This window comes from Modestobacter italicus, assembly GCF_019799965.1.
Lineage (GTDB): Bacteria > Actinomycetota > Actinomycetes > Mycobacteriales > Geodermatophilaceae > Modestobacter > Modestobacter italicus_A.
Window position 1 is genome coordinate 1 of the sequence record NZ_JABGCJ010000007.1, and the last position, 56,284, is coordinate 56,284.

General features: G+C 73.7%; 54 protein-coding genes and 1 pseudogene. 19 read left to right on the top strand and 36 right to left on the bottom strand.

Annotated elements, in window-relative coordinates; genetic code table 11:
• Window positions 1-306: 306 nt before the first annotated feature.
• Both HLA93_RS16505 and HLA93_RS16510 read right to left on the bottom strand, forming a co-directional pair.
• A complete protein-coding gene (locus HLA93_RS16505) occupies window positions 307-936 on the bottom strand; it encodes an alpha-ketoglutarate-dependent dioxygenase AlkB (protein ID WP_222195527.1) in 630 nt (209 codons plus the stop codon).
• A 125-nt stretch (window positions 937-1,061) separates the two neighbouring features.
• Entirely contained in the window at window positions 1,062-3,302 is a 2,241-nt protein-coding gene (locus HLA93_RS16510) for a RecQ family ATP-dependent DNA helicase (protein WP_222195528.1), read from the bottom strand.
• 80 nt (window positions 3,303-3,382) lie between these two features.
• Here HLA93_RS16510 and HLA93_RS16515 point away from each other — a divergent pair, with 80 nt between their 5' ends.
• From HLA93_RS16515 to HLA93_RS16530, 4 genes are all read left to right on the top strand, one after another.
• A complete protein-coding gene (locus HLA93_RS16515; protein WP_222195529.1) occupies window positions 3,383-4,210 on the top strand; it encodes a PHP domain-containing protein in 828 nt (275 codons plus the stop codon).
• A 66-nt stretch (window positions 4,211-4,276) separates the two neighbouring features.
• On the top strand, window positions 4,277-4,519 hold the full coding sequence (locus HLA93_RS16520) for a hypothetical protein (protein WP_222195530.1): 243 nt from the start codon (window positions 4,277-4,279) through the stop codon (window positions 4,517-4,519).
• Window positions 4,520-4,596: 77 nt separating this feature from the next.
• The gene (locus tag HLA93_RS16525; protein WP_222195531.1) at window positions 4,597-5,550 is read left to right on the top strand and encodes a carbamate kinase; all 954 of its coding nucleotides are present in this window, start codon (window positions 4,597-4,599) and stop codon (window positions 5,548-5,550) included.
• A gap of 8 nt (window positions 5,551-5,558) precedes the next feature.
• A complete protein-coding gene (locus HLA93_RS16530; protein WP_222195532.1) occupies window positions 5,559-6,662 on the top strand; it encodes a ring-opening amidohydrolase in 1,104 nt (367 codons plus the stop codon).
• Window positions 6,663-6,727: 65 nt separating this feature from the next.
• Here HLA93_RS16530 and HLA93_RS16535 read toward each other — a convergent pair whose 3' ends face one another.
• From HLA93_RS16535 to HLA93_RS16575, 9 genes are all read right to left on the bottom strand, one after another.
• Window positions 6,728-8,107, bottom strand: coding sequence for an LCP family protein (locus tag HLA93_RS16535; RefSeq protein ID WP_308128187.1), 1,380 nt, complete (start codon window positions 8,105-8,107; stop codon window positions 6,728-6,730).
• A 207-nt stretch (window positions 8,108-8,314) separates the two neighbouring features.
• Entirely contained in the window at window positions 8,315-9,100 is a 786-nt protein-coding gene (locus HLA93_RS16540) for an SDR family NAD(P)-dependent oxidoreductase (RefSeq protein ID WP_308128188.1), read from the bottom strand.
• A gap of 43 nt (window positions 9,101-9,143) precedes the next feature.
• Window positions 9,144-9,566, bottom strand: coding sequence for an organic hydroperoxide resistance protein (locus tag HLA93_RS16545; protein ID WP_222195534.1), 423 nt, complete (start codon window positions 9,564-9,566; stop codon window positions 9,144-9,146).
• Between the two features lie 96 nt (window positions 9,567-9,662).
• Window positions 9,663-10,211 carry an RNA 2'-phosphotransferase gene (locus HLA93_RS16550; protein ID WP_222195535.1) on the bottom strand — a complete coding sequence of 183 codons (549 nt, stop codon included), beginning with the start codon at window positions 10,209-10,211 and terminating at the stop codon, window positions 9,663-9,665.
• On the bottom strand, window positions 10,195-10,884 hold the full coding sequence (locus HLA93_RS16555) for a lysophospholipid acyltransferase family protein (RefSeq protein WP_308128189.1): 690 nt from the start codon (window positions 10,882-10,884) through the stop codon (window positions 10,195-10,197). Before HLA93_RS16555 ends, HLA93_RS16550 begins: the two co-directional genes overlap by 17 nt.
• Before the next feature lie 2 nt (window positions 10,885-10,886).
• Window positions 10,887-11,153 (bottom strand): hypothetical protein, encoded by a 267-nt coding sequence (locus tag HLA93_RS16560; RefSeq protein ID WP_222195536.1) that lies wholly within the window; start codon window positions 11,151-11,153, stop codon window positions 10,887-10,889.
• A gap of 106 nt (window positions 11,154-11,259) precedes the next feature.
• On the bottom strand, window positions 11,260-12,018 hold the full coding sequence (locus HLA93_RS16565) for a hypothetical protein (protein ID WP_222195537.1): 759 nt from the start codon (window positions 12,016-12,018) through the stop codon (window positions 11,260-11,262).
• A gap of 37 nt (window positions 12,019-12,055) precedes the next feature.
• Window positions 12,056-13,468 (bottom strand): DUF1116 domain-containing protein, encoded by a 1,413-nt coding sequence (locus HLA93_RS16570; protein ID WP_222195538.1) that lies wholly within the window; start codon window positions 13,466-13,468, stop codon window positions 12,056-12,058.
• Window positions 13,465-14,934 carry an FdrA family protein gene (locus HLA93_RS16575; protein WP_222195539.1) on the bottom strand — a complete coding sequence of 490 codons (1,470 nt, stop codon included), beginning with the start codon at window positions 14,932-14,934 and terminating at the stop codon, window positions 13,465-13,467. Before HLA93_RS16575 ends, HLA93_RS16570 begins: the two co-directional genes overlap by 4 nt.
• A 165-nt stretch (window positions 14,935-15,099) precedes the next feature.
• Between HLA93_RS16575 and HLA93_RS16580 the strand changes: the two genes are divergently transcribed.
• Genes HLA93_RS16580 through HLA93_RS22110 form a run of 4 tightly spaced genes read left to right on the top strand, consistent with a single transcriptional unit; the run spans window position 15,100 to window position 19,596 of the window.
• Window positions 15,100-15,981 (top strand): FAD binding domain-containing protein, encoded by an 882-nt coding sequence (locus tag HLA93_RS16580; RefSeq protein ID WP_222195540.1) that lies wholly within the window; start codon window positions 15,100-15,102, stop codon window positions 15,979-15,981.
• Window positions 15,978-16,529, top strand: coding sequence for a (2Fe-2S)-binding protein (locus HLA93_RS16585; RefSeq protein WP_222195541.1), 552 nt, complete (start codon window positions 15,978-15,980; stop codon window positions 16,527-16,529). The genes HLA93_RS16580 and HLA93_RS16585 overlap by 4 nt, the downstream gene beginning before the upstream one ends.
• Entirely contained in the window at window positions 16,526-18,943 is a 2,418-nt protein-coding gene (cutA, locus tag HLA93_RS16590) for an aerobic carbon-monoxide dehydrogenase large subunit (protein WP_222195542.1), read from the top strand. The genes HLA93_RS16585 and cutA overlap by 4 nt, the downstream gene beginning before the upstream one ends.
• Window positions 18,940-19,596 (top strand): SRPBCC family protein, encoded by a 657-nt coding sequence (locus tag HLA93_RS22110; protein ID WP_222195543.1) that lies wholly within the window; start codon window positions 18,940-18,942, stop codon window positions 19,594-19,596. Before cutA ends, HLA93_RS22110 begins: the two co-directional genes overlap by 4 nt.
• Window positions 19,597-19,616: 20 nt before the next feature.
• On the opposite strand, the pseudogene pdxR reads toward HLA93_RS22110, so the two are convergent.
• A pseudogene (gene pdxR / locus HLA93_RS16600) lies at window positions 19,617-20,999 on the bottom strand (MocR-like pyridoxine biosynthesis transcription factor PdxR); the annotation flags it as partial.
• A 66-nt stretch (window positions 21,000-21,065) separates the two neighbouring features.
• Here pdxR and HLA93_RS16605 point away from each other — a divergent pair.
• Window positions 21,066-21,965 (top strand): DMT family transporter, encoded by a 900-nt coding sequence (locus HLA93_RS16605; RefSeq protein ID WP_222195544.1) that lies wholly within the window; start codon window positions 21,066-21,068, stop codon window positions 21,963-21,965.
• A 253-nt stretch (window positions 21,966-22,218) separates the two neighbouring features.
• Here HLA93_RS16605 and HLA93_RS16610 read toward each other — a convergent pair whose 3' ends face one another.
• Window positions 22,219-22,782: a TetR/AcrR family transcriptional regulator gene (locus HLA93_RS16610; RefSeq protein ID WP_222195545.1), complete on the bottom strand. Its 564-nt coding sequence runs from the start codon at window positions 22,780-22,782 to the stop codon at window positions 22,219-22,221.
• 87 nt (window positions 22,783-22,869) lie between these two features.
• Between HLA93_RS16610 and HLA93_RS16615 the strand changes: the two genes are divergently transcribed.
• Window positions 22,870-23,901, top strand: coding sequence for an aldo/keto reductase (locus HLA93_RS16615; RefSeq protein WP_222195546.1), 1,032 nt, complete (start codon window positions 22,870-22,872; stop codon window positions 23,899-23,901).
• Window positions 23,902-23,944: 43 nt separating this feature from the next.
• Here HLA93_RS16615 and HLA93_RS16620 read toward each other — a convergent pair whose 3' ends face one another.
• Entirely contained in the window at window positions 23,945-24,352 is a 408-nt protein-coding gene (locus tag HLA93_RS16620) for a RidA family protein (RefSeq protein WP_222195547.1), read from the bottom strand.
• An 80-nt stretch (window positions 24,353-24,432) separates the two neighbouring features.
• On the opposite strand from HLA93_RS16620, the gene HLA93_RS16625 reads away from it, so the two are divergent.
• The gene (locus HLA93_RS16625; protein ID WP_246626907.1) at window positions 24,433-25,071 is read left to right on the top strand and encodes a TetR/AcrR family transcriptional regulator; all 639 of its coding nucleotides are present in this window, start codon (window positions 24,433-24,435) and stop codon (window positions 25,069-25,071) included.
• Here the strand turns inward: HLA93_RS16625 and HLA93_RS16630 are convergent.
• Complete coding sequence (locus HLA93_RS16630) at window positions 25,057-25,755, bottom strand: TetR/AcrR family transcriptional regulator (RefSeq protein WP_222195549.1); 699 nt, start codon at window positions 25,753-25,755, stop codon at window positions 25,057-25,059. The genes HLA93_RS16625 and HLA93_RS16630 overlap by 15 nt on opposite strands.
• Window positions 25,756-25,851: 96 nt before the next feature.
• Between HLA93_RS16630 and HLA93_RS16635 the strand changes: the two genes are divergently transcribed.
• On the top strand, window positions 25,852-26,526 hold the full coding sequence (locus HLA93_RS16635; protein ID WP_222195550.1) for a DUF2306 domain-containing protein: 675 nt from the start codon (window positions 25,852-25,854) through the stop codon (window positions 26,524-26,526).
• Between the two features lie 81 nt (window positions 26,527-26,607).
• On the opposite strand, the gene HLA93_RS16640 is transcribed toward HLA93_RS16635, so the two are convergent.
• Both HLA93_RS16640 and HLA93_RS16645 read right to left on the bottom strand, forming a co-directional pair.
• Window positions 26,608-26,964: a hypothetical protein gene (locus HLA93_RS16640; protein WP_222195551.1), complete on the bottom strand. Its 357-nt coding sequence runs from the start codon at window positions 26,962-26,964 to the stop codon at window positions 26,608-26,610.
• A 35-nt stretch (window positions 26,965-26,999) separates the two neighbouring features.
• Window positions 27,000-27,467, bottom strand: coding sequence for a GNAT family N-acetyltransferase (locus HLA93_RS16645; protein WP_222195552.1), 468 nt, complete (start codon window positions 27,465-27,467; stop codon window positions 27,000-27,002).
• Window positions 27,468-27,574: 107 nt separating this feature from the next.
• Between HLA93_RS16645 and HLA93_RS16650 the strand changes: the two genes are divergently transcribed.
• Window positions 27,575-28,006 (top strand): hypothetical protein, encoded by a 432-nt coding sequence (locus HLA93_RS16650; protein ID WP_222195553.1) that lies wholly within the window; start codon window positions 27,575-27,577, stop codon window positions 28,004-28,006.
• Between the two features lie 70 nt (window positions 28,007-28,076).
• Here the strand turns inward: HLA93_RS16650 and HLA93_RS16655 are convergent, their stop codons facing one another.
• The 6 genes from HLA93_RS16655 to HLA93_RS16680 all read right to left on the bottom strand — a co-directional run bounded on the left by HLA93_RS16655 (window position 28,077) and on the right by HLA93_RS16680 (window position 34,217).
• The gene (locus tag HLA93_RS16655; protein ID WP_222195554.1) at window positions 28,077-29,192 is read right to left on the bottom strand and encodes an aminotransferase class V-fold PLP-dependent enzyme; all 1,116 of its coding nucleotides are present in this window, start codon (window positions 29,190-29,192) and stop codon (window positions 28,077-28,079) included.
• Entirely contained in the window at window positions 29,189-29,968 is a 780-nt protein-coding gene (locus HLA93_RS16660; RefSeq protein ID WP_439957985.1) for an amino acid ABC transporter ATP-binding protein, read from the bottom strand. Before HLA93_RS16660 ends, HLA93_RS16655 begins: the two co-directional genes overlap by 4 nt.
• Window positions 29,965-30,921, bottom strand: coding sequence for an amino acid ABC transporter permease (locus tag HLA93_RS16665; RefSeq protein ID WP_222195555.1), 957 nt, complete (start codon window positions 30,919-30,921; stop codon window positions 29,965-29,967). Before HLA93_RS16665 ends, HLA93_RS16660 begins: the two co-directional genes overlap by 4 nt.
• A complete protein-coding gene (locus tag HLA93_RS16670; RefSeq protein WP_222195556.1) occupies window positions 30,914-31,870 on the bottom strand; it encodes an ABC transporter substrate-binding protein in 957 nt (318 codons plus the stop codon). The genes HLA93_RS16665 and HLA93_RS16670 overlap by 8 nt, the downstream gene beginning before the upstream one ends.
• A 29-nt stretch (window positions 31,871-31,899) precedes the next feature.
• The gene (locus HLA93_RS16675; protein ID WP_222195557.1) at window positions 31,900-32,901 is read right to left on the bottom strand and encodes a LacI family DNA-binding transcriptional regulator; all 1,002 of its coding nucleotides are present in this window, start codon (window positions 32,899-32,901) and stop codon (window positions 31,900-31,902) included.
• Between the two features lie 233 nt (window positions 32,902-33,134).
• Complete coding sequence (locus HLA93_RS16680) at window positions 33,135-34,217, bottom strand: alkene reductase (protein ID WP_222195558.1); 1,083 nt, start codon at window positions 34,215-34,217, stop codon at window positions 33,135-33,137.
• A 146-nt stretch (window positions 34,218-34,363) separates the two neighbouring features.
• On the opposite strand from HLA93_RS16680, the gene HLA93_RS16685 reads away from it, so the two are divergent.
• The gene (locus tag HLA93_RS16685) at window positions 34,364-35,188 is read left to right on the top strand and encodes an SDR family oxidoreductase (protein ID WP_222195559.1); all 825 of its coding nucleotides are present in this window, start codon (window positions 34,364-34,366) and stop codon (window positions 35,186-35,188) included.
• Window positions 35,189-35,257: 69 nt separating this feature from the next.
• Here HLA93_RS16685 and HLA93_RS16690 read toward each other — a convergent pair whose 3' ends face one another.
• The 11 genes from HLA93_RS16690 to HLA93_RS16740 form a co-directional block, all read right to left on the bottom strand.
• Window positions 35,258-36,448, bottom strand: a complete 1,191-nt coding sequence (locus HLA93_RS16690) for an MFS transporter (protein WP_222195560.1) — start codon at window positions 36,446-36,448, stop codon at window positions 35,258-35,260.
• A gap of 118 nt (window positions 36,449-36,566) precedes the next feature.
• A complete protein-coding gene (locus HLA93_RS16695; protein ID WP_222195561.1) occupies window positions 36,567-37,676 on the bottom strand; it encodes an ABC transporter ATP-binding protein in 1,110 nt (369 codons plus the stop codon).
• A 107-nt stretch (window positions 37,677-37,783) separates the two neighbouring features.
• On the bottom strand, window positions 37,784-38,875 hold the full coding sequence (locus HLA93_RS16700; protein WP_222195562.1) for a mandelate racemase/muconate lactonizing enzyme family protein: 1,092 nt from the start codon (window positions 38,873-38,875) through the stop codon (window positions 37,784-37,786).
• A complete protein-coding gene (locus tag HLA93_RS16705) occupies window positions 38,872-39,756 on the bottom strand; it encodes an NAD-dependent epimerase/dehydratase family protein (protein WP_222195563.1) in 885 nt (294 codons plus the stop codon). The genes HLA93_RS16700 and HLA93_RS16705 overlap by 4 nt, the downstream gene beginning before the upstream one ends.
• Complete coding sequence (locus tag HLA93_RS16710) at window positions 39,753-40,634, bottom strand: sugar phosphate isomerase/epimerase family protein (RefSeq protein ID WP_222195564.1); 882 nt, start codon at window positions 40,632-40,634, stop codon at window positions 39,753-39,755. The genes HLA93_RS16705 and HLA93_RS16710 overlap by 4 nt, the downstream gene beginning before the upstream one ends.
• A complete protein-coding gene (locus HLA93_RS16715) occupies window positions 40,631-41,797 on the bottom strand; it encodes a dihydrodipicolinate synthase family protein (RefSeq protein ID WP_222195565.1) in 1,167 nt (388 codons plus the stop codon). Before HLA93_RS16715 ends, HLA93_RS16710 begins: the two co-directional genes overlap by 4 nt.
• The gene (locus HLA93_RS16720; protein ID WP_222195566.1) at window positions 41,794-42,975 is read right to left on the bottom strand and encodes a Gfo/Idh/MocA family protein; all 1,182 of its coding nucleotides are present in this window, start codon (window positions 42,973-42,975) and stop codon (window positions 41,794-41,796) included. The genes HLA93_RS16715 and HLA93_RS16720 overlap by 4 nt, the downstream gene beginning before the upstream one ends.
• Window positions 42,972-44,390 carry a Gfo/Idh/MocA family oxidoreductase gene (locus HLA93_RS16725; protein ID WP_222195567.1) on the bottom strand — a complete coding sequence of 473 codons (1,419 nt, stop codon included), beginning with the start codon at window positions 44,388-44,390 and terminating at the stop codon, window positions 42,972-42,974. Before HLA93_RS16725 ends, HLA93_RS16720 begins: the two co-directional genes overlap by 4 nt.
• Window positions 44,391-44,472: 82 nt before the next feature.
• Window positions 44,473-45,834 carry an ABC transporter substrate-binding protein gene (locus tag HLA93_RS16730; RefSeq protein ID WP_222195568.1) on the bottom strand — a complete coding sequence of 454 codons (1,362 nt, stop codon included), beginning with the start codon at window positions 45,832-45,834 and terminating at the stop codon, window positions 44,473-44,475.
• 46 nt (window positions 45,835-45,880) lie between these two features.
• A complete protein-coding gene (locus tag HLA93_RS21165) occupies window positions 45,881-46,741 on the bottom strand; it encodes a carbohydrate ABC transporter permease (RefSeq protein ID WP_222195569.1) in 861 nt (286 codons plus the stop codon).
• A 19-nt stretch (window positions 46,742-46,760) separates the two neighbouring features.
• Window positions 46,761-47,723, bottom strand: coding sequence for a carbohydrate ABC transporter permease (locus HLA93_RS16740; RefSeq protein ID WP_222195570.1), 963 nt, complete (start codon window positions 47,721-47,723; stop codon window positions 46,761-46,763).
• A gap of 416 nt (window positions 47,724-48,139) precedes the next feature.
• Here HLA93_RS16740 and HLA93_RS16745 point away from each other — a divergent pair, with 416 nt between their 5' ends.
• From HLA93_RS16745 to HLA93_RS16760, 4 genes are read left to right on the top strand one after another with little or no spacing between them, the layout of a single operon-like run.
• A complete protein-coding gene (locus HLA93_RS16745) occupies window positions 48,140-49,318 on the top strand; it encodes a Gfo/Idh/MocA family protein (protein WP_222195571.1) in 1,179 nt (392 codons plus the stop codon).
• A 2-nt stretch (window positions 49,319-49,320) separates the two neighbouring features.
• The gene (locus tag HLA93_RS16750; protein ID WP_222195572.1) at window positions 49,321-50,238 is read left to right on the top strand and encodes a PmoA family protein; all 918 of its coding nucleotides are present in this window, start codon (window positions 49,321-49,323) and stop codon (window positions 50,236-50,238) included.
• Window positions 50,235-51,323, top strand: coding sequence for a LacI family DNA-binding transcriptional regulator (locus tag HLA93_RS16755; protein WP_222195573.1), 1,089 nt, complete (start codon window positions 50,235-50,237; stop codon window positions 51,321-51,323). Before HLA93_RS16750 ends, HLA93_RS16755 begins: the two co-directional genes overlap by 4 nt.
• Before the next feature lie 18 nt (window positions 51,324-51,341).
• Window positions 51,342-52,430: a M24 family metallopeptidase gene (locus HLA93_RS16760; RefSeq protein ID WP_222195574.1), complete on the top strand. Its 1,089-nt coding sequence runs from the start codon at window positions 51,342-51,344 to the stop codon at window positions 52,428-52,430.
• 43 nt (window positions 52,431-52,473) lie between these two features.
• On the opposite strand, the gene HLA93_RS16765 is transcribed toward HLA93_RS16760, so the two are convergent.
• Window positions 52,474-53,814 carry a pectate lyase family protein gene (locus tag HLA93_RS16765; RefSeq protein ID WP_222195575.1) on the bottom strand — a complete coding sequence of 447 codons (1,341 nt, stop codon included), beginning with the start codon at window positions 53,812-53,814 and terminating at the stop codon, window positions 52,474-52,476.
• A 144-nt stretch (window positions 53,815-53,958) separates the two neighbouring features.
• Between HLA93_RS16765 and HLA93_RS16770 the strand changes: the two genes are divergently transcribed.
• Window positions 53,959-54,411: a hypothetical protein gene (locus HLA93_RS16770; RefSeq protein ID WP_222195576.1), complete on the top strand. Its 453-nt coding sequence runs from the start codon at window positions 53,959-53,961 to the stop codon at window positions 54,409-54,411.
• Here the strand turns inward: HLA93_RS16770 and HLA93_RS16775 are convergent, their stop codons facing one another.
• Window positions 54,412-56,253, bottom strand: a complete 1,842-nt coding sequence (locus HLA93_RS16775; protein WP_308128190.1) for an ABC transporter ATP-binding protein — start codon at window positions 56,251-56,253, stop codon at window positions 54,412-54,414.
• Window positions 56,254-56,284 lie beyond the last annotated feature (31 nt).

Genomic DNA, 56,284 nt, shown 5'->3' on the forward strand with positions numbered 1-56,284 from the left:
GCAGTGCCCAGGGATTTGTTACTTGGCACTGACTTTCGGCACGCTGTTGAGTTCTCAAGGAGCGGACGCGCACGAACCCCGACCAATTTCTTGGCCGTTCTTCGTGGCGGTGATTTCCACTCTACACCAAGTTCCGCAGCAGTCGAACCTCAGGGGCTCGTCCGGCGGTTTCCCAGGCCTCGCGGCCCGGTCCGTTCTCGCTTGGTGCATGGAGAACGATACACGCCCTCAGAGGGGCCCTGCAGGGGGGGCCCGCCGGGGGTCTTCGACCGACCCCTCGACCCTCCTGACCTGCGACAAGGCCCGTCAGGCCACCCCGCGGGGGCGGTACTGGACGCTCACCCGCGGGCCGACGGGCTTGGTCGTCTTCGGGATGCAGTGCTCCCAGGTGCGTTGGCACGAGCCGCCCATGACGACGAGGTCGCCGTGGCCGAGGGTGAACCGGAGGCTCTCCCCGCCGCCGACGGGTCGCAGCATCAGCGGACGCGGCGAGCCGAAGGACACGATGGCGACCATCGTGTCCTCGACACGGCTCCGGCCCACCCGGTCGCCGTGCCAGGCCACGCTGTCCCGGCCGTCCCGGTAGAGGCACATGCCCGCGGTGACGAAGGGCTCGCCGAGCTCCGGCCCGTAGTGGCGGTTGAGCGCAGTACGGGCATCGGTGAGCGCGGCGTGCGGCAGGGTCTCCTCCCCGCCGTACCAGCGGAGCAGTCGGGGCACCGCGACCTCGCGGTCGTACATCCGCCGGCGGTCAGCCCGCCAGCCGATGTCACCGAGCAGCACGTCGAGCACGAGGTCGGACCCCTCGACCCAGCCGGGCAGGTGGTCCACCCAGGCTCCCCGGGTCAGCTGGTGCCGGGTGACCCGCCCCCTCAGGGGGGTGAGAGCGGCCTCCTCGGAGACGTCCCACATCGACGGCTGGTGCGCGAGCGACATGGGGCGAGGCTACCCCGGGTTTCGCACAGGTGTTCGAAACCCTGTGGACAACGGCCGTGCCCACCGGCCCCCTCGCAGGGTCCGGCGCCGAGCTCGCGCGGCGCGGGGGGCGAGGGGGCCTCTCGTCAGGCGCTGAGGGCCAGCGCGAAGGGCAGCACGGAGCCGGCCCCGGCCAGTCGGAGCTCCCGCCCGGCGACGGTCATGGTCCAGCGCGAGTCGGCCAGGTCGTCGACGAGCAGCACCGGGGCGTCCCCGAGCTCGGCGAGCCGCGCGCGCAGTTCCGGACCCACGACGATCCGCTGCCACACCCCGGCGAGACGGAAGGCGCTGTTGCCACCCGGCCCGCCGGTCGGGCCGCCGTGGGCCAGGTCGAGCGTGCCCAGGTACGGCAACCGACCGACCCGGGCCAGGCCCTGGGCCACACCGGTCACCAGGGCGGGCCGGCGCCGGGACGGCATGGCGACCACCGCACCCGGGCGCCGGGCCCAGTCCCAGGCACCGAGCACCCGGGCGCAGGCCTTGAGCAGTTCGTCGTCCGGCGGGGCATCGTTCGCCCGGCCGGGGCGGATCACCCGGTGGCTGACCTCCAGGGCGGCGTCCGGGTCCTCCTCGAGCGGCGGGGCCTCGAGGTCGTCGGCCAGGGTGGCGACCCCGCCGACGCCGTCGTCCCCCAGCAGGGTTCGCAGCCGCTGACCCCAGCCGAGGTCGGTGAGCCGGGCCACCGCCCGGCCGGTGGCGATCTGCTCCCCGGACGCGATCTTGCCCTTCACCTCGACGCCGAGCCGGTCCGCCCCGGTGGGCCACTGGGCGCGGGGCGCGAGCTCCACGCCGGGCCGGTCCAGACGGGCCGAGGCCGCCTCCGACGCGGCGGCCGGGACGTCGGTGGCGTACCAGGGGCCGGCGCACACGTCGCAGCGGCCGCAGGGGGCAGCGGTCGGGTCGTCGAGTGCCTCCTGCAGGAAGGCCATCCGGCACTCGGCCTTGTCGACGGGCTTGGCGTAGTCGAGCATCGAGCGCTGCTCGGCCTCCCGGGTGGCGGTGACCCGCGCGTAGCGGTCGGCGTCGTAGACCCAGGGGACGCCTGTGGACCGCCACCCGCCCTGCACCCGCTCCACGGCCCCGTCGACGGCGAGCACCTTGAGCAGCAGCTCGAGCCGCGACCGGCGGACGTCGGCCACGGTCTCCAGCCGGGCCACCGACCAGGCCTTGCCGTCGGCCATCGCGGTGAGCACCGCGGCCGCGTGGTCCTCCCGCGGCATCGACGACGTGGCGAACCACTGCCAGATCGCGATGTCCTCCGGGCCGGGCAGCAAGAGCACGTCGGCGTGCTCGACGGCCCGGCCGGCACGGCCGACCTGCTGGTAGTAGCTGACCGGGGACGACGGCGCACCCAGGTGCACGACGAACCCGAGGTCGGGCTTGTCGAAGCCCATGCCGAGCGCGGAGGTGGCGACCAGGGCCTTGACCCGGTTCTCGCGCAGCGCCTCCTCGGCGTCCTTGCGGTCGGCGTCGTCCAGCCGCCCGGTGTAGGCGCGCACCTCGTGGCCGGCGTCGCGGAGCAGGGCCGCCGTCTCCTCGGCCGCGGCGACGGTGAGCGTGTAGACGATGCCGCTGCCCGGCAGGTCGCCCAGGTGCGCGGCCAGCCAGGCCAGCCGCGCCCGGTCGGTGTCCAGCCGCAGGACGCCCAGCCGCAGTGAGTCGCGTGCCAGCGGGCCGCGCACCGTGGTGACGTCGACCCCGCCGGCGCCCAGCTGCTCGGCGACGTCGGCGACCACCCGTTCGTTCGCCGTCGCGGTGGTGGCCAGGACCGGGGTGCCGGCGGGCAGCTGACCGAGCAGGTCGCGGATGCGCCGGTAGTCGGGGCGGAAGTCGTGGCCCCAGTCGGAGACGCAGTGCGCCTCGTCGACCACGAGCAACCCGCACCGGTCGACCAGGCCGGGCAGCTGCTCGTCGCGGAAGCGCGGGTTGGTCAACCGCTCGGGGGAGACCAGCAGGACGTCGACGTCGTCCGCGGCGAGCCGGGCGTTGACGTCGTCCCACTCGGTGACGTTGGAGCTGGAGATCTCCACCGCCTTGATGCCGGCCCGGGCGGCCGCGGCGACCTGGTCGCGCATCAGCGCGAGCAGCGGGCTCACCAGCAGGGTGGGGCCGGCGCCACGGCGGCGCAGCAACGCGGTGGAGACGAAGTAGACGGCGGACTTGCCCCAGCCGGTGCGCTGCACGACCAGCGCGCGCTGGTGCCGCTCCACCAGCGCGGTGACGGCGGCGTCCTGCCCCTCCCGGAAGACGGCGTCGGCGCGGCCGGTGAGCTCACGCAGGACGCCGAGTGCCTCGTCGGCCAGATCGGTCTCGACAGCGGTGCTCATGCACCCGACCGTAGGCGGCGGCACCGACATCCCGGACCTGGGCGCGCGCCGGCTGTGGACGACCGGTTGGATGGGCACCGATGCTGCCGCCCGACAACCACGTGCACTCGGAGTTCTCGTGGGACACAGGACCCCGGGCCTCACTGCTGCGCGCCTGCCAGCGGGCGGTGGAGATCGGGCTGCCGGCCATCGCGTTCACCGAGCACCTGGACTTCACGGTCTGGGACGCCGCCGACCGGGCGACCGCCCGCGGGCTCACCGACCGGCACCCGGCCAACCAGCTGCCGATCGACGTCGACCTGTACGCCGAGACGATCTGGGAGGCCCGGCAGCGCTTCCCGACGCTGCGGGTCTGGTCCGGGGTCGAGGCCGGCGAACCGCACCTGTTCGGGGCCAGCGTGGACGCGCACCTCACCAACTCACCGGTGGACCGGGTCCTGGGATCGCTGCACTCGCTGCCGGTGGACGGGCGGCTGATGGGGGTCAACCGGCTGCTGCACGCACCGGGCGTCGACGTGATCGAGACGATGCGCCGCTACCTCACCGAGATGGTCACGATGATCGAGACGAGTGACGTCTTCCAGGTGCTGGCGCACTGCGACTACCCGCGGCGCTACTGGCCCGGCGGGCGCGACCAGTACCCGGAGGCGCTCTTCCAGGAGGAGTACCGCGCCGTCTTCCGGGCCCTGGCCGCCAGTGGACGGGCCCTCGAGGTCAACACGACCAGCCCGCTGTGGTCGGTGGAGCTGCTCCGCTGGTATCGCGAGGAGGGTGGCGCCGCGGTCAGCTTCGGCAGTGACGGGCACCAGCCGCACCTGGTGGGGCAGCGGTTCGACCTGGCGGTCGACGTCGTCGAGCAGGCGGGCTTCCGCCCGGGCCGCGACCGCTTCGACTTCTGGCGCCGGTGAACCGGCTCCGGGACGAACCGAGAACCATTGGTCTCGATCGGGTCGTACACCGCCGATGACAGGGCCATGACCGCTCCGGCAGCCCCTCAGGACGTCACCGACGCCGACGTCCCCTTCGGCCCGCTCACCTTCGTGCAGGAGATGACCCGCGCCGGCCACGCCACGATCGCCCAGCTGCACGACGAGGCGATGGCGGCCATCGCGGCACTGGCCGAGAGCTGGGACCAGCCGGCGGCTGGTGCGCGGGTGCTGCGGATGAGCGACCGGCCGGCCGTGCACGTGCGGCCGGTGGGCACCGCCGCCGCCTGACCTGCCGGGTCCTGCTGATCCGGAGAAGTCGCAGCAACTACTTCACCGCTAAGGCAATCTGCGGCTAGGGTCGCGCAATGACCCTCCCGCGTCGCGTCGTCATCGCGCTCGGCGGGAACGCCATGACCGGCCCCGACGGGTCGGCCACCCCCGGCGCGCAGCGCGACGCCATCGCCGGCGCCGCCCGGCACGTGGCCGCCGTCGTCGCCACCGGCGCGGAGGTCGTGCTCACCCACGGCAACGGCCCGCAGGTCGGCAACCTGCTGGTCAAGAACGAGCTGGCCGCGCACGAGGTGCCGCCGGTGCCACTGGACTGGAACGTCGCGCAGACCCAGGCGACCATCGGCTTCACCCTCGCCGACGAGCTCGACGCCGCCCTGGCCGCCCTCGGCTCGAGCAAGCGCACCGCGGCCCTGGTCACCCGCACGCTCGTCGACCCGGCCGACCCGGGGTTCCGCACGCCGACCAAGCCGGTCGGCCGGCACCTGCCGCGCGAGCGGGCCCAGCACTTCATCGACCTCGGCCAGGTCTGGGAGGACCGCGGCGAGCGCGGCTGGCGGCGGGTGGTCGCCTCCCCCGAGCCGCTGTCGGTGGTCGACGTCCCGGCCGTCTCCGCACTCAGCGCCGCCGGTTTCGTCGTCGTCTGCGCCGGCGGCGGTGGCGTCCCGGTGGTGGGCGACGGGCGGGACGGCGCGGCGCTGCGCGGCGTGGAGGCGGTCATCGACAAGGACCTCACCGCGGCGCTGCTGGCCCGTGAGCTGGGCGCCGACACCCTGGTGATCGCCACCGACGTCCCGCACGTGATGGTCGACTTCGGCCGCCCGGACGCCCGGCCGCTGGGCCGGGTGACCGCCCCGGAGCTGCGTGCGCACGCGGCGGCCGGCCAGTTTGCCCGCGGCAGCATGGGCCCCAAGGTCGATGCCGCGCTCCGGTTCGTCCAGCAGGGCGGCGACCGCGCCGTCATCACGTCGCTGGAACACATCTCCGACGCCGTCGCCGGTGACGACGTCGGAACCGTCCTCACCGCATAGGAGAAGCCGTGCCCGCACCGATCGAGGTCCGCAAGGTCCCGCTGCACAACGTCAGCGACGCCTCCGAGCTCGCCAAGCTCATCGACGACGGCGTCATGGAGGCCGACCGGGTCATCGCCGTCATCGGCAAGACCGAGGGCAACGGCGGGGTCAACGACTACACCCGGATCATCGCCGACCGCGCCTTCCGTGAGGTGCTGCTGGAGAAGGGCACCCGCAGCAAGGAGGAGGTCGGGGAGATCCCGATCGTCTGGTCCGGCGGCACGGACGGCGTGATCAGCCCGCACGCCACCATCTTCGCCACGCTGCCCGAGGACGCGGTGGAGAAGACCGACGAGCCGCGGCTGACCGTCGGCTTCGCGATGAGCGAGGTGCTGCTGCCCGAGGACATCGGCCGGCTGACGATGGTGGAGAAGGTCGCCGAGGGCGTGCGCCGGGCCATGGCCGAGGCGGGCATCACCGACCCGGCCGACGTCCACTACGTGCAGACCAAGACGCCGCTGCTGACCATCGAGACGATCCGCGAGGCGAAGTCGCGCGGGCAGGAGACGTACTACGACGAGCCGCACGGCTCGATGGACCTCTCCAACGGCACCACCGCACTCGGCATCGCGCTGGCGCTCGGCGAGATCGAGATGCCGGAGCAGAAGCAGGTGATGCGCGACTTCTCGCTGTTCAGCGCGGTCGCGTCCTGCTCCTCGGGCGTGGAGCTGGACCGGGCGCAGATCGTCGTCGTCGGCAACGCCCGCGGGCACGGCGGCAACTACCGGATCGGCCACTCGGTGATGAACGACGCCCTCGACCAGGACGGGATCTGGAACGCCATCCGGGACGCCGGCCTCGACCTGCCGGAGCGGCCGCACACCTCCGACCTCGGCGACCGGCTGGTCAACGTCTTCCTCAAGTGCGAGGCCGACCCGACCGGCTACGTCCGCGGCCGGCGCAACGCGATGCTCGACGACTCCGACGTCTTCTGGCACCGGCAGATCAAGGCCACCGTCGGCGGCGTCGCCGCCTCGGTGACCGGCGACCCGGCGGTGTTCGTGTCGGTGGCCGCGGTGCACCAGGGTCCCTCGGGTGGCGGCCCCGTCGCCGCCATCGTCACGGCGTAGCGGGACGACGAACGGCGCCGGTCGGGGACGTCCCCGACCGGCGCCGCTGTCGTGTCAGGGCAGCTTCAGGCGATGCAGCTGGTGTCCTCGGCGGTGCGCTCGCTGGCGGCGTAGACGTCACTGGACGTCTCCGTGACCGGCGCGCTGACGGCAGCGCCGATCCCGGCGAAGTCCGAGCCCAGCACCAGCTGCACCGTGCCCGCGGCGAGCGTGTCGTCGACGGTCACCGCCGCGCCGGGCACCTGGGCGGCCACCGCGGCCGCCAGCGCCTCGTCCCCGGACGCGTGGCTGATCGTCGTGACGTCGGTGGCGTCGGCGTTGCCGCCGCTGCCGGCGTCGAAACCGGCCGCGGCCAGGGCGTCGGCGGCGGTCGCCGCGGCGCCGGTGACGCCGGAGCCGTTGAGCACGCTGACCGTGACGTCGGCGGGGTCGGCCGTCTCCACCGGCGCCGCGGACGGCGCCGGCTCCGGATCGGCGCTCAGTGAGGCGAAGAAGGCCTTCATGGCCGCCGGGTCGACCGGCTCCAGCACGTCACCGGCGTCCTCGGTCGCGGACACCAGACCCGGGATGGTCTGGAAGGTGATGTCACCGGGCTGCACCGACTGCATCTGCGCGGCCAGGTCGAACAGGCTGAGGCCATCGTCGACGGTGACGCTGGTGCCGACCTGCTCGATCACCTGGCGCTGCTTGGCCGGGTTGAGCAGCAGGTCCTCGGACAGCACGTTGCGGATCAGCCCGGCGAGGAAGACCTGCTGGCGCACCTGCCGGTCGATCTCGCTGTTCAGGCCGTGCCGCTGGCGGACGAAGGCCAGCGCGTCGGCACCGCTGATGGTCTGCACGCCGGCCGCGAAGTCCGCCCCGGACGCGGGGTCGGTGGTGGCCTCGCACAGGTTCACCTCGACGCCGCCGACGATGCTGCTGATGTTGATGAAGCCGAGCAGGTTGATCTCGGCGTAGTGGTCGATCTGGACGCCGGTCGCGCCGCTGATGGTCTGGATGAGCAGCCGGGCACCGGCCGCGTCCTTCTCCGCCTCGCTGCCCTCTGCGGCGGCGTAACCGCGTCCGAAGGCGGAGTTCAGCTTGGACTCCCCGTGGCCGGGGATCGAGACGTAGAGGTCGCGCGGGATGGAGACGAAGGCCGCGGCCGAGCCGTCCGCCGGGACGTGCGCCAGGATCATCGTGTCGGTGTTCAGCAGCCCGTCGGGGTCGCCGGTGCTGAACTCCTGGACCTGTTCGGGGGTCAGCCCGGCGCGCGAGTCGCGCCCGACCAGCAGCAGGTTCATCGCCTCGCCGGCGTGGTCGCCGCCCTGGGCGTCGGTGTTGCCGTCGGCGGGGATCGCATCCGTGCGGCCGACGGCCGCCTCGGCCACCCGCCCCAGGTACCAGCCCCACCCGCTGCCGGCCAGCACGAGCACGGAGAGGACGGCGGCCAGCGCCCGGACCACCGCTGCCCACCCACGGCGGGGCCCTGGCCCGGACGGCGCCCCCCGGGACCTGCTCCGGCCGGCCCGCGGGTCCAGCCGTGGCGGCAGGCCCGGTGCAGCCTCATCACGTGACATGGCTCGCCTCCGGCGCCTCTCGTGATCGACGGTCCGTCCCGAGCGTGGCACATCCCGCCGGATCGGCGGTCGGGGCGCGCCACCCACCCCAGGTCAGGGCAGGATCGCGTCCACGTAGCCGCCGTCGACCCGCAGCGCGCCGCCGGTGGTCGCCGACGCCAGCGGCGAGGCCAGGTAGACGCACATGTTGGCGATCTCCTCGGGCTCGATCAGCCGCTGGATCAGCGACTGCGGGCGGTGCAGGCGCATGAACTCGTGCTGCGCCTCGTCCCAGGGCAGGTCGCTGTCGACGAGCGAGTAGACGAAGTCCTCGACGCCGGCGGTGTGCGTCGGGCCGGCGATCACCGAGTTCACCGTCACGCCCGAGCCGGCGGCCTCCTTGGCGAAACCCCGGGACACGGCGAGCAGCGCGGTCTTCGACACGCCGTAGTGGATCATCTCGGCCGGGATCGCCACCGCCGAGTCGCTGGCGATGTACTGGATGCGACCCCAGCCGCGCTCCCGCATGCCGGGCAGGTAGGCGCGGGTCAGCCGGACCCCGGTGAGCACGTTCGTCTCGAAGTACTGGCGCCACTCGGCGTCGGTGATCTCCAGGGCCGGCTTGGCGCCGAAGACGCCCAGGTTGTTGACCAGGACGTCGACGTCCGGCACCGCCTCCAGCAGGTGCGCCGTCCCCTCGTCGGTGGTGACGTCACCGGCGACGGCCGCGACCTCGCCGTCGATGCCGGCGGCGGCCGCCTCGAGCTTCGCGGCGTCGCGGCCGGTGAGGACGACGGCGGCCCCCGCCGCCGCCAGTCCGGACGCGATCGCCAGGCCGATGCCCTGCGACGAGCCGGTGACGAGGGCCTTCTTGCCGGTGAGGTCGATGCGCACGACCACTGGCAAGGCGGTGCCGGGCCGAGGTGTTCCCTCCGGGAGACCCCTACGCGACCGTGGCCTCCAGCGTGACCGGCACGTTGCCGCGGGTGGCGTTGGAGTAGGGGCAGACCTGGTGTGCAGCCTCGACCAGCTCGTCCGCGGTCGCCTGGTCGACGCCGCCGAGCTCGACGTGCAGGGCGATCTCCAGGCCGAAGCCACCGGCGTCGTTCGGGCCGATGCCGACCTCGGCGGTCACCCCGGCATCGCTGATCGGCGTCTTCCGCTTGCGGGCCACCATCTTCAGCGCGGACAGGAAGCAGGCGGCGTAGCCGGCGGCGAAGAGCTGCTCGGGGTTCGTCGCCCCGCCCTCGCCGCCCATCTCCTTCGGCGCGGCCAGGTCGAGGTCGATCAGCCCGTCGGAGGAGCGGGTGTGGCCGTTGCGGCCGTCCCCGGTGGCGGTGGCGACGGCGGTGTAGACGGCGGGCATGGGACCTCCTGGTATCGGGTTCGAGTCCGTGTCCTGCCCGGTCGTTGCTCAGTCCAACCGGCGCGGGGGTGTGACCGCGGGCAGGTCGGCCGCGGGTCAGACCTCGGTCAGGTGACGGGGCGGGACGGCGTCGACCAGCCAGACCCCGTTGGCCGAGCGGGTGAAGACGGCGCCGTCCCGGACCACCGCCGCGGCGTCCACCCGGAGCACCACCGGCCGGCCCCGCCGGGCACCGACCGCCCGGGCGGTGTCGACGTCCGGGCTCAGGTGCACCGCGTGCCGGTTCCCCGGCCGGAGCCCCTGGGCCCGGATGGCGGCCAGGAACCGCTCGACGGTGCCGTGGAAGAGCTCGTCGGGCGGGACCGCGGCGACGTACCCGAGGTGGACCGGGATGCTGTGCCCCTGGCTGGCCCGGATCCGGGTCCCTGTGTCGTCGAAGGCGAATCGCTGCTTGTCGTTGCGGGCCACCACCTCGTCCAGCTCGGCCCTGGTCAGGCGCAGGGCCGTCAGCAGGTCGTCGACGGGCACCCAGCCGGCGTCGTCCGGGGTGAGCCCCACGGCGTCCGGCCGGTGCCGCAGCACGTGGGACAGCCGCTTGCTCACCCGGACGACGTCCGGCCCGGGGCGCTCAGGCCGCGCGGCCACCCAGCTCTGCCTTCACGTCGGCGGCGTACCGGTCGACGTACTCGGCGCCGGAGAGCCGCTGCAGCTCGGCCATCACCCGGTCGGTGACGCTGCGCAGGACGGCGCCGTCCTCGGCCGAGGCCGCCTGGCCGGAGAAGTCCAGTGGTGCACCGAACCGCACCACCACCCGACCGGGCCGGGGCAACCGGGCACCCGTGGGGTACAGCGCGTGGCTGCCGATCACGGCGACCGGCACGACCGGGACCCCGGTGGCCAGCGCGAGCCGCGCCACGCCCGTCTTGCCGCGGTGCAGCCGACCGTCGGGCGACCGGGTGCCCTCCGGGTAGATGCCGAGCAGCCCCCCGTCGGCCAGCACCTCCCGCCCACGCCGCAGCGCCGCCTCCGCGGCCGTGGCGCCGCCGCGGTCCAGCGGCACCATGCCGATGCCCTCCAGCAGCAGGCGCATGACGTGTCCCAGGAGCCCAGGGCGGGTGAAGTACTCGCTCTTGGCCAGGAAGGTCACCCGCCGGCGGGTGAGCAGCGGGGGGAAGAACTGGTCGAGGGTGGAGGGGTGGTTCCCGGCGAGGATCACCGGACCGTCGGCCGGCAGGTGCTCGATCCCCTCCACCCGGGTGCGGAACATCCCCAGGACCAGCGGACGCGCCAGGGCGCGGACGACCGGGTAGGCGTCCACGGTCAGCGCTCGTCCGGCGCCCTGCCGGCGTGGTCGACCAGCTCCGCGGCGCTGTCCGGCGTGCCGTGCGCCCGGGCGCACGAGGCGCAGCAGAAGAAGACGCCGTCGGCCTCGACCCCGTGCCCGACGACCTTGACCCCGCAGTGCTCGCACACCGGGGCCAGGGCGTGGATCGCGCACTCGAAGCTGTCGAAGGTGTGCACCGCCCCGGCGGCGTGCACCTCGAAGCTGAGCCGGTAGTCGTTCCCGCAGACCTCGCAGCTGGCCATGGGGTTCCTCTCGCTCGGCGGGTGACCGGGGCCGGTCACGTGCGGTCCGGACTACCCGACGACGCCGACGGGTAACAGCCGGCTCGCCCCGGGGCCGCTCCCGTGGTCAGTGCCCGGCGCGGGCCCCCTGGGCCGCCTGCACGTAGCCGACCTCGAACCCGGCGTCCGGGCCGCCGGCGAGCCGTACGGCGGAGACCCCGGCACACAGCAGGGCAGCGGCCGCGAGCGTCTCGATCAGTTCCTCGGCGTGGGAGACGAGGACGTACAGCGCGCCGTCGCCCACCGAGTCGAGCACCAGCCCACCCGCGGACTCCAGTCCGACGGCGGCGGCCAGCAGGGACGCGACGCCCAGCAGCAACCAGCGGCTCGCCGAGGGCGGCAGCCGGCGGGCCGCGACGACCGCGACGGCGGCCAGCCCGGCGGCGAGCACCAGTCCAGGGAGCACCCAGGCGAAGTGCAGGCCCCCCTCCCCTGCGCCCAGCGCCCGGCCGAGCGGCTCCAGCTGCTCGTGCACGGCGAGCAGGTCGTCCATGGACAGCAGCGCCAGGGCCGTCGCGGTGAGCGCCCACGGCCAGGCCGGCCGCCCCGCCCGGTGGGCCAGGGCACCGGCGCAGGTGTGCAGCACCGCACCGGCACTCAGCACGGAGACGTTGAACCAGGTGTGCAGGCTGCCCTCGGCGCGCACGTCGAGCAGCCGCACCAGCGGGGACGACGGGTCGCGGAGCACGTCCCACGGGGTGATCCGCAGCAGCACCAGGCTGACCGCGGCGAGCAGGCTGCCGACCGCGGCCAGGCGGAGGAAGACGAGGCCAGCCCGCCGGTCCGCCGCCGTCCGGTCACCTGACGTCCACCTGGCGTTCCCCATCTGGGCACGCTAGCCCACCGGTTGCCATCACCAAGGATCAGGCGGCGCGGGACTCCTCGGCCAGCGCAGCCAGCGCCTGCTCGAAGCAGGCCTGCGGCGGCTGCACCAGCCCGGCGCCGACCTGGCCGGTGCCCGCGACCCGACCGGCCATGCCGGTGTTGATCTGCGGCAGCCAGCCGGTGCGGGCCACCTGGAGGACGTCGATGCCGGTCGGAGAGCCGCGGAACCCCATGATCGGGATCTGCATCGCCGGGTTCTCGGCCAGGGTGAGCTGGTACATCCGCTCGGTGGTCGCCAGGGCATCGGGCACGGTGCCGCCGACGAACCGGACGATCGCCGGGGCAGCGGCCATGGAGAACCCGCCGACGCCGTAGGTCTCCATGATCGCCGAGTCGCCGATGTCGGGGTTGGCGTCGTCCGGGCCGTAGTCGCCGAGGAACAGGCCGACCGGGGTGTTGGCCGGGGCGGTGAACCAGCGGTCGCCGGTACCGGCGGTCTGGATGCCGAACTCGGTGCCGTTGCGCGACATCACGGTGACCATCGTCGAGCCGGAGACGTCACGGGCGGCGTCCATCGCGAGCTTGGCGGTGGGCATGCCGAGGTTGAGGTAGAAGTGCTCGTTGCCGCCGATGAAGCGCAGCACCTCGGCGATGTCGGCCGACGGTGCGTCGACGGCCACGACGGACGGCGAGAGCTCGCGCAGCGCCATCAGCGAACCGGCGCGGTTGCGGTTGTGCCCCTCGTCGCCCATCTGCAGCATCTGGGCGAGGATCGCCTTGACGTCCAGCGGCTCCGGGCGGCTGCGGACCGCCTGTTGCAGCACCGGGCCGAGCACGTCGCGCATCCACCGCAGCCGGGTGAGCACCTCGTCGTTGAAGGCGCCCATCCGCAGCACCTTGCCCAGGCCCTCGTTGAGGTTGCACCAGGCCTGACCGCCGCCCGCCGGGTCCTCCAGGCACCACATCCACATCGACGGGCTGGTCACCCCGGCCATCGGCCCGACGGTGCGGTGGTGGTGGCAGGGGTCGAGGGCGACCTCCCCGGCGGCGAGGATGCGCTCGGCGTCCTCGACGTCGGTCGCCCAGCCTTCGAACAGGCAGGCGCCGATCAGCGCGCCGCGCATCGGGCCGGAGGCGGTCTCCCAGGTCAGCGGCGGGCCGGAGTGCAGCAGCATCCGGTCGGGCAGGTCGAGCACCTCCCGGGCCGGGCGGACGTCGACGAGCACGGAGCCGGCGGCGAGCACCCGCTCGACGGCGACCCGGTTGGCGGCGGCACGGCGCGGGTCGAGCGCGAGCTGGGTGAGGTCGTCGGCGCTGCCGAAGCCCGGCGGGCGCCAGTCGACGTCGGTGACGCCGGCGCCCTGCTGGCGCAGCGCGGCGGAGAACACCTCGACGCCCGCGGCGACGATGGACGGCGGGGCGGACAGCAGTCCACCGAGCGGCTCGGTCATGCCTGGTCTCCCATCAGCGCGAGGGCGTAGCGGACGGCGGCTGCGTTGGAGGCGAAGACCGCGGCGCCGGCCTCGGCGAGCGCGTCGGCCTGCCGCGACCAGCCCTGCGGGTCGGCCTCGGTGCCGACCAGCGCGACGACGGCCGGCAGGCCGGCCGCCCGCAGCGCGGGCACCAGGCTCGCCGCCGGGTCGGGGTCGGCACCGTGACCGAGGACGACGTCGAGGAGCAGGACGGCGGGCTCACCGCTCTCCGCCAGCCCGGCGATCGCCTCCAGCCGCAGGGTCGGGTCGATCATCGGGTGCGCGCGGCCCACGGTGAGGGCGTCGTCGCCGAAGTCGACGACCAGGTGCCCGGTCGCGCGCAGGTCGGTGCCGAGGTCGAGCTCCGGCCGCAGCGGGGTGTTGGACCGGACGTCACCGAGCACCGGGGCGGCGATCAGCATCGCCTCGTCGGCGAGGGTGCCACCGGAGTAGAAGCCCTTGAGCACCGCCCCGGCGGGCACCGCGTCCGCCGTCCCCGGGCGGGAGGGCCACTGCGGGACGGCGACGCCCAGGTCGGCCAGGAGTACCTCGACGGCGGCGGTGAGGTCGGGCTGCTCGGCGCTGAGCGCCGCGGAGCGGACCGGGACGGACAGCCCGGCCGCGACCTCCTGCACCCGGGCGGCCACCGAGGGCGCCGGGGGCTTGGAGACCAGGAGCACCCGCTCGGTGGCCGGGTCGGCGTCCAGGGCGGCGAGCGCGTCGAGGGTGGCCAGCCCGCCGACGGCCTCGGAGAGGTCGCGGCCGCCGACGCCGAGGACGTGCGAGACGCCGACCCCGGCCGCGTCGAGCAGGCAGCTGACCTGCTGCGCGCCGGTGCCGCTCGCCGCGACCAGGCCGACCGGGCCGCGGCGGACGACGTTGGCGAAGCCGAGGGTGAGGCCGGAGACGATCGCCGTTCCGCAGTCCGGGCCCATCACCAGCACGCCGGCCTCGTGCGCGGCGCGCTTGAGGGCCACCTCGTGCTCGACCGGGACGCCGTCGCTGAAGACCAGCACCGACCGGCCGGCGGCGATCGCGTCGGCGGCCTCGGCGACGGCGTACTGCCCCGGGACGCTGACGATCGCCAGCGCCGGGTCGGCGGCCCCGTCGAGCCCGGCACCGATGGTGCGGGCAGGGATGGTCTGGGCCTCGCCCCGCTCGGCACGGGCGGCCAGCGCGGCGTCGACGGCGGCGACCGCGGCGGCCAGCTCGGCGTCGTCGGCGGCCCGCAGCGCGATGAGCAGCTGGTCGGGCTTCGCCTCGCCGTCCGGGGCCAGGCCCATGCCGGCGGCGAGCTCGAGGTTGAGCGGCGTGGCCATCGCGACGACCACGGCGTGCACGCCGGGCCGGTCGCCGATCTCGCGGCTGACCTGCATCAACCGGACCGAGTCGGCGTAGACGCCACTGCGCAGGGAGACGTGCCGGAGGCCGTGGTCGCTGCTCACCCTCGCGGACGCTACCGGAGAAATCCTCTTAGCGGTGAAGGACTTTCGCGCCCCGAACCGCGTCACGAAGATTTAGCACTGAGGTACTTCCGGAGCGCCGATCGCGGTGACAGAGTCGAGCCTTCCCGCCGCCGGCGGCCGATGCTCGGAGGTGACCCGCACCCGGTGAAGCCCGCTCCGTTCAGCTATGCCGACCCCGTCTCGGTCGAGGAGGCGCTCGACGTCCTCGCCGCCGAGGGGGAGGGCGCGAAGGTGCTCGCCGGCGGGCAGTCGCTGATCCCGCTCCTCTCGATGCGGCTGGCCGCGCCGGCCACCCTGGTCGACATCAACCGAATCCCCGGCCTGAGCGGGATCACCGCCGGCCCGGACGGCGTTCGGGTGGGGGCACTGGTGCGGCACGCCGAGCTGCTGGCCTCGGCCGAGGCGGCCGGCGTCCAGCCGCTGCTGGGCCGGGCGACGGCGAACGTCGCGCACCCGGCGATCCGCAACCGCGGGACGACGGTGGGCTCGATCGCGCACGCCGACCCGTCCGGGGAGATGACCGCGGTGCTGGCGCTGACCGGTGGCTCGGTCACGGTCGCCACCCCCGGCGGGCGGGAGGCGGTCGGCTGGGGCGAGTTCTTCCTCGGTCCGCTGGAGACCTCGGTGCACGGGCCCGCCGTCGTCCTCGACGCCTTCTTCCCCGCACTCCCGGCCCGCTCGGGCACCGCCTTCGCCGAGATCGCCCGACGCAAGGGCGACTACGCGGTCTGCGGCGCGGGCGTCGTCGTCACCCTGGACGCCGACCGGCGGGTCAGCTCCGCCCGGGCGGCGTACCTCTCCGTCGGGCTGGTGCCCGAGGTGCACGACCTGACCGACGCCGTGATCGGTCAGCCGGTCGACAGCGCCGACTGGACGGCGGCCGGCGAGCTGGCCCGCGGCCTGGTCGACCCGGACGGCGACCTGCACGCCAGTGCGGACTACCGGCGGTTGCTGGTCGCGACGCTCACCGCCCGCACGCTGGCCGACGCCGGCGCGGAGGCCCTGACCCGGATGGAGGCGGCATGACCGACATGGAGCGGACCATCTCCGTCGTCGTCAACGGTGTTCCACGTGAAGCGACCGTGCCGGTGCGCTGGCTGCTGTCGGACGCGCTGCGGCACGGGTTCGGGCTGACCGGCACGCACGTGGGCTGCGAGCACGGCGTCTGCGGCTCGTGCACCGTGCTGGTCGACGGGCAGCCGACCCGCTCCTGCCTGGTGCTCGCCGTGCAGATGGACGGGCACGAGATCACCACGGTCGAGGGGCTGTCGCGGTCGGACCACCAGGGCGGGCAGGTGCTGCACCCGATCCAGGAGGCGTTCCGGGAGTGCCATGCGCTGCAGTGCGGGTTCTGCACGCCGGGCTTCCTGACCACGATCGCCGCCGGCCTGGACGCCCGCGACCCGTCGGTGGAGATCACCGACGAGGAGGTCGACGAGCTGGTCGGCGGCAACCTGTGCCGCTGCACCGGTTACGCCAACATCAAGAAGGCCTGCCGCCACGCAGCCGCCACCATGCGAGAAGGGGCCAAAGTCGCGACTCCGGCCCCTCAGGACGAGGAGGCGACCCGGTGACGACGAAGTTCTTCGGGGAGCCGGTCCGCCGTCGGGAGGACGCGCGGCTGATCGTCGGGCAGGGCCGCTACCTCGACGACATCGGGCCCGGCGCGTACGCGGCGGCGTTCGTCCGCAGCCCGTACGCGCACGCCCGGGTGCTCGACATCGACGTCAGCGCCGCGATGGACGTCGAGGGCCTGCTGGCGATCTACACCTACGAGGACCTCACCGGCCCGATGGCCGAGCCGCTGCCGGTGCTCATCCCGCACCCGCAGCTCACCGCGCCGCGCACCGGCTACCCGCTGGTGCGCGACGTCGCCCAGCACGTGGGCGAGCCGATCGTGATGGTGGTGGCCACCGACCGGTACGTCGCCGAGGACGCCGCCGCGCTGATCGAGGTCAGCTACGAGGAGCTGCCGGTGGTGGTGGGCGTCGACGCGGCCGAGGCGGCGGTGCACACCGTGCACGACGACGTCCCGGACAACATCGCCGCCCGGCACCACCAGGAGACCGGCGACGTCGAGGCCGCGCTGGCCGCCAGTGCGCACACGCTCTCCTTCACCCAGTACTTCGAGCGCAGCGCCTCCATGCCGATGGAGGGCAAGGGCGTGCACGCCCGCTGGGACGACGCCGACTCCTCGCTGCGGGTCTACTCCTCCACCCAGGCGTCGACCTCGGTGCGCGCGGCGATCGCGGCCAAGCTCGAGCTGTCGCTGGAGAAGGTCGAGGTCATCGCGCCCGACGTCGGCGGTGGGTTCGGCGTGAAGATCGTGCACCCGTGGCCGGAGGAGCTGCTCGTGCCGATGGCCGCGCGGCTGCTGGGCCACGAGGTGAAGTGGACCGAGGACCGCCGCGAGCACTTCGTCTCCAGCGCGCACGAGCGGCAGCAGCGCCAGGAGATCCGGGTCGGGTACGACGACGACGGGCGGATCACCGCCCTCGACGTCCTGGTCTGGCACGACAACGGCGCGTACACGCCCTACGGGATCATCGTGCCGATCAACACGGCCACCCAGCTGCTCGGGCCCTACGACATCCCGGTCTACCGGGCGGTCGTGAACAGCGTGTACACGAACACCGTCGTCGTCACGCCGTACCGCGGTGCCGGGCGGCCGCAGGGCTGCTTCGCGATGGAACGCACGATGGACCGGATCGCCCAGGAGCGCGGCATCGACCGGGCGCTGGTCCGGGAGCGGAACCTGATCCAGCCCGACCAGTTCCCCTACGACTGGGGTCTGACGTTCCAGGACGGCCGGCCGCTGGTCTACGACTCGGGCGACTACCCGGCGATGATGGCCAAGCTGAAGACGCTGGTCGACTGGGACGGGTTCGCCGAGCGGCGGGCCGCGGCCGAGGCGCGCGGGAAGCTGCTGGGCATCGGGATGGCGCCCTACGTCGAGGGCACCGGGCCGGGGCCGTACGAGGGCGCGCACGTGCAGGTGCTGGGCAGCGGCAAGGTGCTGGTCTCCACCGGGCTGACCTCGCAGGGCCAGGGGCACGAGACGGTGTTCGCCCAGCTCGCGGCCGCGGAGCTCGGCGTCCCGCTCGAGGACGTCGAGGTGACCACCGGTGACACCCGGCGCTTCGGGTACGCGGTCGGGACGTTCGCCTCCCGGGCCGCGGTGGTCAGCGGCAACGCCGTCGCGCTGGCGGCGAGGGGCGTGCGGGAGAAGGCGCTGCGGATCGCCGCCGAGGTGCTGGAGGCCGACCCGGCGGACCTGGAGATCGACGAGGGCCTGGTCCAGGTGAAGGGGACGCCGGGCGCCTCGATCCCGCTGCGCACGGTCGCCGTGCTGTCCAACCCGCTGCGGTACGCCTTCGACGAGGCGGCGCGGCAGGCGACCCAGTTCGCCGGGCCGGGCGACGACTCGAAGCCGCCGGTGGCGGTCGGGGACGCGCCGGGGCTGGAGCACACCGACTACTACTCCCCGCTGCGCTCGACCTTCGCCTCCGGTGCGCACGCCGTGGTCGTGGAGATCGACCCGGCGACGTGGGAGATCGCGATCGAGCAGTACGCGGTGGTGCACGACTGCGGCACGATCATCAACCCGATGATCGTCGAGGGGCAGGTGCACGGCGGTGTCGCGCAGGGCGTGGGCGGGGCGCTGTACGAGCGGATGGCCTACGACCGCGACGGGCAGCTGACCAACGCCTCGTTCATGGACTTCCTGATGCCGTACGCCTCCGAGGTGCCCGACGTGGACATCGACCACCAGTCGACGCCGTCCCCGCTGAACGAGCTGGGCATCAAGGGCGCCGGCGAGGCCGGTGTCATCCCCGGGTCCGCGGCGATCGCCTCGGCGATCGAGGACGCGGTGGGACGGCGGATCGCGGCGATGCCGGTCTCCCCCACCGAGCTGTACGACCTGGTGCGCTCGGACGCCGAGCGCGTGATCAACACTTCCCCCCACGACTCTGGAGCGATGGCGTGAACCTCGACGGCAGTGCGGTCCTCTCGGCGGCACCGGAGCAGGTCTGGGCGGTGATCACCGACCCGGCGGTGCTGGCGCGGACGATCCCGGGCTGCGAGTCGCTGCAGCAGGTCGGCGAGGACAGCTACACGATGGTCGTCTCGGCCGGGGTGGGCGCGATCCGCGGGAAGTACGCGGGCGAGGTTCGGCTGTCCGACCTGTCGTTCCCGAAGTCCTACGTCATGCACGCGTCCGGCTCGGGTGGGCCGGGGTCTGTGCGGGCCACCGTGCAGATCAACCTGGCGCCCTCCGGTGACGGCACGGAGCTGACGTACTCGGCGGACGCCGTGGTCGGTGGCGCGGTCGCGGGTGTGGGGCAGCGGATGATCACCGGCGTCGCGAAGAAGATGGCCGGGCAGTTCTTCTCCGCGGTGGACAAGGAGCTGTCCGAGCCCAACGTCGTCGCCGAGGTGGTGGCCCTCCCCGTCGCCCAGGGCGGTTCCGCGGAACCGTCTGCTGCTGTCGCCGCACCGGTGACCTACGCCAAGGCCCCGTCCTCAGCAGGGGGTTGGGTGCCCGCCGAGGCACGGCCCCTGCTGGTCGGTGCCGCCGGCGGCGGACTGCTCACCCTGCTCGGCGTCTGGATCGGCCACCTCCTCGGCCGCCGCGGCTGAGCGGAGGCCAGCCGCTCGACGGCGGTGCGGAGGCGGTCGGGGGCGTTGGCGGCGTAGCCGAGGACGAGGCCGGGGTCGCCGGGGGTCAGCCGGTGCCAGGACAGCGGGTGCACGACGACCCCGGCGTCCCGGACGGCGTCCGCGAGCTGGACGTCGTCGGCGTCCGAGCCGGGGAACGTGATGAGCACGTGCAGCCCGGCCGCCACGCCGGTCACCCGCGCCTGAGGCAGGTGCTGGGCCAGCGCAGTCACCAGCGCGTCCCGCCGTGCGCGCTGCCGGCCACGCACCAGCCGGAGGTGTCGGTCGTGCTCGCCTGACCGCAGCAGCTCCGCCAGCACCAGCTGCGGCAGCGCCGGGCTGCCCAGGTCGCTCGCGTGCTTCGCCGCCACCAGGTCGGCGTCGAAGGACGACGGCGCCACCAGCCAGCCCAGCCGCATCCCCGGAGCCAGCGTCTTGGACGTGCTCCCGGTGTGCGCCACGTGCTCCGGCGCCGAGGGCTGCAACGCCGGCACCGGCGCCCGGTCGTAGCGGTGCTCGGCGTCGTAGTCGTCCTCGATCACCAGCCCGCCGCCGTCCCGGGCCCAGCCCAGCAGCACGCGCCGGCGCCCCGGCGACAGCACCACCCCGGTCGGGAACTGGTGCGCCGGCGTCACCATCACCGCCGGCAGGGCCGGCATCGCCGCGACGACCAGGCCGTCGGCGTCCACCGGGACACCGACCGGCCGCAGCCCCCAGTGGGCGAACTCCTCCCGGGCACCGCGTGACCCCGGGTCCTCCACGCCGACCGTCTCCGCGCCCCGCGACCGCAGCGTCTGGGCCAGCAGCGCCAGCGCCTGCGCCACCCCGGACACCACCAGGACCTGATCCGGCGCGACCTGCAGCCCCCGGGTCCGGCCGAGCCAGCCGGCCAGCTCGCCGCGCAGCCGGGCGCTCCCCCGCGGGTCGCCGTAGCCCAGGTCCGCCGCCGACGCGTCCCGCAGCACCGCCCGCTCGGCCCGCAGCCAGGCCGCCCGCGGGAACGCCGCCAGGTCGGGCACCCCCGGCGACAGGTCGATCTCGCCTTCGGCCGCCGGCCGGTTCGTCGGCAGCGGTAGCCGCACCGGCCCGGCCGGCGTCGTGACCGCGGGACGCGGGGGTGCAGCGACCGGCCGGGGCAGGACGGCGGTCCCCGACCCGGTCCGGGCCGCCACCAGCCCCTCGTCCACCAGCCGCTGGTACGCCTCGACCACCACCCCGCGGGCGATGCCCAGGTCACCGGCCAGTGCGCGGGTGGCCGGCAGCCGGTCGCCCGCCGCCAGGCGGCCGTCCAGCACCGCCGCCCGCACCTCAGTGGTCAACCAGTCGGTCAGGCCGCGCGCCGGCGCGTCCGCCGGGTCGAGCTGGAGGAAGTCGGCGCCGCGCATTGGTCCACTCCCGACAACGGCAATTGGCCCTCCACGGTGGACCAGCAGGTCAGCAGCATGGCAGCCATGACGACCAGCGTGGAAGCGCCCCCACAACAGTCGGCCGCGTCCGCCGTCCTCACCGGGGCGACCGCGATGGGATTCGTCGGCGGCAGTGTGGCGATCTCCGCCGTCCTCTCCGACGCGCCGCTGTTCACCGCCCAGTCGATCCGGTACGCCGCCGCCTGCCTGGTCCTGGTCGGCTTCGCCCGGCTGGCCGGACGGTCGGTGCACCGGCCACACGGCGCGGAGTGGGCGTGGTTGCTGGGCGTCGTCGGCGCGGGGATGGTGCTGTTCAACGTCGCGCTCGTGCGTGGGTCGGAGCACGCCGAGCCGGCCGTGCTCGGGGTGGCCGTGGCCAGCGTGCCGATCGTGCTCGCAGTGGTGGGGCCGCTGATGACCGGACGGCGTCCCGAGGCGCGGGTGCTGCTGGCGGCCGCGGTGGTCACTGTCGGCGCCGGGCTGGTGCAGGGCCTGGGCCGCAGTTGCGCCACCGGGTTGGCCTGGGCGTTCGTCGTCCTGGCCTGCGAGGCCGGGTTCACGCTGCTCGCCGTCCCACTGCTGGCCAGGCACGGCGCGTGGGGCGTCTCGGTGCACACCACCTGGCTCGCCGCTGTGGTGTTCGGCGCGCTCGGGCTCGCCATCGAGGGACCGACGGCGGCCGCCGAGCTGACCGGCGGCGAGCTCGTCGCGGTCGGTTACCTGGCGGTCGGGATGACCGCCGTCGCCTTCGTGCTCTGGTACTCCGCCGTCGGCCGGCTGGGCACCGCTCGCGCCGGCCTGCTGACCGGCGTCGCCCCCGTCGCCGCCGCCGGGGTCGGCGTGGCGATGGGGGCGCCCAGGCCTGGGCTCCTCGTGTGGCTGGGCATCGCTGTGGTCGGCGCCGGCCTGGGCCTGGGCCTGGGCGTGGGCGCCCGATCACGTTGACCTACCGCGGACCTCGGCCCTGCCGGGACGCCGTGGACCCCACAGCGCCGGTGCAGCGCGGGGAGCCGCCGACCGAGGAAGTTGCGGATCAGCACCACGAGCGCACCCGCTCCGACGGCTCAGCCGCCGAGCCCGGAGGCTGACGACCCGGGCGACCTGGAGATGCGCATCGTCGGCTCGGCAGCTGGGGCACGACGAGTCGGTGCTGCCCGGGGCCCACCCTCATCGGCCACCCGGGCCCTGCAGCGGGTCGTCAGCTGACGCGCAGGCCGTCGAGCGCGGTGGCCAGGATCGGCCGGGAGTAGTCGAGGTCGCCGTGGATGGCGCAGACGGCGATGACCATGTCCAGCACCTGCTCGATCGACAGGTCCGCGCGCACCTCACCGGCGTCCTGGGCTGCGGCGAGCAGCGGCCGGCCGGCGGCGATGACCCGCTCCCGGCTGCGGTCGAGCACCGGGCCGGGGCCCTCCTCCTGGGCGAGCAGTTCGACGGCGAGGTGATGCTTGCTGGCGAAGAAGGCGGCGAACCGGTGCAGCCAGCTGATCAGCGCGGCCCCGGGCGCGCCGTCACCGGTCGGTGCGGCAGCCGCGACCACGTCGTCGACCTGGTCGCGGTAGAGCGCCTCGAGGAGGTCCCGCCGCGCGGGGAAGTTCCGGTACAGCGTGGCCATCCCGACGCCGGCGCGGCGGGCGATCTCGGCCATCGACAGCGGAGCGCCCTTCTCGGCGAACCCGGCGCGGGCTGCCTGGAGGACCTTGTCGCGGTTGCGCTCGGCATCGGCCCGCCGGGCGGGCGGTCGAGACGTCTCGTCGGACATGACTCCCTAAGTGGACAGGTTATCCGGTACGGTAGGTGGACAGGCTGTCCACTTCGGGCAGATCGTACCCACCGCGAGGAGCACACCGTGGAACAGCGACCCCTGGGCCGGACCGGCATGTCCGTCAGCCAGCTCTGCCTCGGCGCGATGATGTTCGGCGCCGTCGGCAACCCCGACCACGACGAGGGCGTGCGGATCGTGCACCGCGCCCTCGCCGCCGGCATCACGTTCATCGACACCGCCGACGTCTACTCCGGCGGCGAGTCCGAGACCGTCGTCGGCAAGGCGCTGGCCGGCGGACGGCGCGACGGCGTCGTCCTCGCCACCAAGGTCGGCCTGCCGTTCGGCCAGGACCCCAACCAGCGCGGCATGTCCCGGCGCTGGATCACCGAGGCGGTGGAGAACTCGCTGCGCCGCCTCGGCACCGACCGGATCGACCTCTACCAGCTGCACCGCCTCGACCCGAACACCGACGTCGACGAGGCGCTGGGCGCACTCTCCGACCTGGTGCACGCCGGCAAGATCCGCGCCTTCGGCGCCTCGACGGTGCCGGCCTCGGAGATAGTCGAGGCGCAGTGGACCGCCGAGCGCCGGGGCCGCGAGCGGTTCCGCACCGAGCAGCCGCCGTACTCGATCCTCACCCGCGCCGTCGAGGTCGACGTCCTGCCCACGGCCCAGCGGTACGGGATGGGCGTGCTCAGCTACAGCCCGCTGGCCGGCGGCTGGCTGTCCGGCAAGTACCGGAAGGGCCAGGAGGTCAGCGGGCCGGGCTCGGTCGGCCGCGCCCAGCGGTTCCCCGGCGTCTACGACGCCGCGAACCCGGCCAACGCCGCCAAGCTCGACGCCGCCGACGCCCTGGGCGCGCTCGCCGACGAGGCCGGGCTGACGCTGGTGCAGCTGGCCATCGGGTTCGTCGTCCGGCACCCGGCGGTGACCTCGGCGATCGTCGGGCCGCGCACGATGGACCACCTGGAGTCCTACCTGGCCGCCGACGGCGTCGAGCTGTCGGACGACGTCCTCGACCGGATCGACGCGATCGTCCCGCCCGGCCACACGATCAACGTCGGCGACAACATGTGGACCACGCCCGCGCTGACCCCGGCCGCCCGCCGCCGGTAGCGGTCCCGCGCCCGGGCCGGCGACCCCGCCGGCCCGGGATCGGTCAGTCGAGGACGGCGGTGACCTCGAGCTCGACCAGGAAGTCGGGGTCGAACAGCACCGACACCCCGATCATCGACCCGGGCGCGGCCGGGGTGACGCCCAGCTTCGCCGCCGCCCGAGCCACCCCGTCGAGGAAGGCGGGCATCTTGTCCAGCGTCCAGTCGACGACGTAGAGGGTCAGCTTCGTGACGTCGGCGAAGGTGGCGCCGACCTCGGCCAGCGCGGTGCTCGCGTTGAGATAGGCCTGCTCGACCTGGGCGGCGAAGTCACCGACGCCCACCTTCTCGCCGGCGGCGTCGACGGCGACCTGGCCGGCGACGAACACCAGCCGCGAGCCGGTCGCCACCGAGACCTGGTGGTACATGTCGGTCGTCGGCAGGCCTGCGGGGTTCACCAGGGTGATGGACATGCTGACTCCTCCTTCACGGACGCCCGGGCGCTCCGGGCTGCGCTGAACATAGCATCGCTATGCCATGTAGTGTTCCCGCCATGGTTCGCCCGAAGGACCCGGCGGTCCGGACCCAGCTGATCGAGCGGGCCGCCGTGATGCTCCGGGCCCGCGAGCCGATCACGCTGCGCTCCCTGGTCGCCGGCACCGGCGTCTCGACGATGGCCGTCTACACGCACTTCGGCGGGATGGACGGCCTGTGGCAGGCGCTGCGCCAGGAGGGCTTCACCCGGCTGGGCGCCCGGCTCACGACCGTGCCGGTGTCCGACGACCCGGTGCGCGACCTCACCGCCCTCGCCGCGGCCTACCTGGACAACGCCCTCACCCACCCCGACCTCTACCGGGTCATGTTCGACGCCAGCGTCGACCTGGAGGACCTCCCGGCCGCCGACGCCACCCTGGAGCACCTGGTCCAGGCCGCTCGCCGGGGCCGGGACGCCGGGCGGTTCCGCGCCGACGTCGTCCCGCTCGACCTGGCCATCCAGAGCTGGACGATCGGCCATGGGCTCGTCTCCCTGGTCGCCACCGGGCCCCTCCCGCGGGAGACCCTCGACCACGGCCCCTTCCTGCTGCGCGCACTGTTCACCGCCTGCGGCGACGACCCCGACCGCTGCCGCGCCTCGGTCGAGCAGGGCTGGCACCGCCCGGCCCCGGACGACGAGAGGTCAGCGGCGCGCTGAGGACCAGCCCTGCGCGCGGAGCCGGTCGAAGCCGTCGAGCAGCAGGTCGAGGGCGAACTCGAACTCGAACTGCTCGTCACAGCCGGCGCCTACGCCGGACAGGTCATCGCCGGTCGCCGCCACGGCGATCTCCAGGATGTGCGGGTACCTCGCCGCGAACTCAGCGGCCAGCGCCTGCTGCTCCTCGGCCGACGGCGGCGCGGCATCGGGGGCCGGCGGCTCGTCGAACAGCTCGGGGCTGAACCCCCAGATCCGGTTGCCCAGCGCGTGCATCACGTGGTGGGTCAGGTCGGCGGAGAACCCGCCGCGGCGGAACGTGCCGGCGAGGGAGTCCATGTAGCCGAGCACCGTCGGCGTCCGGTGGGTCCGCGACTCGATCGCCTGCCGGGCCCACGGGTGCCGCAGCACCGCGCGCCGCGCGGAGAGCACCCGCGCCCGTACCGCGGCCTGCCAGTCCAGGTCAGGGTCGGCCGGCTCGATCTCGCCGAGGACGACGTCGACCATCCCGTCGAGCAGCTGGTCCTTGTTCGCCACGTGCTTGTACAGCGCCATCGGGACGACGCCGAGCTCCTGGGCCAGCCGCCGCATGCTCACCGCGTCGATGCCCACCGCGTCGGCCAGCTCCACCGCGGCGCGCAGCACGCGGTCGGTGCTCAGCGGCGCTCGCCGCCCCGGAGGAGCCATGAGCGGAACCTACCTCGTTGACAGGTGTACGGCGTACACCTACCGTTCCGCTGCATCGGGTGTACGCCGTACACCTCCCAGTCAGAGGAGAACGCCATGTCGACCAGCAGCGCGAGCAGGCGCCAGTGGTGGGTCGCGGCAGGGCTCGTCCTGCTGAGCCTTGTCCCGGTGCTCGCCGGGGCGGCCCGGGTCGCCGAGCTGGCCGGCGACCCGGCGGTGACGGCGGCCAACGCGCGGTTCGTCGCCTCGCCGGTGCCCGTCGTGGTGCACATCGTGAGCGCGACCGTGTACTCGCTGCTGGGGGCGTTCCAGTTCGTACCGCGCATCCGCCGGCGTCGACCCGGCTGGCACCGACGCGCCGGGCGCGTGCTGGTGCCGGCCGGGCTCGCCGCGGCGCTTTCCGGGCTGTGGATGACGGTGTCCTACCCGCGACCGCCCGCCGACGACGTGCTGCTGACCCCGATCCGGCTGTTCTTCGGTGTCGCGATGGCCGGCTGCATCGTGCTCGGGGTCCGCGCCGTCCTGCGGCGGGACATCTCGGCCCACCGCGCCTGGATGGCCCGCGGCTACGCGATCGGCCTGGGCGCGGGCACCCAGGTGCTGACCCACCTGCCCTGGGTGCTGCTGGGCGCCGAGCCCAGCGGCGGCGGCCGGGTGCTCGCCATGCTGGCCGGCTGGGTGGTCAACCTGGCGGTGGTCGAGTGGGCGCTGCGACGCCGGCCGGCCGTGCCGTCCCGGGAGCGCCGCGCACCCGCCGCCGCACCCGCCTGAGCCGGGGGCAGGGCCGGTCCCAGCCGGCCGGGCGCCGACCCCGCCCGCGCCATCTCCCCGAGGCCGGGTCGCACTGCCGTCCTAGGACCGCCGGCCGGTGATGACCAGCACGACGCCCACCACCAGGAAGCCGGTGGCGACGCCCCACCGACCGGAGCTGTCCGGCGTCCCGACGCTCCACAGGGCGACCTCCACGGCCCCGAGCACCAGCAGCAGGCCGAACGCCGTCCGGTCGCGGGTCCACAGCCGGTCCCCCGCCGACGTCGGGGAGACCCGCCGGCTGGAGACGACGAACAGCGCCCCCGCCACGGCCAGCAGCGCGGCGCCCACCACCCGCGGCGCGGTCACGCCGCCCGTGGCCAGCAGCACGGCGAGGAGGACGGCCGCGGCGACGACCAGGCCGATCCCGGTGACCAGGTGGTCGACGCGTCGGATCACGGGCACTCCTCACGACAGGGCCGGACGGCGGCACGCTACCGACGCAGACGCCGTTCCATCACGTGCCCGGTCGCCTGGAACGACTCGTTGCCGACCAGCCCGCCGGTCTTCGTCTCCACCAGGGTGAAGCCGGACCGCTCGTAGAGCCGCCGGGCCGGGTTGCCGTCCAGCACGGTGAGCTCGACGCGGTCGACCCCCTCCGCCTCGACGTGGGCGAACAGCCGCTCGATCAGCGCCGCCCCCACGCCGCGTCCCTGGTGAGCCGGGTGCACGTACATCCAGGTGAGCTCACCGTCGGCGTAGGCCAGGAAGCCGACGACGGCACCGTCGAGCTCGGCCACCCACAGCCGGTCGTCGAACAGCCCCTCGTCCTCGGCGGTCTGCTCCAACGTCAGGAACGCCTCGACCCCCACCGAGTACCCGAGCTCCTGGAGCCGGGCGGCGTCGTGCGCTGCGGCGATCGCGTCCCAGTCGGCCGGACGGTAGTCGCGGATCTCGATCATGGCCGGGACTGTGCCGACCGGCCCGGTGCGACGTCCAGCGGATTGCGCCCCACGTACCCGTGACGAACCGGTCACGACCGGCCGCACGGCTGCCGAGAACTGGACACATGAGCAACCACGCCCTTGTCGAGGAGTCCCCCGCGACCGCGGACGTGCAGGTCATCGCGGAGCTGGCGACCGCCGCGCTGGCGTCCATCGCCCGGATGCACGCCGACGGCGCGGCCGCCGTCACCACCATCGCGGAGACCCCGGTGCGGCTGGAGCTCCCCCCGGTCGCCGAGGCGCCGGCTCCCGTCGAGGCCGACCCGACCCACGACGAGGCGAGCCACGACGAGCCGGCCCACGCCGAGCTGACCGAGGACGAGCGGGTCGGGGTCGAGGACGCGCCGGTCGAGGCCGAACTGGTCGAGGAGGGCCCGGTCGCCGAGGCCGAGGACGTCGTCCGCATCTCCGAGCCGCTGTGGGTCGTGCCGCCGCCTCGGGGCCGGCACCTCGCCGAGGCCCTGACCGACCAGCTCCCCGCGCAGAACGTCGCCTGACCTGCTCGCCGTTGGTCACCGACCGTCGTGCCCCGGGGCGGGAGACGACGACCAGCGACCAACGGCGAGCTCAGGCCCGGGCGCCTGCCGGCTCGAGCTGCGCGAGGGCGGCGTCGACCCGGTCCAGGGCCGCCCGGCCCGTCGTCGCGTGCACGCTCAACCGCACCCGCTCACCGTGCCGGGTGCAGGTGACCCCGGCCTGGCCCAGCGCGGCGTGCAGGTCCGCTCCGTCGACCCCGGGCACCCGGAAGGCCACGATCCCGGCCCGCTGCGCCGGCGTCCGGGACGACGTCACGTCCACGCCGCGCCGGTCCAGCAGCTCCAGCAGCTCGTCGACCCCTGAGGAGATGCGGCCGGCGACCCACGCGGGCCCGGCCTGCTCCAGCAGCTCCAGCCCCGCGGCCAGGCAGGCCTGCGCGACCGGGCTGGTGTTCGTCGTGGTGAACCGGGCGGCGCCGTCGGCGAGGGGGTGCTCCAGCCCGTCGTAGTCGGTGGCACCCTGCACCCCGGTCCAGCCGGCCAGCAGTGGGTCCAGCCGGTCCAGTGCCCGGTCGGACACCGCGACCACGCCGGTGCTCCACCCGCTCCGCAGCCACTTCTGCCCACCGGCGACCAGCACGTCGGCCGCCGTCCAGTCCTGCTCGACCGCGCCGACGCCCTGGATGCCGTCGACGACCAGCAGCCGCTCCCCCAGCACCTCGCGCAGCCCGGCCAGGTCGGCGCGGAACCCGGTGGCGAAGTCGACCGCGCTCACGACCAGCGCCGATGCGTCGGCGTCGACCAGCGCGGCCCGGACCGCGTCCGGCGTCACCGGCCCGGCCGGCAGGTCGACGACGTCCAGCCGGCCCGCCGCCTCCGCCCGCCACCACGGGTAGAGGTTGGCCGGGAACTCCGCCGGGCTGACCAGCACCGGCCCGCGCACCGCGAAGGCCGCCTGGAACAGCCCGGCGGAGGTGCTGGGCGAGTAGACGACGTTGCCGGGCACGAAGCCGAGCAGCCGGGACGCCGCGGCGAGTGCCCGGGCCTCGGCGCCCATCAGCTCGTCGACGGTCCCCAACCCGGCGGTGGCGACGGCGGCCAGCGCACCGGCCCCGGCCTCCACCACCGGCCGGGACGGCGGGCCGACCCGGGCGAAGTCCAGGTAGCCCTCGTCCTCGGTGAAGCAGCTGAGGTAGCCAGCGCTCACGCGGTCACCCGGGCCAGGAAGGCGCGGGTGCGCTCGTGCTGCGGCGCCCCGATCACCTGCTCCGGCGGCCCCTCCTCGACCACCACCCCGCCGTCCATGAACACGACGTGGTCGGCGACCTCGCGGGCGAAGGCGATCTCGTGGGTCACGACGATCATCGTCATCCCCTCCCGCGCCAGCTCGGTCATCACCGCCAGCACCTCCCCGACCAGCTCGGGGTCCAGGGCACTGGTCGGCTCGTCGAACAGCAGCAGCTTGGGCCGCATCGCCAGCGCCCGCGCGATCGCCACCCGCTGCTGCTGCCCGCCGGAGAGCCGGTCGGGGTAGGCGTCGACCTTGTCGCCCAGCCCGACCCGCTCCAGCAGCTCCCGGGCGTAGGCCTCCGCCTCGCGCCGCGGGACGCCGCGCACCTGCACCGGCCCCTCGGTGACGTTGGCCAGCACGGTGCGGTGCGGGAACAGGTTGAACCGCTGGAACACCATGCCGATGTCGGCACGCTGCTTGGCCACCTCGGCCTCCCGCAGCTCGTGCAGCTTGCCGCCGTCGTGCCGGAAACCGATCGGCACGTCGTCCACCCAGATCTCGCCGCCGTCGGCGGCCTCGAGGTGGTTGACGCAGCGCAGCAGCGTGCTCTTGCCGGCCCCGGAGGCACCCAGCAGGACGACGACCTCGCCACGGCGCACCGTGAGGTCGACCCCGCGCAGCACCTCCAGCGACCCGTAGTGCTTGCGCAGCCCCCGGGCCCGGACCAGCACCTCGCCCTGCGCCGCGGTCACCGGGAGCCCCGCATGAACGGTGGCGTGCGCAACGAGCCGCCGACCTTGGCCCACACCGACCCGCGGGTGCCCGTGGGTCGGATCGAGGCGTTGTAGTGCCGCTCCAGGTAGTACTGCCCGACGTTGGCCACGCTCACCACCACCATGTACCAGACGGCCACGGCCAGCAGCGTCTCCATGACCGCCAGGCTGCGGCTGGACAGCGCGTTGGCTGCGTGGATGAGCTCGGTGAAGCCGATCACCGAGGCGATCGACGTCCCCTTGAGCATGTTGATGAAGTCGTTGCCGGTCGGCGGGATGATCACCCGCATCGCCTGCGGGAGGACCACGCGGGACAGCACCTTGGCCGGCCCCATGCCGATCGACTTGGCCGCCTCGGTCTGCCCCCGGTCGACGCTGGTCAGCCCGGCCCGGACGATCTCGGCCATGTAGGCGCTCTCGTTGAGCCCCAGCCCCAGCAGCGCCGCCAGGAACCCGGTCATGATCACGTTGGCCGGCTGGTCGAGCAGGTAGGCGTCGGTGAACGGGATCGGGATCGAGAACGTCGGGAAGACGAGCGCGATGTTGTACCAGAGCAGGATCTGCAGCAGCACCGGCAGACCGCGGAAGACCCAGATGTAGGCCCACGACACCCAGCGCAGCACCGGGTTGGCCGAGGTGCGCATCAGCGCCACCACCGTGCCGATGACGATCGCGCCGGCCTGCGCGATCACCGCCAGCACGATGGTGTCGACCAGGCCCTCCAGGATCACGTCCTGGGTGAGCAGCGCCGGGATGCTGTCGTAGTCGATGTCGCCCTGGGAGATCGCCTGGAGCAGCAGCCCCAGCACGGCCAGGACGACGAGCCCGGCCACCCAGCGCCCCCAGTGCCGGATCCGCACCTGGGGCAGCAGCTCGCTGTCCCCCGGTGCGTCGACCGGCCTGGTCAGCGCCGCGCCGGCGCGGTCAGCCACCGTTGACGGTCGCCTGGTCGACCGCGCCGGAGGTGACGTCCCACGCCTCGAGGATCTCGCCGTACGTGCCGTCGTCGATCAGCTGCTGCAGCGCCTGCTGGATGGCGTCGCGCAGCGCGGTGTCCTCCTTGTTCAGGCCGATGCCGTAGGGGCCACCGTTGATCGGGTCCTGGTCGACGGTCTCGAAGTACTCGCCGTCTCCCGCGGTCTGCGAGATGTACACCGCGGTGGGCAGGTCGTTGAGGATCGCGTCGACCCGGCCGGTGCGCAGCTGCGTCTGGTTCTGCGAGTCGCTCGGGGTCGCGGTGACCGCCAGCGGCTCCTCGCCGTTCGCCTCGCACTCGGCCGACTGCTCGGCGGCGAAGTCCTCCTGGGTCGTGCCCTGGACGACGGCGATCGCCTGGCCGCACAGGTCGGCGCTGGCCTCGATGCCGGCCGGGTTGCCCTTCTGCACCATGATCGTGATGCCGGACTCGAAGTAGTCGACGAAGTCGATCGACCCCTGCCGCTCGGGGGTGTCGTTCATCCCGGCGATCGTGGCGTCGACCCGGCCGGTCTGCAGGCCGGTGATCAGCGAGTCGAAGGCCATGTCGGAGTACTCGACGTCCAGGCCGAGCTTGTTGCCGATCGCGGTGATGATGTCGACCTCGAAGCCGACCGGGGTCGTCCCGTCCTCGGCGTAGAAGTTGTTCGGCGGGGACTGCACGTTGGAGCCGATCGACAGCGAGGTCAGGTCGGCCGGCAGCCCCTCGGCCAGCGCCGGGTCCTCCTCGACGCCGCCGACGACGTCGCTGGTGTCGGGCACCGCGGAGTCGGCGCTGCTGCTCCCGCCACCGCTGCCGGAGTCGGCCGCGGCGTCGTCGTCCCCACCGCCGCAGCCGGCCAGCAGCAGGGCGGTGGTGAGCGCGACCGGGACGGCGGCGCGGAGGGGGAGGCGGTTTCGGGACACGGGCTTCTCCTGGGGGTCGGGACGTACGGTCATCGGGCGTTCCGGACAGGTGCGGCGTCCGGCGGCGGACTGGACCGCCGGACGACGAGACGGGTGGGGACGACGACCGACCGCGGCGGCAGGGTCGGCGTGCCGATCCGCTCGAAGAGCAGGTCGACCGCGGCCTGGCCGATGCCGCCGGCGTCCTGGGCGACGGTGGTCAGCGGCGGGTCGAGGACGTCGGCGAGGTCGAGCTCGTCGAACCCGACGTGCGCGGGGCGCGGGCCGGGGTGCTCGTGCAGGTGGTGCAGCAGCGCGACGCTGGCCCGGTTGTTGCCGGTGACCACCGCGGTGACGCCGTCGGCGGTCCAGCCGTTCACGGCCGCGGCGAGGCCGACGGGGTCGAGTGCGCCGAGGGAGACCAGGCCGTCGGTGGGCAGGCCCAGCTCGGCGCAGGTGGCGAGGAAGCCGTCGCGGCGCTGGCGGGAGGTCCAGAACCGCTCGTCGTCGCCGAGGTAGGCGATCCGCCGGTGCCCCTGCCCGGCCAGGTGTCGCACCGCCGCGGCGATGCCGCCGGCGTTGTCCGAGAGCACCTCGTCGGTGCGGTGGTCGGCGCTGGGCCGGTCGAGCAGCACGGCCGGGACGTCGGGCGGGAGGTTAGCGGTGAGCACCTCGTCGCCGACCAGGTTGGGGGCGATGAGCAGGCCGTCGACCCGGCGGGCGGCGAAGGCCTGCACCAGCCGCCCGGCCCGCTCGGGATCGCCGTCGGCTGAGCCGGTGAGCAGCAGGTAGCCGCGCTCGCGGGCGCTGCGCTCGACCGCGGCGGTGACGGCGGAGTAGAAGGACCCGGCGAGGTCCTCCAGCACCAGGCCGATGCTGGCGGTGCTGGTGCCCCGTCGCAGGTGGCTGGCCCCGTCGTGCCGGCGGAAACCGAGCTCGGCGATGGCCCGCTGCACCCGCTCGACGGTCTCCGGGCGCACCCCGGGCTCGCCGTTGACGACCCGGCTGACCGTCTTCTGCGACGTACCGGCGGCCTGGGCCACGTCGACCATCGTGGGCAGCCGAGCGCTTCCCCGGGCAGCGGCGTGACCCGCGTCGTCCGTCGATGACAACGTAGTCATCGGCCGGTCGGGCGGACCCGATGACAACGTAGTCATGCAGGGGATCGTCCGGGTGACGGCGACCACATGTCAAGGGTCTGAACGGTCCGCAACGGTTCCGTGACCGACGGACCCGCGCTGATCGCCGGCCCCCGCAGGAGGGCCGGCGATCAGCGCCCAGCGGGTCAGCTCTGGCTGAGCTGGAGGGTCGGGTAGTCGGTGTAGCCCTCGGCGCCGGCGGCGTAGAAGGTCGCCGGGTTCGGGGTGTTCTCCGGGTGCGCGCCGACCCAGCGCTCGACCAGGTCGGGGTTGGCGATGGCCATCCGGCCGACCGCGACGGCCTCCGCGTGCGCGGCGTCGATCAGCTCGATCGCCTCTGCGCGGGTGGTGACCGTGCCGAAGCCGCTGTTGGCGATCAGCGGGCCACCGAAGCGGCGGCGCAGCTCCTGCACGAACTCACCGGCCGGCTCGGCGTGCAGCACCGACAGGTAGGCCAGGCCCAGCGGGCGCAGCGCGTCGAGCAGGGCGCCGTAGGTGGCCCGGACGTCGTCCCGGTCGGTCTCCAGCGCGTCCTGGATGTTGTGCTCCGGGGAGATCCGCAGGCCGACCTTGCCGGCGCCGACGGCCTCGGCGACCGCGGTGACGACCTCGATGACGAAGCGGGCCCGGTTCTCCGGCGAGCCGCCGTACACGTCGTCCCGCTGGTTGGAGGCCGGGGAGAGGAACTCGTGCAGCAGGTACCCGTTGGCGCCGTGCACCTCGACGCCGTCCAGGCCGGCGTCGATCGCGCGGCGGGCGGCGGCGACGAAGTCGTCGCGGACCTCGCGGGCCTCCTCGACGGTCAGCGCATGCGGCACGGGGTAGTCCTGCTTGCCCTGCTCCGTGTGGCCGGCCCCCTGGATGGCGATGGCGCTGGGCGCCTCCACCCGGCGGCCGCCGTTGACGTCGGCGTGGGTGACCCGGCCGGCGTGCATCACCTGCATGACGATCCGGCCGCCGCGGGCGTGCACCGCCTCGGCGACGCGGCGCCAGCCGGCCACCTGCTCGTCGGTGACGATGCCGGGCTGGCCGACGAAGCCCTGGGACTCGTACCGGGGGTAGGTGCCCTCGGTGATGATCAGGCCGAGGCTCGCGCGCTGCGCGTAGTGCTCGACGATCAGGTCGTTCGGGACGCCGGAGGCACCGGCGCGCATGCGGGTCAGCGGGGCCATCACGACGCGGTTGGCGAGCTCGATATCACCGAGCGCCACGGGAGAGAACAGGTCCATGGTCGCTGCAAGGTCGTTGCGCGGGCGGACCATTCCGAGACGGCGCGGACTGCGGCGATCGTCACGTCGCTCCCGACCGTTGGTGGAACACAACCACCTGCCACTGCGCTGACGCCTGCCAGACGTCCCTTCGGCGAGGAGCAGACATGGCGAAGACCTGGTTCATCACCGGCGCATCGCGCGGGTTCGGCAAGGAGTGGTCGATCGCGGCCCTCGAGCGCGGCGACCGGGTGGCCGCCACCGCACGTAACACCGACACGCTGGCCGACCTGGTGCAGCAGTTCGGCGACGCCGTCCTGCCCATCCAGCTGGACGTCGACGACCGGGACGCCGTCTTCGCGGCCGTCGCCCGGGCGCACGACCACTTCGGCGGCCTGGACGTCGTGGTGAACAACGCCGGCTACGGCCAGTTCGGCATGATCGAGGAGATCTCCGAGGCCGAGGCGCGCGCCCAGTTCGACACCAACGTGTTCGGCGCACTGTGGGTCACCCAGGCAGCGCTGCCGTACCTGCGCGAGCAGGGCTCGGGCCACGTGCTGCAGGTGTCGAGCATCGGCGGGATCTCCGCCTTCCCGAACATCGGCATCTACAACGCCTCGAAGTGGGCGCTGGAGGGCTTCAGCCAGTCGCTGGCCGCGGAGGTCGCCGACTTCGGCATCAAGGTCACCCTCATCGAGCCCGGCGGCTACTCCACCGACTGGGGCGGCGCCTCGGCCGCGCACGCCGCGGAGAACCCGGCCTACGACGCCTTCCGGGTCAAGGCCGCCGAGCAGCGCAAGCAGCGGCTGGGCGGCAGGCCGGGCGACCCGGTCGCCACCCGGGAGGCAGTGCTCGCCCTGGTGGACGCCGAGAACCCGCCGCTGCGGGTCTTCTTCGGCGAGGCACCGCTGGGCATCGCCACCCGCGACTACGAGTCCCGGCTGGCGGAGTGGAACGAGTGGGACGACCTGTCCAAGAAGGCCCACGGCTGACCTGCGCCGCCGCGACCGGCGTCGGGTGAAGGCACTCTCCCCGCGCGGGGCACCTCCCCCGCGCGGGGGTCAGTCGCTGTGCCGGGCGCCGACGACGGCGACGGCGAGCAGGCCGCCGAGCAGCCAGAACGCCGCGGAGACCCCGGCCGCCCCGGCGAGCAGGCCGGCCGCCGCGGGGGTGCCGACCAGCCCGACCCGGTTGCCCACCAGGCGCAGCGCCAGCGCCGTGCCGCGGGCGTCGTCCGGCACCGCCCGGATGATCAGCGTCATCAGCAGCGGCTGCCCGACGCCGAGCAGGAAGCCGATCAGCGCCAGCAGCGCCCCGAGCACCCACACGTTGCCGGTGGCCGGCAGGAAGGCGACGGCGATCCCCGAGCCCACGGTGCTCAGCACCACCAGCCGGGCCCGCCCCAGCCGGACCAGCATCTTCTGCACCAGCACGCGGGAGGCGACGGTCGCCCCGGCCCGGACGCTCAACAGCACGCCGACGACCGCCGGGGAGATGCCCCGGCTCTCCCCCAGCAGCGGCAGGTAGGCGGTGAGCAGGTCGACCGCCGCGGCCAGCACCAGGCTGGCGAAGATCCCCGTGCTCACCGCCGGGCTGGACAGCAGCCGGAAGGCCGAGGTCCTGCCGGTCGGCCGGGCCGCGGCCGCCGGGAAGCGCCGACCGGCCGCCAGCCACCAGGCCGCCGGCACCGCCAGCGCGCACAGCCCAGCGCTCAGCAGCAGGGCACGCGCGGTGCCGGCCGACAGCTCCCCCGGCGCGGTGGCGAGCACCGCGCCGGCCAGCGCCGGGCCGACCAGCTGGCCGGCCGAGACGACGGCGGTGAACAGCCCGAACCCGGAGTCCAGCCGGTCAGCGGGCAACCGGGCGACGACGTTCTCCCCACCGACGATGCAGCCGAGGTTGCCCAGCCCGAGCACCACGTTGCCGATGCCCAGCGCGACCAGCGAACCACTGGTGGCCAGCAGCAGGCAGCCGACCACCAGCAGGACCACGCCGCCGACCAGGATCGGCTCGGGTCGCCACCGGTCGGCCGCCCGACCCAGCGGCAGCGCCACCACCATGGGCAGGAGCGCGAACGCGGCGGTGAGCAGGCCGATCTCGGTGGCGCCGGCACCCAGGTCGATCGCCCGGTAGGCCGAGACCGGCCGGGCGACGGCGATGGCCGCCTGGATCAGCGCCATCACGCCCAGCAGCTGGAACAGCCACCGCGGCGCGCGCCCGGGCGTGGACGCAGCTGGACCGGACGTCGGCACTCTCAACTCCCCGTCGGCGCCCACGGCGCCGTCCAGTGGCCGGCCTCGGCCCGGTCAGCCCATCACGGCCCCGCCCCGGGTCCCGCCCCGCGCCTGCGAGGGGAGACCCGGGTCCTCCTCAGTCGGACAGCCGGCGGCCGGTGCTGGTGGAGAAGACGTGCTCCTCGCCCGGGCGGATGCTCAGCCACACGTCGCCGCCCTTGGCCGGGGGCCGCCGGGCGTCGACCCGGGCCACGATCTGCGCAGTGTCGCCGCCGTGCAGGCGCTCGGCCAGCTGCTCGTCGGCGATGGAGGCGTAGACGAAGGCGTCCGAGCCCAGCTCCTCGACCAGGTCGACCCGGGCGCGGAAGCCCTGCCCCGGCTCGGCCAGCTCCAGCGCCTCGGGCCGGAAGCCCAGCGTGACGGACTGGTCCGCACCCGCCGCGGCCACCGTCTTCCGGGGCAGCGCGACCACGATGTCACCGAGCCGCGCGCCCCCGTCGACCAGCGGCACCTCGGCCAGGTTCATCGCCGGCGAGCCGATGAAGCCGGCGACGAACACGTTGGCCGGGCGGTCGTACATCTCCCGGGGGCTGGCGACCTGCTGGAGGATGCCGTCCTTGAGCACCGCGACCCGGTCGCCCATGGTCATCGCCTCGACCTGGTCGTGGGTGACGTAGACGGTGGTGATGCCCAGCCGGCGCTGCAGCGAGGCGATCTGGGTGCGGGTCTGCACCCGCAGCTTGGCGTCGAGATTGGACAGCGGCTCGTCCATCAGGAACACCTTCGGCTTGCGGACGATCGCCCGCCCCATCGCCACGCGCTGCCGCTGACCACCGGACAGGGCCTTCGGCTTGCGGTCCAGGTAGGGCTCCAGGTCGAGCAGCTTGGCCGCCTCGACGACGCGGGCGCGGCGCTCCTCCTTGCCCATCCCGGCGATCTTGAGCGCGAAGCCCATGTTGTCCGCGACGCTCATGTGCGGGTAGAGGGCGTAGTTCTGGAACACCATCGCGATGTCCCGGTCCTTGGGCTCGACGTCGGTGACGTCCTCGTCCCCGATCCGGATGGCGCCGCCGTCGATGTCCTCGAGGCCGGCGAGCATCCGCAACGAGGTGGACTTGCCACAGCCGGACGGGCCCACCAGGACCAGGAACTCGCCGTCCTCGATCTGCAGCTCGAGCGCGTCGACGGCCGGCTTGTCACTGCCGGGGTAGAGCCGGGTCGCCTTGTCGTAGGTGACCGATGCCATGGGGAGCTCCCTTGCTCTCTGCTGTCGCGCGAGCCACTGCCGTGCTCGAAGCGCCTGTGACTGCGATCACCGTACGGCAAGCGCTTTCTCGGATCAATGCCCGGCGCTCAGCCGGTCAGCTCCTCGAGCCGGTCGGTGGCGAACACCAGTCCGTGCCCCGGGGCGGTCTGCGCGCGAAGCTCGCCCCCGGCGATGGTCACGCCGCTGGGCTCGGCCAGGGCGCCGAGTGCCGCGAACGAGGCGTCCTCGACGTCCTCGACCATCGTGGTCAGCGGCAGGCACATCGCCAGCTGCCCGGAGACGTCCGGCAGCAGGTGCGGCGCGACCGGCACGCTGGCCGCCGCGGCGAGCTGGGCGATCCGCAGGAACGGGGTGATGCCGCCGACCCGCACCACGTTCGGCTGGACGACGTCGGCGGCCCCGGAGGCCAGCAGCGCCCGGTACTGGAACGCGGTGTAGACGTTCTCCCCCACCGCGATCGGCACGCCCAGCCCGGCGTCGTGCAGCCGGCCCAGCGCCGGCAGGTCGTCGGCGACCAGCGGCTCCTCCACCCAGTACAGGTCGAAGGGGGCCATCGCCCGGACCGCGCGCATCGCCGTCGGCAGGTCCCAGCGCTGGTTGGCGTCGACCATCAGCCGCCGGTGCGGCCCGAGCACCGCCCGGACGGCGGCGACCCGTTCGACGTCCTCGGCCAGGTCGGGCCGGCCGACCTTGATCTTCACCGCGGTGCAGCCGTCGGCGACCCAGCGCTCGGTCTGGGCGACCAGCTCGTCGAGGGAGTAGTGGAAGTTGACCCCACTGCCGTAGACGGCGACCGAGTCGCGCCGGCGGCCCAGGTGGTCCACCAGGCTCTGCCCGGCGGCCTTCGCCGCGAGGTCCCACAGTGCGGTGTCGACGGCGGCGATCGCCATCGTGGTCAGCCCGCCACCACCGGCCTCGTGCAGGTGCCACCAGAGCCGGTCCCAGACCACGCCGGGCTCGACCGGCCCGCCGACGACCACCGGGGCCACGTCGTGGTCGACCAGCGCCTGCAGCGCGCGGGCCCCGATCGACGGCGTCCAGCTGAAGCCGGTGCCGGTACGGCCGTCGCTGGTCTCCAGCTCGGTGACCAGCAGGTGCAGCGCAGGCACGTCGGCGCCCCACGGCCGGGACAGCGGCAGCCGGAACAGCCGGCTGGACATCTGGGTGACGGTCCTCATCGCAGCTCCGTGCGCCAGCTGCGCGACGCCGTCCAGCCCAGCAGCCGCTCCGCCTTGGCGGTGCTGAACGCGGGGCTGGTGCCGGTCAGCCCGGCGGCCAGCTCAGGCGCCACCCCGGAGTGCTCGGGGAGCAGCTCGGCCAGCGGCGCCTCGGCCAGTGCGTCCTGCGCGCCGACGAAGTACACCTCGCCGCTGGGCACCTCGCCCGCCTTGCCCAGCAGGGTGTCCAGGAAGTCCGCGCAGTCCCGGGCGTCGACGTAGTTGAACAGCGAGACCGCGCCGTGCCGCGGGTCGGCGATCCGCTCGCGCACCGTGTGCCCCTGCTGGGTCGGCGCGCCCGCCCACTCCTCCGGGGCGATCACGAAGCACGGCCGGAAGGCCGCCAGCCGCACCCGGTCGCCGTACTGGGCGGCGAACATCTGCATCGTCTGCTCGGCGGCGAGCTTGGACAGCCCGTAGGCGTTCCACGGACGCGGCGGGTGGTCCTCGTCCAGCGGCAGGTACCGCGGGGCCCAGCCGGCCGGGCTGCCGTAGCCCATGACCGTCGGGCTGCTGGCGGTCACCACCGTGCCGACGCCGAGGTCGATCGCGGCCTGCAGCACGTTGTAGGCCAGCGCGCTGTTGGTGGCGTGGATGACCGACTCGGGCCGGCTGAACGGGACGGCGATCGCGGCCAGGTGGACGGCGGCGTCCGGCCGGTAGCGGGCCATCACCCCGTACGCCTGGCCGAGGTCGGTGAGGTCGGCCGGGAACGTGGCCGCGGCCTTCTTCGACGGCGCCGCGGTGACGTCGACCGAGACGACCTCGTGGCCGGCGTCGGCCAGCCCGTCGACGACGCTGCGACCCAGCCGGCCGGCGCCCCCGGTGACCAGCACCCTCACGCCGACACCACGTTGCTCGCGCCCACGCCACCCGCCCCGACGCCGGGCACCACGACGTCCAGGTACCGCTGCTTGACCGTCTCGACGACCTCGGCCTTGGGCTGGGCCCAGACGTCGGCGTTGAAGATCTCCACCTCGACGTCCCCGGTCCACCCCGCCGCCTCGACCGCGGCCACGAACGGCGGGAAGTCGATCACCCCGTCGCCCATGTAGCCGCGGGCCATCAGCGCGTCGGCCGGGATCGGCATGAGGAAGTCGCAGACCTGGAAGGAGGCGATCCGGTCGCCGGCCCGGGCGATCGACCGCCAGACCTCCGGGTCCCACCACAGGTGGAAGGTGTCGACGACGACACCCACCTGCGCGGACGGGAAGGGCGCGGCCAGGTCGAGGGCCTGGGCGAGGGTGGAGAGCACGGCCCGGTCGGCGCAGTACATCGGGTGCAGCGCCTCCAGGGAGAGCCGCACCCCGCGCTCGCCGGCGTAGGGCGCGAGCTCGGCCAGCGCCTCGGCGACCCGCTCGCGGGCACCGGCCAGGTCGCGCGAGCCGGCGGGCAGCCCGCCGACCACCATGACCAGTGACTCGGCGCCCAGCGTGGCCGTCTCGTCGATCGCCCGGCGGTTGTCCTCGAGCGCCGCCGCACGGGCGGCGGGGTCGGTGGCGGTGAGGAACCCGCCACGGCAGTGCGAGGTGACCCGCAGGCCGGCGTCCCGGATCAGCTTGGCGGAGCGCGCCAGGCCGAACTCGGCGACCGGCTCGCGCCAGGTGCCCAGTGCCGAGAGACCGGCGGCGGCCACCCCGTCGACGAAGTCGGGCATCGCCCAGCCCTCGACCGTCTTGTGGTTGATGGACAGCCGCGAGAGCCGGGGGTCGCTGCTCACTGGGGCACCCCCACGGTCTGCAGGTAGGTGCGCATCCGGCTCGCGGCCAGCTCCGGGTCGGGCAGCAGGCCGGCGGCGTCGGCCAGCCGGAAGACCTCGGCCAGGTGCTGCGGGCTGCGGGCGCTCTCCAGGCCGCCGACCATCCGGAAGCCGGACTGGTGGCCCGCCAGCCAGGCCAGGAAGACGATCCCGGTCTTGTAGTAGTAGGTGGGCGTGCCGAACAGGTGCCGGGACAGCGCCACGGTGGGCTCCAGCAACCGGTCGTAGGTGACCAGGTCGCCCCGGTCCAGCGCCTGCAGCGCGGTGGAGGCGGCCGGGGCGATCGCGTCGAAGATGCCCAGCAGCGCGTGCGAGTACGACTCGCCGTCCCCGCGCACCAGCGCGGGGTAGTTGAAGTCGTCGCCGGTGTAGAGCCGGACACCGTCGGGCAGCCGGCGGCGCATGTCGACCTCGTGCGCCTCGTCGAGCATGGAGACCTTGATGCCGTCGACCTTCGCGCTGTGGTCGGAGATCACCTGCAGCACGGTGTCGGTGGCCTCGGTCAGCTGCGCCGAGCCCCAGTAGCCGGCCAACGCCGGGTCGAACATGGGGCCGAGCCAGTGCAGGACCACCGGCCGCGACACCTGCTCGAGCAGCCGGGCGTACACCTTGGCGTAGTCCTCGGCGCTGCGGGCCACCCGGGCCAGCTGCCGGCTGGCCATGATGATCACGTTCGCGCCGGCGCCCTCGACCACCTCGATCTGCTCGAGGTAGGCGGCCAGCACCTCGTCGGTGCTGGCCAGGTCGGCCGGTGCCTGGTCGGTGCCGGCACCGCAGGCCAGCAGCCCGCCGCAGGCCTGCGCCTCGGCGGCCGAGCGGCGGATCAGCTCGGCGGTGGTGCTCCAGGGCATGCCCATGCCGCGCTGGGCGGTGTCCATCGCGTCGGCGACGCCCAGGCCGTAGGACCACAGGTGCCGGCGGAAGGCGAGGGTCGCCTCCCAGTCGACGTCCACCGGGGCGCCGGGGGTGTTGTCGCCCAACGGGTCGGCCACCACGTGCGCCGCGGCGTAGGCGGTGCGGCTGGTCAGCGGCCCGTCGGGCCGGGTGAAGTCACCCGGCCGGCCGAGCCGGTGCTCGCCGACCGTGCCGTCGGCCCGGGGCAGCCGGACGGTCGGCCCGGTCACACCGACACCTCGGGGATCTCGACCCGGCGGCCCTCGGCCGAGGACCGCAGGCCGAGCTCGGCCACCTGCACCCCACGGGCGCCGGCGAGGAAGTCGTAGGGGTGCGGGGCGTCCTCGAGCACGTGGCGGAGGAACTGCTCCCACTGGGCGCGGAACCCGTTGTCCAGGTCGGCGTTGTCCGGCACGACCTGCCACTGGTCGCGGAACCGCTCGGTGACCGGCAGGTCGGGGTTCCACACCGGCTTCGGCGTGGTGGCCCGGTGCTGGATCTTGCACTCGCGCAGGCCGGCGACGGCGCTGCCCTCGGTGCCGTCGACCTGGAACTCCACCAGCTCGTCGCGGTAGACCCGCACCGCCCAGGAGGAGTTGATCTGCGCGATCACGCCGCCGGGCAGCTCGAAGATGCCGTAGGCGGCGTCGTCGGCGGTGGCCTGGTAGGCCTGCCCGTGCTCGTCGATCCGGGTGGGGATGTGCGTGACCGCCTTGGCGGTGACCGCCTCCGGTCGGCCGAAGAGGTTCTCCAGCACGTAGGACCAGTGGCAGAACATGTCCACGACGATCCCGCCGCCGTCCTCCTTGCGGTAGTTCCAGCTGGGCCGCTGGGCGTCCTGCCAGTCACCCTCGAACACCCAGTAGCCGAACTCGCCGCGCACCGACAGGACCTGGCCGAAGAAGCCGCCGTCGATCAGCCGCTTCAGCTTCACCAGCCCCGGCAGGTAGAGCTTGTCGTGGACGACGCCGTTCTTCACCCCGGCGTCGGCGGCCAGGCGGGCCAGCTCCAGGGCGCCGTCGAGGGACTCCGACGTCGGCTTCTCGGTGTAGATGTGCTTGCCGGCGGCGATCGCGGCCTTGATCGACTTCTCGCGCGCCTGGGTGACCTGGGCGTCGAAGTAGATCGGCGCCGAGTCGTCCCGCAGGGCCTCGTCCAGGTCGGTGGTCCAGCGCTCGACGCCGTGCAGGGCGGCCAGCTCTGCCAGCTTGCGCTCGTTGCGCCCGACCAGGATCGGCTCCGGCACCACCCGGCGGCCGTCGGCGAGCTCCAGCCCGCCGGCGTCCCGGATGGCGAGGATCGAGCGGACCAGGTGCTGGCGGTAGCCCATCCGGCCGGTGACGCCGTTCATGATGATGCCGATCGAGCTGGACACGGTGCTTGCCTCCGAGGCGGGTGGGGTGGTCATCGGGTGTTCCCAGCGGGCGCTGCTGCGGGCGCAGGACGCAGCGGGACGCCGAAGTCGGCCAGGTGCACGACCTGGCCGGTGGTCAGGGACTGGTTGGCGGCCGCGCCGACCAGCACGCTGCGCACGCCGTCCAGCCATCCGGCCGCCTGGCCGAGCGGGTCGGGGCGGGTGCCGGGGCGGAACAGGTCGTCCAGCAGCAGGGCGTCGCCGCCGCCGTGCGCACCGGGTCCCTCCGGGACGTCGATCCGCTGGGCGGCCTCCCAGCGGCGCTGCAGCACCAGCTCGGTGCCCTCGGTCCGGGCACCGGACGCCGGCTGGACCTCCTCCGGGGTGGCGCTGGGGTCCACGGCGGTGCCGAACCGGGCGATCACGCCGTCCGCGGCGAGCACCGCGGCCCGCTCGACCACCGACAGCTCGATCCGGCCCTCGGTGCCGTTGATGCTCACCCGGTAGCCCTCCCAGGGGCCGTGGGCGTTGAGCGAGTAGCTGAGCATCGGGCCGTCGGCGTAGCGGAGCAGCAGCGCCATGTTGTCCTCGATGGTGATCCCCGGGGAGAACACGTCCTGGTCGCGGATGTAGCCGTCCTCGGCCTCCGCCTCCAGGTACAGCTGGCGCAGCCGGTCGTTGCCGGCCAGGTCGAGTGCGAACGGGTCGCCGTCGGCGTCCGGGGCGCCGGTGCTGCGGGCCGGCCGCTCGCCGAGGCCGCGCTCCCGGGCGTTGACGTCGCCGTAGAAGCGCAGGTCGCCCAGGGCGAAGACGGTCTCGGGCACCGCGCCGACCCACCAGTTGACCAGGTCGAAGTGGTGCGTGGCCTTGTGCACGAACAACCCGCCGGACAGCGACTTGTCCCGGTGCCAGCGGCGGAAGTAGTCGGCGCCGTGCACGGAGTCCAGCACCCACTCGAAGTGCACCGAGGTGACGGTGCCGATGGCGCCCTCGGCGATGAGCCGGCGGACGGCGGAGTTCCGGGGTGAGTACCGGTAGTTGAAGGTGACGACCAGGTCGCGCCCGCTGTCGGTGACGGCGTCGGCGATCGTGGCGCAGCCGGCGGCGTCGATGGTGAGCGGCTTCTCGGTGATCACGTCGTGCCCGGCGCGCAGTGCGCGGGAGACGTACTCGGCGTGCGTGTGGTCGACGCTGGCGACGATGACGGTGTCCGGACGCTCGGTGGCGAGCATCGCGTCGAAGTCCTGGGGCGCGTACGCCGGCAACGGCGCGGCACCGGGGTGGGCGGCGGCGAACTGGCGCTGGTAGTAGGCCATCCGCGTGGTGTTGGGGTCGCAGAGGGCGACCAGCCGGCCGACGTCGGCGTGGGTGCCCAGCAGCGCGGCGACGTACATCTCGGCGCGGTGGCCGGTGCCCACGATCGCGTAGCGACGCGGCGCCGGGGTCCCGGACGGGGCGGTGGTGGTCACGTCTCCCTCTCGGCGGTGCAGCAGGGGTGCTGGGCGGGGCGACCAGGGGGCGGCCGGTGGCCGACCGCCCCCTGGTCGAGGGTCACGCGATGGCCGACTCGACCTCGGTCATGAACTGCTCGGCGGCGTCCTCCACCGAGATCTGGTCGAACAGGATCTGCTCGGTGTAGCGCTGCAGGATCGACTGCACCTCACCGGCGCCCTGGGGGGGCAGCGCCGGCGGGTCCTGCAGGTCCGGGGTGATCTCCTCGACGAAGGCCACCGCGGCCTGGCCGGGAGCGTCCAGCGTCGGGGCGATCTGGTCCCGCAGCTCGGTGTTCACCGGCAGCCCGCGGTCGGCCTTGATGATGTTCACCGCCTCCTCGGAGTTGATCAGCCAGTCCAGGAACATGGCCGCCTCCTGCGGGCTCTCGCAGTCGCTGCTGATCGCCCAGAACATGGCCGGCTTGAGGTACATGCCGGTCTCGCCGTTCCCCTCCTCGGTGGGGAACCGGAGGAACTGCAGCTCGTGGCCGGCCCCGGCGGTCAGCGCCGGCAGCTCGTTGGTCCACCAGAAGCCAGAGGCGCCCCGGCCGGTGGCGACCAGCGCCTGGTCGACACCGCCGTTGAAGACCTCGACCGTGGTGGACGGCGGCGGCTCGGCGCCGGACTCCGACGCCTGCTTCTCGATGTTCCACCAGTCGACCAGGGTCTCCTGGGTGAAGCCGATCTCGCCGTTCTCGTCGAACAGCGCCTCACCGTGCTCGCGGGCGTAGACCTCGAAGTTGGTGTCACCGCCGTTGAGGCCCATGGCCTGCATGCCGTACACCTGGCCGCCGGTCGCCTGGGTGACCTGCGCGGCCGTCTCGACCATCTCGTCCCAGGTCCAGGACTCACCGTCGGGGACCTCGACGCCGGCGGCGGCGTAGGCCTGCGGGTCGATGACCACGGAGAAGGCGTTGACGCCGGTGGGGATGGCGTAGGTCGCGTCCTCCACCATGCCGGTCTCGGCGACGTTCTCGTCGAGGTTGCTGTTGTCTATCGTGCCGTCCTCGATGTACGGCGAGAGGTCCAGCAGGGCGTTGCGGTCGGCGTACTCGCGGACGTAGCGGGTGTCCTGCTGCATGATGCAGGGCGCCTCACCGCCGGCGGTGCTGGTGGCCAGCCGGTCCCAGTAGTCGGCGAAGCCGGTGAAGTCGCCCTCGATGGTGACTCCCTCGTTCTGCGACTCGTAGAGGTCGATCAGCTCCTGGGTGGCGGCGTGCCGGGTGTCGCTGCCCCACCACGAGAAGCGCATGTTGACCGGCCCGTCCTCGCGGGTCGTGCCGCCGTCGGCGGCCGCACCACCGCCGCCGTCGTCACCACCGCAGGCCGCGGTGGTCAGCAGCAGTCCGAGGACGCCGCCGGCCACGCCCAGGCGGGTGGGCCAGGGCGCACGCGCCCCATTTCTCCGGATCGTGTGCACGTTCCTTACCTCCTTGTAAGTGAGCCACTTGAGCTGGTGGGTGGTGTTACTTGAGCCCCGTGGTGGCGATGCCTCGGACGAGATAGCGCTGGCCCGCGAGGAAGAAGCCGAAGACCGGCGCCAGGGCGACGATCGACATGGCGAAGACCGGGCCCCACGGCGTCTGGCTGGTCGCGTCGACGAAGGTCCGCAGGGCGACCGGGACGGTGTACATGTCCGGGTCGGTCAGGAAGATCAGCTGGCTGAAGAAGTCGTTCCAGGTCCAGATGAAGGTGAAGATGGCCGTGGTGGCCAGGGCCGGCACCGACAGCGGGATCACGATCCGCCAGAAGATGGCGAAGTGCCCGCAGCCGTCGATCCGGGCGGCCTCGTCCAGTTCGGTCGGGATGCCCCGGATGAACTGCACCATCAGGAAGATGAAGAAGCCGTCGGTGGCCAGCAGCTTCGGCACGATCAGCGGCCAGTACGTGTTGATCCAGTCCAGCTCGGAGAACAGCACGTACTGCGGGACGATCACCACGTGGATCGGCAGCATCATCGTGCCGAGCATCACCGCGAACCAGAACTTCTTGAACTTGAAGTCCAGTCGGGCGAACGCATAGGCCGCCAGCGAGCAGGCGAGCAGGTTGCCGATGATCGAACCGACGACGATGACCAGCGAGTTCCAGATGTAGTGCCCGAAGTCGCGGGGCAGTGCCGTCCAGCCGTCGGGGTAGTTGGACCCGGTGACGCGTTCGGGCACCAGCCCGGTCTGGCTGAAGATGTCCTCGGTGAACTTGAAGGAGCTCGAGAGCATCCACAGCAGCGGGTAGAGCATGAGCAGCGCGCCCAGGATGAGCACGGTGTGCGCCAGCCAGCGCGGGCGCTGCTTCTTCGGTCGGTCGGGCAGCTTCTCCGTGGCAGCCACAGGGGGGGCCACGGTCAGGTCAGTCGCCATAGAACACCCAGTACTTCGACGCGATGAAGTTGATCGCGGTCAACCCACCGACGATGAGCAGGAGGAACCAGGCGAGCGCCGACGCGTATCCCATGTCGAAGTTGCCGAAGCCGCGCTGGTAGAGGTAGAGCGTGTAGAAGAGCGTCGAGTCGGCCGGACCACCGGTGCCGCCGCTGACGATGAACGCCTGCGTGAAGGTCTGGAACGCGTTGATCGTCTGCAGGACGAGGTTGAAGAAGATGATCGGCGAGAGCAGCGGCAGGGTGACCTGGAAGAACTGCCGGGCCTTCCCCGCGCCGTCCAGGGACGCCGCCTCGTAGTACATCGTCGGGATCTGCCGCAGGCCGGCCAGGAAGATGACCATCGGGGCGCCGAAGGTCCAGACGTTGAGGACGATCAGCGTGCCGAGTGCGTAGTCGGGGTTGGACACCCAGCCCGGCGGGTTCTCGAACCCGACGAACCGGAGCACCTGGTTGAGCAGCCCGTCGGACCCGAAGATCTGCCGCCACAGGATGGCGATCGCGACGCTGCCGCCGAGCAGCGACGGCAGGTAGTAGACCGATCGGTACAGCGCCAGTCCCTTGAGCCCGCGGTCCAGGATCATCGCCAGGAAGAGCGCGAAGGCCAGCTGGAGCGGCACCGAGACGGCGACGTAGATGAACGTGACCTTCAGCGACTGGTAGAAGCGCGGGTCGTTGAACATCCGCTGGAAGTTGTCCAGCCCGATCCACTCCGGCGAGCCGATGAGGCTGTAGTCGGTGAAGGACAGGTACGCCGAGGCCGCGATGGGCCCGGCCGTGATGAACAGCAGCCCGGCGAACCACGGGGCCAGGAACAGGTACGGCGCGAGCCGACCGGACTTCCTCTTGGTACGGGGCGCGTCGGGGCCCCCACGCCGGGGAGCCTCGTCGTGCTGGCGTTCGCGCGACGAGACGTCGAGCGTTGACGACACGGGCTCTCACCTCTCTGTGAAGCTCGTCGGACTCCTTCGTCCGGTCGGCTCAGGTGTGCAACGGCTCACACACCTGGAAAGCGCTTTCTAGTCGTCGCGACGGGGGCTTGTCAACGATCGGTCGTGGACACCCGGGCCACCTCGCGGGCCTGTGCGCTGCCTCACATCCGGGTAAGCGCTTTCTACTCGTCCACTGTCCGGCGTGTCAACGAGTCGACTGCTCGAACCGGCGACGGCGACCCGTGCGGAACCCGGCACAGCGCGCTGACCAGCGACTTCTTGCGTCGGGACGGCGCCGTCCCGGGCGTGTCCAGTGGGTCCGTCTCGGAAAGCCCTTTCCGGAAGGGGAGCAGCTGGATAGGCTCGGCGTCCCGTCGGCGACCGTGCCGGCGCCTGGCTGGATCAAGGGGGATCACGTGCCAGAACAGTCCGAGCTCGCCGGCCGGGTGGTGCTCGTCGGCGCCCACGGCCACGGCCGCTGGCACCTGCAGAACCTGCGCCGGCTGGCGGCGGTGAGCGACGTCCGACTGGTCGGCGTCTGCGACCCGCGGCCGCTGGACGACGAGCTGCGCGCCCTGGCCGGCGACGTCCCCGTCACCGCGTCGCTGGACGAGCTCCTCGCCGCGACCAGGCCCGCCGTGACGGTCATCTGCACGCCGATCCACACCCACACCGACCTGGCGCTCACCGCCGCCCGGGCCGGCAGTGCCGTGCTGCTGGAGAAGCCGCCGACCCCGACGATGGCCGAGTTCGACCGGCTGGTCGAGGGGATCGAGGCCGCCGGGGTGCCCTGCCAGGTCGGCTTCCAGAGCCTGGGCTCGGCGGCCATCGGCCGGGTGCGTGAGCTGGTCGAGGGCGGAGCGATCGGCACGCTGCGCGGCATCGGTGGCGCCTGCGCCTGGGTCCGGGACGCGTCCTACTACGGCCGGGCGAGCTGGGCCGGACGGCGCAGCGTCGACGGGGTGCCGGTCGTCGACGGCGCGCTGACCAACCCGTTCGCCCACGCCGTGGCCACCGCCCTGGCCCTGACCGGGGCCACCGGGGCCGGCTCCCTGGAGTCGGTCGAGGTGGAGCTGTACCGCGCCAACCCGATCGAGGCCGACGACACCTCCTGCCTGCGGATCCGCACCGCCGACGGGGTCGTGGTCACCATCGCCGCGACCCTGGCCGCCGAGCACCCCCGCGACCCGGTGCTGGTCGTGCACGGCAGCACCGGGCGGATCACGCTGTCCTACAAGACCGGCGAGGTGCGGCTGCAGGCCGACGGGGTCGACGAGACCACCACCCACCCCAGCACCGACCTGCTGGAGGACCTGCTGGCCCACCTGCGCGACCGGTCCCGCCCACTGCTGGTCCCCCCGTCGGCGACCCGCTCCTTCATGGAGGTGGTCGAGGCGGTGCGCTGCGCCCCCGACCCGGTGGAGATCCCGCAGCGGCGGGCCGAGGGCGAGGGCGCGACCGCCCACCAGGTGGTGCCGGGCATCGATGCGCTGGTCGACCGGTCCGCCGAGGAGCTGCTGCTGTTCTCCGAGCTCGGGGCCACCTGGGCCCAGGAGCCATCCGTGCGGCAGCTGTCCACACCCGCGGAGCGCTGAGCGTGGCACTCAAGGCGCTGCACCAGGGGCACGTCCCGGAGGAGCCCTCCCCCGCCGGCACGACGCTGACCACCCTCACGGTGGCCGACACGGTGGTCGCCACCTGCTGGGACGGCGCCGGGCTGCCCGGCGTCCTCGCCCCCCGACCGTTCCTGCACCCGGTGACCACGCTGGCCGGCACGCCGGTCACCGACGCCCAGCCCGAGGACCACCGCTGGCACCTGGGCGTCTCGGTGACCCTGCAGGACGTCGGCGGGGCGAACATCTGGGGTGGCCGGACCTACCTGCGGGACCAGGGCTACACCTGGCGGCCCGACCACGGGCGCCAGGTGCACACCGGCTGGGCGGCCCGCACCCCGGACGGGTTCCGGGAGACCCTGGACTGGCTGGGCCCCGACGGCCGCACGCTGCTCACCGAGGAGCGCACCGTGCGGGCGACCGCTGCCCCGCTCCCCGGCTCCTGGACCCTCGAGCTGTCCACCACCCTGCACAACGCCACCGACGCGCCGCTGGAGCTGGGCAGCCCGGCGACCAACGGGCGCAGCGGCGCCGGTTACGGCGGGCTCTTCTGGCGGCTCCCGCCGGTGACCGACGCCCGGGTGTGGAGCCCGGACGCCGAGGGCGAGGGCGCCGTGCACGGCTCCCGCGCCTCCTGGGTCGCGTTCACCGCCACCGGGACGGCGCCGTTCACCGTCGCCCTGGCCGGCACCGACCCGACCACCCGGGAGGACCCGTGGTTCGTCCGGGTCGACGACTACCCCGGGCTGGGGTCGCAGCTGGCCGCCGAGCACCCGGTGCGACTGGCCCCCGGGGCAGCCACGACCCGCGGCTTCCGTGCACTGGTGGCCGACGGCGCACCGGGCACCGCGGCGATCGAGGGTGCGCTCGGGACGGCGACGGGCCAGGGTGGGCGGCGATGACGACTGCTCGGGAGAGCTCGACCGGCCGCCGCACCGACCAGGACGGACCCACCGTCGTCCGGCGGTCCGGCCCCGTCCTGCTGTCCGAGGTCGCCGCGCACGCCGGTGTCTCGCTGGCCACCGCGTCCCGGGTGCTCAGCGGCAGCCGCTCGGTCGGCGAGCCGCACCGCGGCCGGGTGCTGGCCGCCGCCCAGGAGCTGCGCTACACGCCGAACGCGCAGGCCCAGGCCGTGGCCCGGGGGGCCAGCAACGTGGTCGGGCTGATCATCCACGACGTCCTGGACCCGTACTTCTCCAGCATCGCCGGTGGCGTGATGCGCGAGGTGGAGGAGCGTGAGCTGGTCGTCTTCCTGGCCAGCACGCACAGCGACGTCGACCGGGAGCTGGAGTTCGTCCAGACGATGCGCTCGCACCGGGTGCGTGCGCTCATCATCTGCGGCAGCCGCACCACCGACCGGGCGCACAACGAGCGGCTGGTCCACGAGCTGGAGGGCTACGCCGCGGCCGGCGGCCAGGCGGCGGTGATCAGCCAGGACCGGCTGGGCACCCACGCCGTCGTCCCGCAGAACCGCGCCGGGGCACGGGAGCTGGGCCGCGAGCTGGTCCGGCTGGGGCACCGCCGTTTCGCGGTGCTGGCCGGCCCCCGCGGGCTGCTGGCCAGCCGCGACCGGCTGACCGGCTTCCGGGAGGGGCTGGCCGCCGAAGGGGTCGACACCGCCGACCTGCAGGTGCTGCACGGCGACTTCACCCGCGAGGGCGGGGAGCGGCTGGCCGCCCAGCTGGTGGCCGAGGGGTCGACGGCGACCTGCGTCTTCGCGGTCAACGACGTAATGGCACTGGGCGCGCTGGCTGCCTTCCGGGCCGCCGGCGTCCGGGTGCCCGAGGACGTCTCACTGGCCGGCTTCGACGACATCGCCCCGCTGCGTGACGTCGTCCCGTCGCTGACCTCGGTGCGCCTGCCGCTGGCGGAGATGGGCGCCCGCGCCGCCCAGCTGGCACTGGACACCGAGCCGCAGACCACCAGCCAGACCGTCCGGGTCGACGCCGAGGTGGTGCTGCGCGACAGCACCCGCCGGCTGGCCTGACCACCACCGGAGGACGCCGTGCAGGACCTGGGACGACCCTCGGCCACCGACCGCGCCGTCAAGCGCGGGCGGGTGCTCGACCTGCTGCACCGGGCCGGCCGGGAGCGCCTGGTGCTGACCAGCGTCGGCTCACTGGCCTGGTACCTCGACGGCGCCCGCCCGGCGGTGCGGCTGTCCGCCGAGCGGGGGGTGGTCGCGGTCGTGGTGGATGCCGACGGCGACACCGTGGTCGTGCCGAACAACGAGGCCGAGCGGTTCGCCGCCGAGGAGCTGCCGGCCGACGTGCGGGTGCAGGTCACCGACTGGTGGGCGCCGCTGCTGGGCCCCGACCTGGCCGCCGGGAGCGCCGGGGTGCTGGTCGAGGACGACCCGGTGGCCGCCGAGGGGCTGCGCGCCGCCCGCGCGGGCCTGCTGCCGGCCGAGACGGAGCGCTACCGCCGGCTGGGCCGGGACGCGGCCGAGACGCTCACCGCGACGGCGTTGCAGCTGCACCCGGGGATGACCGAGCGGGAGGCGGCGGCCCGGCTGGGCGGTGAGCTGATCGCCCGCGGGGCCGACCCGGTCGTCGTCCTGGTCGCCGGGGAGCAGCGGCTGCCGTTCCGGCACGCGCTGCCGACCGGCGGGGTGCTGGGCCGGCGGGTGATGCTCGTCGTCTGCGCCCGCCGGCACGGTCTGATCGCCAACGCGACGCGGTGGGTCGCCCTGGCGCCGCCGACCGCGGCCGAGGTCGACGCCGACGCGCGGATCCGCGCGGTGGAGACCGCGTTCCTGACCGCCTCCACTCCCGGGCGCACGCTCGGGGAGGTGTTCGCCGCCGGCGCCAGCGCCTACGCCGACGCCGGCTTCCCCGCCGACGAGTGGACCCGGCACCACCAGGGCGGCCCGACCGGTTACTGGGGGCGCGACCCGGTCGCCGGCCCGGACAGCGCGGTGCGGCTGGTGCCCGGGCAGGCCGTCGCCTGGAACCCCTCCGCCGCCGGGGTGAAGACCGAGGACACCGTGCTGCTGGGCGAGGACGGCCCGGAGGTGCTCACCACGGACGGCGTGTGGCCGGCGAGCCGCGACGAACTCGGGTTGCTGCGTCCCGACGTCCTGGTCCGCACGTGAGCGACGCCCTCCCCGCCGGGTGCGGCGGGGAGGGCGTCGTCCCTCAGCGGAGCCGACCGGAGCCGGCCTTGACCTTCACCAGCACGGGGACGGCGACGGTCGGGTCGATGCGCTCCACGTAGGTGGGCGTCCAGCTCACCGTGGTCGGGATGTCCGGGTCGTTGGCGGCGTTGTAAGCGTCGACCAGGCTGGTCGGGCGCGGCCAGGAACGGCTGCTGACCAGCGTCCCCGACTCGTCCAGGCCTGCGTCGGTCAGCACGGCCCCACGCCAGTCCTCGACGAAGGACGCCGGGTCGACGCCGGGGGCCAGCTGGACGAAGTTGTTGTCGGCGACGATCTCGGCCTCCACGCCGACGCCCCAGCTGTAGGCGTAGTGCGCCGGGTCGGAGACGACGTACCAGTTGTTGTAGACGTGCACGTCGCCGTAGCGCACCCGCGGCGCCCGCTGGCCGATGTCCTCCCACAGGTTGTGGTGGAAGGTGACCCGGAGCCGGCCGCGGTCGGCGACCCGGCTGTTGGAGGAGCCGATGAGGTTGGTCTTGTCGTGGTCGCGGAACTCGTTCCAGGAGGCGGTGACCAGGTCGGAGGAGTTGGTGATGTCCAGGAGCCCGTCGTGCACCTCGAACTTCTGGCCGTAGACGGTGGGCAGCGCCTCCGGCGGGTTCTGCCCGTCGTCGAAGGTGTTGTGGTCGACCCAGACGTGGGTGGACTCGGCGAGCCACAGGTTGTCGTAGGCGGCGTTCCAGGCACCGGCGTCGCCGTCGGTCGGGTCCCAGGCGGTGAAGCAGTCGTAGGTGTCGGACAGGTGCAGGTTGCGGATGATCACGTTGTCCGAGCCGCGGACGGTGAGCGCGGCGCCGACGATGCCGGCGTCCCGGCCGACCCCGACGATCGTCACGTTGGAGCCCACGTACTGCCGCACCTGGGCGTCCTGCACCGCGGCCGAGGCGGCCCGGGCGTCCTCCAGCGGCCCGCTGGGCTCGGTCTCGGTGCCCCACACCGCCGGGTCGTAGGCCGCGATGTAGTCGGCCATGTCGAAGCCCTCGACCTCGTAGGAGGCGCAGTCGACGGTGCCGTCGGGGGCCCGGCGCTGGGCGTCCAGGACGCCGTGGACGTGGACGATCCGCGGGGTGGTGTCCCCGCGTGCGGCGTCGCCGCCGAGGGCGGCGCGGAACTCCTCCCAGGTGTCGACGTGGAAGACGTGAGCCGGGTCGGCGGTGGCCCCGCCGGTGGTGCCCCCCTCGGCGGCGGCCCAGCCGTCCTGCGCGCCGAGCACCTCCCGGCCGAGGTCCTTGCCGTGGGCGGCGGCCGTACCGGCGGGGGCGAGGGTGACCATCAGGGCCCCGGCGGCGCCGAGGACGAGGGTGCGACGCAGTACTCGCATGACACTCCGATGTGTTCAGCGGGCGATGGGAAAACGCTTTCCCAGTGACGCGGATCACGCTAGTTGCGGGTCGGAAACGGTGTCAACACGTCTGGGACGACTCGCCGGGGTTGGCCGGCCGGTGATCATGGGCAGGGGACCGACATGGCCCCGCGCGAGACCTCAGGACGCCGTCCACGCCGGTTGCGCGAGGTGGTCGCCACCCGCCGGGGGTACGTGCTGGCCTGGTGGGGGTTCACCGCGACGTTCGCGCTGCTGCGACTGATCACCTGGCTCATCCGCGAGGAGGTGTCCTTCCTCGGGGACGTCGCGGTCGGCGGCACCCACCTGCACCACTACCTGTGGGGCATCCTGCTGATCGCCGTCGTGGGCGGGGCCGCCCTGGGCGACCGCACCCCCCGGGTGCGCGCCGGGCTCGGCCTGTTCTTCGGCATCGGGCTGGCCCTGGTGGTCGACGAGGCGGCGCTGCTCATCCAGCTCGAGGACGTCTACTGGGACACCTTCGGCTGGGTCAGCGTCGGGCTCGCCCTGCTGGTCATCGGCGTCGCCGGCAGCGTGCTGGCGATGACCGGGGCACCCCGGGAGCCGGACCGCTGATCAGGCGGTGAGCAGAGCCTCACGCTCGGCGGCCCCGGCCAGCTCGGCGTAGCGGCCACCGCGGGCCAGCAGCTCCTCGTGCGTGCCCTGCTCGACCACCCGGCCATCAGCCAGGACGGCGATCAGGTCGGCGTCCCGCACGGTGGAGAGCCGGTGCGCGATGGTGATCGTCGTCCGGCCCCGGCTGGCCTCCTCCAGCGCCGCCTGGACGGCGCGCTCGGTGGTGTTGTCCAGCGCGCTGGTCGCCTCGTCGAGCACCAGCACCCGCGGGTCGCGCAGCAGCGTGCGGGCGATCGCCAGCCGCTGCTTCTCCCCGCCGGAGAACCGGTGCCCACGCGCGCCGACGACGGTGTCGTATCCGGCCGGCAGCGCGGCGATCACGTCGTGCACCTGGGCCCGGCGGGCGGCCTCGACCAGCTCGGCGTCGGTGGCCTCGGGCTTGGCGTGCCGCAGGTTCTCGGCGATCGTGCCGTGCAGCAGGTAGGTCTCCTGGGCGACGACGCCGACGGTGCGGGCAAGGTCGGCCAGCGTCACGTCCCGGACGTCGACGCCGTCGATCGTCACCCGCCCGGACGTCGGGTCGTTGAGGCGGGCGACCAGGGAGGCGAGCGTGCTCTTCCCCGAGCCGGTCTCCCCGACCAGGGCCAGCGTCGCACCGGCGGGCACCGTCAGGTCGACGTCGGTCAGCGCGTCGCGGTGGCCGTCCGGGTAGCGGAAGCCCACGTGGTCGAACCGCACCTCACCGCGGACCTCGCGCAGCGGCACCGGCTGCGCCGGGTCGTCGATGTCCACCGGCAGGTCGAGGTACTCGAACACCCGGCTGAACAGCGCCATCGAGGCGGTCAGCGAGACGCCGATGTCCAGCAGCCCCATCAGCGGGCGGAACAGCGCGCCCTGCAGCGTGGTGAAGGCGACCAGCGTGCCGATGGTCATCCCGCCGGACGTCGCGGGCAGGCCGGCGGCCAGGTAGATCAGCGCCGGGATGCCGGCGAACACGATGCTCATCGTGGCCATCCGCCAGCGGCCGGCCAGCTGCGAGCGCACCTCCAGCCCGACCAGGTCGTCGGAGGTGGCGGCGAACCGCTGCGACTGTGCGGGGCCGGCGCCGAGGGTCTTGCCGAGCAGCACGCCGCTGACGCTGAGCCCCTCCTCGACCTGGGAGTGCAGGTCGGCCAGGTGCCGCTGCCGCTGGGCGGTGATCTGCCGCCGCATCCGGGCGACGCGGCGGGTCAGCCAGACCGCCGGCGGCAGCACGACGAGGGACAGCAGCGACAGCCGCCAGCTCAGGGCGGCCATGGCGATCACCGTGCCGACCACGGTGGTGGCGTTCGAGGCGAAGGAGGTGGCGGTCGAGGTGACCACCGACTGCATGCCGCCGATGTCGTTGGTCAGCCGCGACTGCACCTCCCCGCCCTTGGTGCGGGTGAAGAAGCCCAGCGACTGGCGCTGCAGGTGGGTGAAGACCGACGTCCGCAGGCCGTGCATGACGTGCTGGCCGACGGTGGTGGACAGCCAGGTCTGCAGGACGCCGAGGACGGCGGTCACCGCGGTGACCGCGACCATCCCGGCGACCGCCCAGGCCAGCAACTGCACGTCCTGCTCGGGGAGGGCCTCGTCGATGACCAGCCGGACGAGGAACGGCGTGGCGAGCGCGATGGCCGAGCTGGCCACGATGAGCGCGACCACCAGGGCGAGCTGCCCGCGGTACGGGCGGAACAGCCCGGCGACCCTGCTCCAGCGCACGGGCGAGCGGTCGAGCTGGGCGCGGTCGGCCGGGTCGGGCCGCCCGCCGGGGCGCCCGCCTCCCCGGCCGGGGTTCATGGTGTCGTCGATGGCGACCACCCCTCTCTACGTTGCTGAGGTTACCTCACGG

Coding starts and splice junctions, on each gene's coding strand:
- HLA93_RS16505 (WP_222195527.1), bottom strand. CDS start 936: ATGTCGCTCGCGCACCAGCCGTCGATGTGGGACGTCTCCGAGGAGGCC.
- HLA93_RS16510 (WP_222195528.1), bottom strand. CDS start 3,302: ATGAGCACCGCTGTCGAGACCGATCTGGCCGACGAGGCACTCGGCGTC.
- HLA93_RS16515 (WP_222195529.1), top strand. CDS start 3,383: ATGCTGCCGCCCGACAACCACGTGCACTCGGAGTTCTCGTGGGACACA.
- HLA93_RS16520 (WP_222195530.1), top strand. CDS start 4,277: ATGACCGCTCCGGCAGCCCCTCAGGACGTCACCGACGCCGACGTCCCC.
- HLA93_RS16525 (WP_222195531.1), top strand. CDS start 4,597: ATGACCCTCCCGCGTCGCGTCGTCATCGCGCTCGGCGGGAACGCCATG.
- HLA93_RS16545 (WP_222195534.1), bottom strand. CDS start 9,566: ATGCCCGCCGTCTACACCGCCGTCGCCACCGCCACCGGGGACGGCCGC.
- HLA93_RS16560 (WP_222195536.1), bottom strand. CDS start 11,153: ATGGCCAGCTGCGAGGTCTGCGGGAACGACTACCGGCTCAGCTTCGAG.
- HLA93_RS16565 (WP_222195537.1), bottom strand. CDS start 12,018: ATGGGGAACGCCAGGTGGACGTCAGGTGACCGGACGGCGGCGGACCGG.
- HLA93_RS16570 (WP_222195538.1), bottom strand. CDS start 13,468: ATGACCGAGCCGCTCGGTGGACTGCTGTCCGCCCCGCCGTCCATCGTC.
- HLA93_RS16585 (WP_222195541.1), top strand. CDS start 15,978: ATGACCGACATGGAGCGGACCATCTCCGTCGTCGTCAACGGTGTTCCA.
- HLA93_RS16605 (WP_222195544.1), top strand. CDS start 21,066: ATGACGACCAGCGTGGAAGCGCCCCCACAACAGTCGGCCGCGTCCGCC.
- HLA93_RS16610 (WP_222195545.1), bottom strand. CDS start 22,782: ATGTCCGACGAGACGTCTCGACCGCCCGCCCGGCGGGCCGATGCCGAG.
- HLA93_RS16620 (WP_222195547.1), bottom strand. CDS start 24,352: ATGTCCATCACCCTGGTGAACCCCGCAGGCCTGCCGACGACCGACATG.
- HLA93_RS16625 (WP_246626907.1), top strand. CDS start 24,433: ATGGTTCGCCCGAAGGACCCGGCGGTCCGGACCCAGCTGATCGAGCGG.
- HLA93_RS16630 (WP_222195549.1), bottom strand. CDS start 25,755: ATGGCTCCTCCGGGGCGGCGAGCGCCGCTGAGCACCGACCGCGTGCTG.
- HLA93_RS16635 (WP_222195550.1), top strand. CDS start 25,852: ATGTCGACCAGCAGCGCGAGCAGGCGCCAGTGGTGGGTCGCGGCAGGG.
- HLA93_RS16645 (WP_222195552.1), bottom strand. CDS start 27,467: ATGATCGAGATCCGCGACTACCGTCCGGCCGACTGGGACGCGATCGCC.
- HLA93_RS16650 (WP_222195553.1), top strand. CDS start 27,575: ATGAGCAACCACGCCCTTGTCGAGGAGTCCCCCGCGACCGCGGACGTG.
- HLA93_RS16675 (WP_222195557.1), bottom strand. CDS start 32,901: ATGGTCGACGTGGCCCAGGCCGCCGGTACGTCGCAGAAGACGGTCAGC.
- HLA93_RS16680 (WP_222195558.1), bottom strand. CDS start 34,217: ATGGACCTGTTCTCTCCCGTGGCGCTCGGTGATATCGAGCTCGCCAAC.
- HLA93_RS16685 (WP_222195559.1), top strand. CDS start 34,364: ATGGCGAAGACCTGGTTCATCACCGGCGCATCGCGCGGGTTCGGCAAG.
- HLA93_RS16695 (WP_222195561.1), bottom strand. CDS start 37,676: ATGGCATCGGTCACCTACGACAAGGCGACCCGGCTCTACCCCGGCAGT.
- HLA93_RS16700 (WP_222195562.1), bottom strand. CDS start 38,875: ATGAGGACCGTCACCCAGATGTCCAGCCGGCTGTTCCGGCTGCCGCTG.
- HLA93_RS16720 (WP_222195566.1), bottom strand. CDS start 42,975: ATGACCACCCCACCCGCCTCGGAGGCAAGCACCGTGTCCAGCTCGATC.
- HLA93_RS16755 (WP_222195573.1), top strand. CDS start 50,235: ATGACGACTGCTCGGGAGAGCTCGACCGGCCGCCGCACCGACCAGGAC.
- HLA93_RS16765 (WP_222195575.1), bottom strand. CDS start 53,814: ATGCGAGTACTGCGTCGCACCCTCGTCCTCGGCGCCGCCGGGGCCCTG.
- HLA93_RS16770 (WP_222195576.1), top strand. CDS start 53,959: ATGGCCCCGCGCGAGACCTCAGGACGCCGTCCACGCCGGTTGCGCGAG.